General features: G+C 71.1%; 56 protein-coding genes (2 of these 56 cut by a window edge). 31 read left to right on the forward strand and 25 right to left on the reverse strand.

Annotation, left to right across the window (positions count from 1 at the left end):
• Positions 1-271 carry the 3' portion of a glutamine--fructose-6-phosphate transaminase (isomerizing) gene (gene glmS, locus ACIBJB_RS34830; protein ID WP_398936622.1) on the forward strand. The gene continues 1577 nt to the left of window position 1, outside the view, so only the last 271 of its 1848 coding nucleotides appear in the window; its start codon lies beyond the left edge, outside the window; the stop codon is at positions 269-271.
• Here glmS and ACIBJB_RS34835 read toward each other — a convergent pair whose 3' ends face one another.
• The 4 genes from ACIBJB_RS34835 to ACIBJB_RS34850 all read right to left on the reverse strand — a co-directional run bounded on the left by ACIBJB_RS34835 (position 272) and on the right by ACIBJB_RS34850 (position 4132).
• Positions 272-2068 carry a M16 family metallopeptidase gene (locus tag ACIBJB_RS34835; RefSeq protein WP_398936625.1) on the reverse strand — a complete coding sequence of 599 codons (1797 nt, stop codon included), beginning with the start codon at positions 2066-2068 and terminating at the stop codon, positions 272-274.
• 14 nt (positions 2069-2082) lie between these two features.
• Positions 2083-3036, reverse strand: a complete 954-nt coding sequence (locus tag ACIBJB_RS34840) for a hypothetical protein (RefSeq protein ID WP_398936627.1) — start codon at positions 3034-3036, stop codon at positions 2083-2085.
• A gap of 66 nt (positions 3037-3102) precedes the next feature.
• Positions 3103-3291 carry a DUF397 domain-containing protein gene (locus ACIBJB_RS34845; RefSeq protein WP_398936629.1) on the reverse strand — a complete coding sequence of 63 codons (189 nt, stop codon included), beginning with the start codon at positions 3289-3291 and terminating at the stop codon, positions 3103-3105.
• Positions 3292-3298: 7 nt separating this feature from the next.
• Positions 3299-4132, reverse strand: a complete 834-nt coding sequence (locus ACIBJB_RS34850) for a helix-turn-helix domain-containing protein (RefSeq protein WP_398936631.1) — start codon at positions 4130-4132, stop codon at positions 3299-3301.
• Between the two features lie 174 nt (positions 4133-4306).
• Here ACIBJB_RS34850 and ACIBJB_RS34855 point away from each other — a divergent pair, with 174 nt between their 5' ends.
• The gene (locus ACIBJB_RS34855) at positions 4307-4708 is read left to right on the forward strand and encodes an ATP-binding protein (RefSeq protein ID WP_398936633.1); all 402 of its coding nucleotides are present in this window, start codon (positions 4307-4309) and stop codon (positions 4706-4708) included.
• A gap of 9 nt (positions 4709-4717) precedes the next feature.
• Here the strand turns inward: ACIBJB_RS34855 and ACIBJB_RS34860 are convergent, their stop codons facing one another.
• Positions 4718-5341 carry a histidine phosphatase family protein gene (locus tag ACIBJB_RS34860; RefSeq protein ID WP_398936634.1) on the reverse strand — a complete coding sequence of 208 codons (624 nt, stop codon included), beginning with the start codon at positions 5339-5341 and terminating at the stop codon, positions 4718-4720.
• 31 nt (positions 5342-5372) lie between these two features.
• Between ACIBJB_RS34860 and ACIBJB_RS34865 the strand changes: the two genes are divergently transcribed.
• The 4 genes from ACIBJB_RS34865 to ACIBJB_RS34880 all read left to right on the forward strand — a co-directional run bounded on the left by ACIBJB_RS34865 (position 5373) and on the right by ACIBJB_RS34880 (position 9865).
• A complete protein-coding gene (locus tag ACIBJB_RS34865; protein ID WP_398936636.1) occupies positions 5373-5789 on the forward strand; it encodes a hypothetical protein in 417 nt (138 codons plus the stop codon).
• 112 nt (positions 5790-5901) lie between these two features.
• Positions 5902-6798 (forward strand): hypothetical protein, encoded by an 897-nt coding sequence (locus ACIBJB_RS34870; RefSeq protein ID WP_398936638.1) that lies wholly within the window; start codon positions 5902-5904, stop codon positions 6796-6798.
• Positions 6799-6828: 30 nt separating this feature from the next.
• Positions 6829-7200 (forward strand): holo-ACP synthase, encoded by a 372-nt coding sequence (locus ACIBJB_RS34875; protein ID WP_398936640.1) that lies wholly within the window; start codon positions 6829-6831, stop codon positions 7198-7200.
• Between the two features lie 157 nt (positions 7201-7357).
• Positions 7358-9865: a DUF4132 domain-containing protein gene (locus tag ACIBJB_RS34880; RefSeq protein WP_398936642.1), complete on the forward strand. Its 2508-nt coding sequence runs from the start codon at positions 7358-7360 to the stop codon at positions 9863-9865.
• 72 nt (positions 9866-9937) lie between these two features.
• On the opposite strand, the gene ACIBJB_RS34885 is transcribed toward ACIBJB_RS34880, so the two are convergent.
• The 13 genes from ACIBJB_RS34885 to ACIBJB_RS34945 all read right to left on the reverse strand — a co-directional run bounded on the left by ACIBJB_RS34885 (position 9938) and on the right by ACIBJB_RS34945 (position 23331).
• On the reverse strand, positions 9938-10738 hold the full coding sequence (locus ACIBJB_RS34885) for a hypothetical protein (protein ID WP_398936644.1): 801 nt from the start codon (positions 10736-10738) through the stop codon (positions 9938-9940).
• A 38-nt stretch (positions 10739-10776) separates the two neighbouring features.
• Positions 10777-11268: a hypothetical protein gene (locus ACIBJB_RS34890; RefSeq protein WP_398936646.1), complete on the reverse strand. Its 492-nt coding sequence runs from the start codon at positions 11266-11268 to the stop codon at positions 10777-10779.
• Positions 11265-12542: an MCE family protein gene (locus ACIBJB_RS34895; RefSeq protein WP_398936648.1), complete on the reverse strand. Its 1278-nt coding sequence runs from the start codon at positions 12540-12542 to the stop codon at positions 11265-11267. Before ACIBJB_RS34895 ends, ACIBJB_RS34890 begins: the two co-directional genes overlap by 4 nt.
• Complete coding sequence (locus ACIBJB_RS34900) at positions 12539-13816, reverse strand: MCE family protein (RefSeq protein WP_398936751.1); 1278 nt, start codon at positions 13814-13816, stop codon at positions 12539-12541. The genes ACIBJB_RS34895 and ACIBJB_RS34900 overlap by 4 nt, the downstream gene beginning before the upstream one ends.
• Positions 13817-13842: 26 nt before the next feature.
• Positions 13843-14967, reverse strand: coding sequence for an MCE family protein (locus ACIBJB_RS34905; RefSeq protein WP_398936650.1), 1125 nt, complete (start codon positions 14965-14967; stop codon positions 13843-13845).
• Complete coding sequence (locus tag ACIBJB_RS34910; RefSeq protein WP_398936753.1) at positions 14964-15944, reverse strand: MCE family protein; 981 nt, start codon at positions 15942-15944, stop codon at positions 14964-14966. The genes ACIBJB_RS34905 and ACIBJB_RS34910 overlap by 4 nt, the downstream gene beginning before the upstream one ends.
• A 179-nt stretch (positions 15945-16123) precedes the next feature.
• The gene (locus ACIBJB_RS34915) at positions 16124-17161 is read right to left on the reverse strand and encodes an MCE family protein (RefSeq protein ID WP_398936652.1); all 1038 of its coding nucleotides are present in this window, start codon (positions 17159-17161) and stop codon (positions 16124-16126) included.
• A complete protein-coding gene (locus ACIBJB_RS34920; protein WP_398936654.1) occupies positions 17158-18402 on the reverse strand; it encodes an MCE family protein in 1245 nt (414 codons plus the stop codon). Before ACIBJB_RS34920 ends, ACIBJB_RS34915 begins: the two co-directional genes overlap by 4 nt.
• A gap of 5 nt (positions 18403-18407) precedes the next feature.
• A complete protein-coding gene (locus tag ACIBJB_RS34925; protein WP_398936656.1) occupies positions 18408-19250 on the reverse strand; it encodes an MlaE family ABC transporter permease in 843 nt (280 codons plus the stop codon).
• Positions 19251-19253: 3 nt separating this feature from the next.
• Positions 19254-20024, reverse strand: a complete 771-nt coding sequence (locus ACIBJB_RS34930) for an ABC transporter permease (RefSeq protein WP_030679597.1) — start codon at positions 20022-20024, stop codon at positions 19254-19256.
• Positions 20021-20965 carry an ABC transporter ATP-binding protein gene (locus ACIBJB_RS34935; RefSeq protein ID WP_398936658.1) on the reverse strand — a complete coding sequence of 315 codons (945 nt, stop codon included), beginning with the start codon at positions 20963-20965 and terminating at the stop codon, positions 20021-20023. Before ACIBJB_RS34935 ends, ACIBJB_RS34930 begins: the two co-directional genes overlap by 4 nt.
• A 179-nt stretch (positions 20966-21144) precedes the next feature.
• A complete protein-coding gene (locus tag ACIBJB_RS34940; RefSeq protein ID WP_398936660.1) occupies positions 21145-22182 on the reverse strand; it encodes a sigma-70 family RNA polymerase sigma factor in 1038 nt (345 codons plus the stop codon).
• A gap of 75 nt (positions 22183-22257) precedes the next feature.
• A complete protein-coding gene (locus tag ACIBJB_RS34945) occupies positions 22258-23331 on the reverse strand; it encodes a lytic transglycosylase domain-containing protein (RefSeq protein WP_398936662.1) in 1074 nt (357 codons plus the stop codon).
• Between the two features lie 289 nt (positions 23332-23620).
• Between ACIBJB_RS34945 and ACIBJB_RS34950 the strand changes: the two genes are divergently transcribed.
• The 6 genes from ACIBJB_RS34950 to ACIBJB_RS34975 all read left to right on the forward strand — a co-directional run bounded on the left by ACIBJB_RS34950 (position 23621) and on the right by ACIBJB_RS34975 (position 29188).
• Positions 23621-25063: an NAD(P)H-hydrate dehydratase gene (locus tag ACIBJB_RS34950; protein ID WP_398936665.1), complete on the forward strand. Its 1443-nt coding sequence runs from the start codon at positions 23621-23623 to the stop codon at positions 25061-25063.
• 130 nt (positions 25064-25193) lie between these two features.
• A complete protein-coding gene (locus ACIBJB_RS34955) occupies positions 25194-25814 on the forward strand; it encodes a M23 family metallopeptidase (RefSeq protein WP_398936667.1) in 621 nt (206 codons plus the stop codon).
• A 76-nt stretch (positions 25815-25890) separates the two neighbouring features.
• Positions 25891-27060 carry an alanine racemase gene (alr, locus tag ACIBJB_RS34960; protein ID WP_398936669.1) on the forward strand — a complete coding sequence of 390 codons (1170 nt, stop codon included), beginning with the start codon at positions 25891-25893 and terminating at the stop codon, positions 27058-27060.
• A 72-nt stretch (positions 27061-27132) separates the two neighbouring features.
• Positions 27133-28383 (forward strand): alpha/beta fold hydrolase, encoded by a 1251-nt coding sequence (locus ACIBJB_RS34965; protein WP_398936671.1) that lies wholly within the window; start codon positions 27133-27135, stop codon positions 28381-28383.
• On the forward strand, positions 28358-28861 hold the full coding sequence (gene tsaE / locus ACIBJB_RS34970) for a tRNA (adenosine(37)-N6)-threonylcarbamoyltransferase complex ATPase subunit type 1 TsaE (protein ID WP_398936674.1): 504 nt from the start codon (positions 28358-28360) through the stop codon (positions 28859-28861). The genes ACIBJB_RS34965 and tsaE overlap by 26 nt, the downstream gene beginning before the upstream one ends.
• 156 nt (positions 28862-29017) lie before the next feature.
• Positions 29018-29188, forward strand: coding sequence for a hypothetical protein (locus ACIBJB_RS34975; RefSeq protein ID WP_398936676.1), 171 nt, complete (start codon positions 29018-29020; stop codon positions 29186-29188).
• A 25-nt stretch (positions 29189-29213) separates the two neighbouring features.
• Here ACIBJB_RS34975 and ACIBJB_RS34980 read toward each other — a convergent pair whose 3' ends face one another.
• Positions 29214-29777, reverse strand: coding sequence for a hypothetical protein (locus ACIBJB_RS34980; protein WP_398936678.1), 564 nt, complete (start codon positions 29775-29777; stop codon positions 29214-29216).
• A gap of 179 nt (positions 29778-29956) precedes the next feature.
• Here ACIBJB_RS34980 and tsaB point away from each other — a divergent pair, with 179 nt between their 5' ends.
• From tsaB to ACIBJB_RS35000, 4 genes are read left to right on the forward strand one after another with little or no spacing between them, the layout of a single operon-like run.
• Positions 29957-30613, forward strand: coding sequence for a tRNA (adenosine(37)-N6)-threonylcarbamoyltransferase complex dimerization subunit type 1 TsaB (gene tsaB / locus ACIBJB_RS34985; protein ID WP_398936680.1), 657 nt, complete (start codon positions 29957-29959; stop codon positions 30611-30613).
• Positions 30610-31164 (forward strand): ribosomal protein S18-alanine N-acetyltransferase, encoded by a 555-nt coding sequence (gene rimI, locus ACIBJB_RS34990; protein WP_398936682.1) that lies wholly within the window; start codon positions 30610-30612, stop codon positions 31162-31164. Before tsaB ends, rimI begins: the two co-directional genes overlap by 4 nt.
• Entirely contained in the window at positions 31157-32242 is a 1086-nt protein-coding gene (tsaD, locus tag ACIBJB_RS34995) for a tRNA (adenosine(37)-N6)-threonylcarbamoyltransferase complex transferase subunit TsaD (protein ID WP_398936684.1), read from the forward strand. The genes rimI and tsaD overlap by 8 nt, the downstream gene beginning before the upstream one ends.
• A complete protein-coding gene (locus ACIBJB_RS35000; protein ID WP_398936686.1) occupies positions 32239-32496 on the forward strand; it encodes a hypothetical protein in 258 nt (85 codons plus the stop codon). The genes tsaD and ACIBJB_RS35000 overlap by 4 nt, the downstream gene beginning before the upstream one ends.
• Positions 32497-32522: 26 nt before the next feature.
• On the opposite strand, the gene ACIBJB_RS35005 is transcribed toward ACIBJB_RS35000, so the two are convergent.
• The gene (locus ACIBJB_RS35005) at positions 32523-34826 is read right to left on the reverse strand and encodes a glycoside hydrolase family 3 N-terminal domain-containing protein (RefSeq protein WP_398936688.1); all 2304 of its coding nucleotides are present in this window, start codon (positions 34824-34826) and stop codon (positions 32523-32525) included.
• A gap of 142 nt (positions 34827-34968) precedes the next feature.
• Between ACIBJB_RS35005 and ACIBJB_RS35010 the strand changes: the two genes are divergently transcribed.
• The 6 genes from ACIBJB_RS35010 (at position 34969) to ACIBJB_RS35035 (ending at position 41867) form a co-directional block, all read left to right on the forward strand.
• On the forward strand, positions 34969-36039 hold the full coding sequence (locus ACIBJB_RS35010) for a LacI family DNA-binding transcriptional regulator (protein ID WP_398936690.1): 1071 nt from the start codon (positions 34969-34971) through the stop codon (positions 36037-36039).
• A gap of 82 nt (positions 36040-36121) precedes the next feature.
• Positions 36122-37465, forward strand: coding sequence for an endo-1,4-beta-xylanase (locus ACIBJB_RS35015; RefSeq protein ID WP_398936692.1), 1344 nt, complete (start codon positions 36122-36124; stop codon positions 37463-37465).
• Positions 37466-37538: 73 nt separating this feature from the next.
• Positions 37539-38573: an LCP family protein gene (locus ACIBJB_RS35020; RefSeq protein WP_398936694.1), complete on the forward strand. Its 1035-nt coding sequence runs from the start codon at positions 37539-37541 to the stop codon at positions 38571-38573.
• Between the two features lie 82 nt (positions 38574-38655).
• Entirely contained in the window at positions 38656-40047 is a 1392-nt protein-coding gene (locus ACIBJB_RS35025) for an FG-GAP-like repeat-containing protein (protein ID WP_398936696.1), read from the forward strand.
• A gap of 138 nt (positions 40048-40185) precedes the next feature.
• Positions 40186-40542 (forward strand): YciI family protein, encoded by a 357-nt coding sequence (locus tag ACIBJB_RS35030; RefSeq protein WP_398936698.1) that lies wholly within the window; start codon positions 40186-40188, stop codon positions 40540-40542.
• Between the two features lie 47 nt (positions 40543-40589).
• Positions 40590-41867 carry an RNA polymerase sigma factor gene (locus ACIBJB_RS35035; RefSeq protein WP_398936700.1) on the forward strand — a complete coding sequence of 426 codons (1278 nt, stop codon included), beginning with the start codon at positions 40590-40592 and terminating at the stop codon, positions 41865-41867.
• 215 nt (positions 41868-42082) lie between these two features.
• On the opposite strand, the gene ACIBJB_RS35040 is transcribed toward ACIBJB_RS35035, so the two are convergent.
• Entirely contained in the window at positions 42083-43258 is a 1176-nt protein-coding gene (locus ACIBJB_RS35040) for a methyltransferase domain-containing protein (protein WP_398936702.1), read from the reverse strand.
• Positions 43259-43396: 138 nt separating this feature from the next.
• Between ACIBJB_RS35040 and ACIBJB_RS35045 the strand changes: the two genes are divergently transcribed.
• The 4 genes from ACIBJB_RS35045 (at position 43397) to groL (ending at position 47426) form a co-directional block, all read left to right on the forward strand.
• Positions 43397-44290 (forward strand): polysaccharide deacetylase family protein, encoded by an 894-nt coding sequence (locus tag ACIBJB_RS35045; RefSeq protein ID WP_398936755.1) that lies wholly within the window; start codon positions 43397-43399, stop codon positions 44288-44290.
• Positions 44287-45081 carry a polysaccharide deacetylase family protein gene (locus ACIBJB_RS35050; protein ID WP_398936703.1) on the forward strand — a complete coding sequence of 265 codons (795 nt, stop codon included), beginning with the start codon at positions 44287-44289 and terminating at the stop codon, positions 45079-45081. Before ACIBJB_RS35045 ends, ACIBJB_RS35050 begins: the two co-directional genes overlap by 4 nt.
• A 298-nt stretch (positions 45082-45379) precedes the next feature.
• Positions 45380-45688: a co-chaperone GroES gene (gene groES, locus ACIBJB_RS35055; RefSeq protein ID WP_028807844.1), complete on the forward strand. Its 309-nt coding sequence runs from the start codon at positions 45380-45382 to the stop codon at positions 45686-45688.
• A gap of 112 nt (positions 45689-45800) precedes the next feature.
• The gene (gene groL / locus ACIBJB_RS35060) at positions 45801-47426 is read left to right on the forward strand and encodes a chaperonin GroEL (protein ID WP_398936705.1); all 1626 of its coding nucleotides are present in this window, start codon (positions 45801-45803) and stop codon (positions 47424-47426) included.
• A gap of 80 nt (positions 47427-47506) precedes the next feature.
• Here the strand turns inward: groL and ACIBJB_RS35065 are convergent, their stop codons facing one another.
• The 3 genes from ACIBJB_RS35065 to ACIBJB_RS35075 form a co-directional block, all read right to left on the reverse strand.
• The gene (locus ACIBJB_RS35065; protein ID WP_398936707.1) at positions 47507-48196 is read right to left on the reverse strand and encodes an ester cyclase; all 690 of its coding nucleotides are present in this window, start codon (positions 48194-48196) and stop codon (positions 47507-47509) included.
• A 63-nt stretch (positions 48197-48259) separates the two neighbouring features.
• Entirely contained in the window at positions 48260-49033 is a 774-nt protein-coding gene (locus ACIBJB_RS35070; protein WP_398936709.1) for an SDR family NAD(P)-dependent oxidoreductase, read from the reverse strand.
• A gap of 51 nt (positions 49034-49084) precedes the next feature.
• Positions 49085-49753, reverse strand: coding sequence for an MOSC domain-containing protein (locus ACIBJB_RS35075; protein ID WP_398936711.1), 669 nt, complete (start codon positions 49751-49753; stop codon positions 49085-49087).
• Between the two features lie 80 nt (positions 49754-49833).
• Here ACIBJB_RS35075 and ACIBJB_RS35080 point away from each other — a divergent pair, with 80 nt between their 5' ends.
• Positions 49834-50730 carry a LysR family transcriptional regulator gene (locus ACIBJB_RS35080; RefSeq protein ID WP_398936713.1) on the forward strand — a complete coding sequence of 299 codons (897 nt, stop codon included), beginning with the start codon at positions 49834-49836 and terminating at the stop codon, positions 50728-50730.
• A gap of 71 nt (positions 50731-50801) precedes the next feature.
• On the opposite strand, the gene ACIBJB_RS35085 is transcribed toward ACIBJB_RS35080, so the two are convergent.
• Positions 50802-51128 (reverse strand): WhiB family transcriptional regulator, encoded by a 327-nt coding sequence (locus tag ACIBJB_RS35085; protein ID WP_398936715.1) that lies wholly within the window; start codon positions 51126-51128, stop codon positions 50802-50804.
• A gap of 381 nt (positions 51129-51509) precedes the next feature.
• Between ACIBJB_RS35085 and ACIBJB_RS35090 the strand changes: the two genes are divergently transcribed.
• The 4 genes from ACIBJB_RS35090 to ACIBJB_RS35105 all read left to right on the forward strand — a co-directional run.
• The gene (locus ACIBJB_RS35090; protein WP_003948568.1) at positions 51510-52121 is read left to right on the forward strand and encodes a response regulator transcription factor; all 612 of its coding nucleotides are present in this window, start codon (positions 51510-51512) and stop codon (positions 52119-52121) included.
• Positions 52122-52431: 310 nt separating this feature from the next.
• On the forward strand, positions 52432-53019 hold the full coding sequence (locus ACIBJB_RS35095) for a sigma-70 family RNA polymerase sigma factor (protein ID WP_007384137.1): 588 nt from the start codon (positions 52432-52434) through the stop codon (positions 53017-53019).
• Positions 53020-53168: 149 nt separating this feature from the next.
• Complete coding sequence (guaB, locus tag ACIBJB_RS35100; RefSeq protein WP_398936717.1) at positions 53169-54671, forward strand: IMP dehydrogenase; 1503 nt, start codon at positions 53169-53171, stop codon at positions 54669-54671.
• A gap of 117 nt (positions 54672-54788) precedes the next feature.
• Positions 54789-55451: the 5' portion of a GuaB3 family IMP dehydrogenase-related protein gene (locus tag ACIBJB_RS35105; protein WP_391057093.1), read on the forward strand. Its footprint extends 462 nt past the window's final position; only the first 663 of its 1125 coding nucleotides appear in the window; its start codon is at positions 54789-54791; its stop codon lies off the right edge, out of view.

A 55451-nucleotide genomic window follows, 5' to 3' on the forward strand; every position in this document is an offset into this window, starting at 1 on the left:
CCGGGGGCGGTCGGTGATCCACGACAAGATCGTGTCCAACATCCAGGAGATCCGGGCCCGGGGTGCGCGGACGATCGTGATCGCGGAGGAGGGGGACGAGGCGGTGGTGCCGTACGCCGATCACCTGATCCGCATTCCGGCCACGCCGACCCTGCTGCAGCCGCTGGTGGCGACCGTGCCACTGCAGGTGTTCGCGTGCGAGCTGGCCACCGCCCGGGGCAACGAGGTGGACCAGCCGAGGAACCTGGCGAAGTCGGTCACTGTGGAGTAGTCACTGCGGAGTGGCCGGCTGCCCGGTCCGGTACAGGCTGCGGGCGGCGCGGAGCAGCCAGAACTCCAGCGCGCATCCGGGGAGCGCGGCGAATCCGATCCCGGGTTCATCGATTCCGTTGACGACGAGGGTGACGAGGAGCACGGGCCACAGTGTGGCCAGCGCGGTCACGAACACGAAGTGGCCCGACACCCGTCCGGCCGCCCTCGCCCTTTGGCCTTCGGTCCGCTGGGACTCGTCCGCCGGGGTCGGCGCGGCGGGGGCCGTCCGTTCGCGCGGCTGCGGGATCTCCTCGGCCGGGCGGGCCGGAAGGGGTACGACCGCGGCGGCGGGAACCGCCTTGTCCAGTACGGCGATCCGCTCGGCCGTGACATCCCCGTACAGGGTCGGCTCCACGTCCACGCCGAAGCCGTCGAGGCCGGTCAGGCACCGGGCCCCGTCGGGGCGGGTGGTCATCGCGGCACAGCCGTCGTACCGCACGGTGACCAGTCCGCCCGGCGTCGACAGCGTCACGCCCGCCTCCCCGATGATCAGCGTGACGTCGTCGTCCTCCAGGGACGGGTGCAGGGTGCCGGAGACCCCGGACGGCGAGAATCGGGGGGCCGGGGTGAGGCCCGCCCAGTCGGCGCCCCGGGCCGGCACCTGGAGCAGCCCGCCGTCCCACGCCTCATGGGCGACCTCGCGAAGGTCGGCGACGCCGACTGCCTGGAGTTCGGCCCTGTGCTGCTCAGGGGTCAGGATCGGGTGGCCGATCAGCAGGCTGAGCGCGTACGACGGCAGCAGGGCCGCGCCGAGGTCGGGGGCGTCGTAGCGCTTGAGCAACTTCCCGCGCGCGGAGTCCAGTTCGGCCTGATCGATGCGGCCCGCGCGCAGTCGGGCGAAGACGTCGACGAAGCCGCCGACCGCGGCGTCCTGCTTCTGCGGCAGCGCGTCGGCGTACGCGGTCAGGGTGGCGAAGTCGGTGTCGCGCGGGGAGTAGTCGGCCTCCGCCGAGTACGAGTAGCCGCCCTTCTGGCGCAGGTCCTGGAAGAGGGCGCGGCCCAGCACCTCGGCGAACACGGCGGCCGCGGTGGAGCGGCGCAGCACGGAGGTGAAGACGAGGTGGCCGTCCTCGCCGCGGAGGTAGGCGGGCGTGACGGGGAGCGCGCTGGACGGGGCCGGGGTGGGGAAACGGCCGCCGGCGGGCAGGGTGAGGTCCAGGCCGTCGGGTACGCGGTCCGCGGTGAGGAACAGCACGGCGTTGTCCCGGGTGAAGCGGGTCTCGGCCCAGTGCCGCACCTGGTCGGCCGTCAGGGTCCGGGTGCCGAGCTCGTCGTAACTGGACAGGCCGTAGCCCTGGGCGCCGTACCGCCACAGCGGCATCTGGGACAGAGCGCCCTTCCCGCGGCTGCCCGCCTCCGTGCGCAGGATCTCCTTCTCCGTCTCCAGACGGTCCATCGGCAGGTCGCGCAGCGCCGCGCAGACGCTGTTGAGGTACGTGACGACCTCGGCCTCGTCGCCGGTGACGTGGAAGAGGGTGTACGTGCTCGCCGTCGCGCCGTTGTAGTGCAGGTCGGACAGGCCCAGGCGGTACAGGGCGAGATGCTCCACGAGATGCGTGATGCCGGAGGTCGGCAGGGTCTCGTCGGCGTGGCCCACCCGGAAGACGAGACCGGCGGTGATCTCGCCGGGGCGCGGGGCGAAGAGGGTGGGGATGCCGTGGACGGTGGTGTGGCGGACGGTGCCGTCGAGGGCGCCGAGTGCGTCGAGGGCGGTCGCGGTCGGGGCGTACGTGGACGTGTCGTCGTGTGTGGTCATGGGCGTCTCCTCCCTCAGAGCGTCGCCGGCGCGGCGGTGCGGTACTCCGTGAACCGGGTCTTCCAGTCGGGCAGGTACCGCCAGAAGGACTCGGAGGCGGTGTCGCCCAAGGCGGTGAAGTGCCGGGCGGCGTCCTCGAGATGGCCGCCGAGGGAGAAGGCCAGGGCGAAGGTGCTGTGGCCTTCGATCCGGTGCCAGCCGGGGCGGTGGTGGGGGTGCAGTACGGAGCGCTGGGCGGCGTGGCGCAGGTCGTTGCGGACGGCCACGTCCCGGAGGTACTCCGTCACCTTGGCGCCGGTGAGATCCACGCAGTGCTCGATGTGGGCCTGGGCGACCAGGACTCCGGCGAGCGAGCCGTCCGGTGCGGCGTTCGTGCACTCCTGGGCGAAGCCGTGCGCGGCCTCCCACGAACCGCCCCACTTGGGGCACAGCTGCTGCAGCAACTGCGACTGCGCGCGGAAGTGGTGCGGGTGGTGCTCCGCGAGCCGGTCGTAGCGCCGCCGGGCCTCGGACTGCCCGAGCACCAGCCCGCGGGCGGTCGGCAGCCGGGCCGTCCACGCCGGGACGTACGCCGGATGCTCCGCACACACCTCGATCAGCAGCAGTTCCGCCTTGCGCAGCCAGTCGTGGAACTGCTCGGCCCGGTCCCACGGGACGTCGTCGCCGGAGGCGTGACCGCGGGCGCGCCAGCCGAGGTGGATGTACCGCTCGGCGAGGAGGGTGCGGGGGAGCGGGTCGGTGGGCTGAGCCTTCGCGGCCTTCTCCAGGAACCACTCGGTCCGCTCGACACCGGCGAGGAGCGCTGCCGCGAAGGAGACGTCGTCGGCGGAGGGGATCTTCTGGAAGAAGGCCTGCGTGGCTTCCCAGTCGCCGTCCCAGGCGGCGGTGCGCAGCGGGGCGAGTTCGGGCACGGCGTCGAACGGGTCGGTCACCGGTGGTCTGGCCCCGCCGACAGTACTTTCGCCCATACGACGGTCCCCCTGGCCTGGTCGATACGCGGTGCTGCGCAGGCTAGCAGGAGGGGTTACGCGGGGTTACTGGGTTTTGGGGGCGCTCTTGAGGGCGTTGAGGAAGGCGGCGAAGGTGGGGGTGGTGAGGGTGAGGGTGGCTCGGGTGGGGGACTTGGAGTCGCGGATGGATACGTGGGTCGGGGAGTTGGCTATCTCGACGCATTCGTTGCCGTCGCCCTCGCCCGAGTAGGAAGACTTCTGCCAGTGGTCCATGGAGGGCTCACAGCTCCTTTGCCAGTCTGTGGATGAAGTCGCGGGACTCGTTCGGTTCGAGTGATACGGCCTCCACCATATGGAAGCGAGTTCGGTAAATGTTGAGTTGCGCCTCGGAGTCGATGAGGACCGAGCCATGAGGCGCGTCTCGTACCACGGTGTCCAGCTTGGGCAGAGGGCCACCTGCGTACGTCATCGTGCTGGAAGCGGCAAAGTCGTCCAGGTCGAACGGAATGGCTCGCAAGGTGACGTGCTCTGCTTCGGAGAGCTCAAGGAGCCGTGCGAGCTGGGCCCTTGAGGTGGCACGATCTTTGACCCTGATACGAAGCGCTGCCTCATGGACCAGTGCCTGGTATGGGATGGCGATCTTCTGGCGCGCCTTGCGGTGCTGGATGCGCAGCTCAAGCTCTTCATGAGGGAGTTCGGGCAGCCTGGACGAGAAGACGGCACGGGCGTAGCCCTCCGTCTGCAACAGGCCCGGCACATACAGGACGGCTACGTGGTGCAGGAACCGGGCATGGTGCTCCAGCTCCGACAAGTCGAGGAAGGGCGTGGGCAGCAGGCCCCGGTACTCCTCCCACCAGCCGCGTGTCCGGTCGGTGGCAATGGAGACCAGAGCTTCGATGAACTCCTGGTCGGTGCAGGCGTAGTGGGAGGCGAGGCGGCGCACCCGCTGCTCGCTCACGCCGGTGATGCCGGATTCGATGTGGGTGATCTGAACCCGGTTCACCCCTAGCAGTGCCGCGGCCTCGATGGTGGTCAGCCCCGCAGCTTCACGGAGCCTTCGGAGTTCGACTCCCAGGCGCATCTGACGTGCGGTTGGTTCGCGCCTCTGGACCATCTACGGCTCCTCGTTCGGGGTCGGATTACGCGATCGCCTTGCTCCGACACACATGTTACCCCTACTGTCTGTGACGCAACGAACACGCTACGGAAGCGCACCGCTCCGCCCTGCCATGGCGATCGCGGCACTGCCACCGCAGCCAATCCCCCTCCAAGTGAACGGAGTTGACGTATGCCCGAAAACGACCCCTGGGAGTACACCCTGTACATCCCGAACGACGTCCGAGCCGTCACCGTCGCCCGCCGCACCCTCCGCCTGATCCTCACGCTGCACGGCCTGATCCGCCTGACCGACACCGCGGAGCTACTCGCGGCGGAGTTGGTCTCCAATGCCGTACGCCATACGAAAGGACCGGCCGCCCTGCGGGTGCGCTGGACGGCGGGGGTGCTGCGGATCGGGGCGTGGGACGCGGACCCCGAACCTCCTGAGCCGCCGGGTGAGTTGGGGGTGCTGGGGGAGGAGGGGAGGGGGCTGGCGTTGGTGCGGGCCTGCGCGGATCTGTGGGGGTGGCAGCCGTTGGCCAGGCACGGCAACCGGGGGAAGTACGTGTGGTGCGAGCTGGCCGCGGCCTGACCGGCGAGGTCAGATGTGCGCCTCGGGAGGGAAGCCTGTCCAGCGCAGCTCGGCGGGCAGGTGCCGCATGTCGTTGGAGATGAGGACGGAGGCCGCTCGGCCGGGCGCGTAACGGATGACCGTGAGCGCCGCGTTGGCGTGGTTGAGGCCGAGCCAGCGCCACTTCGGGGCATGCAGGGCGTCCCGGACGAGCCAGGCGACGAGGAAGTTGTGGGTGACGACCAGTTCGTGGCGGTCGTCCCCGCCGTCCACCGGTCCGGTGAACAGGTCGAGTGCCTGGCCGGCCAGTGCGGCACCCTGCTCGCGCTCGTCGTCGGTGGTGTCGGCGAGGAAGCGGAGGTAGAAGTCCGCTGATTCCGGCGGAAGTTCATCCCTCGGGGGCACGTAGGGCACGTAATCGTCCGCGACTTCCGAGGCGAGTAGGGGGACGTTCTTCAGCTGGTCGTGGATCAGGCGGGCCGTCTGTGCCGCCCGCGGCAGCGGACCGTGGTGAACGGCCGTGAAGGGAATGTCCTGGAGCCGTCGCCCGAGCAGTGTGGCCTGCTGCCGGCCGGCCTGCGTCAGCCCGCTCTCGTCCGGCAACGCCTCGCCGTGCCGGGCGAGGTAGAGGTAACGGGTGGCTGTGCCGGTCATCGCAGGCTCCTCTGTGAGCGATCTCCTCGGCATGTATATCTGGCGTGACCGTCCTGTGCGTGGGTGGATGCTCGGCGGTGGACCGTTCGCCGACGAGCTCGGAGTCCCCGACGGCGGACGCCCTCAAGGCCAAGCCCTCGGCGTCGCCTTCCCTGAGCGAGTCCCCCTCGGCATCTGCCACGCCTTCGCCGTCCCCCACGTCCACCCCGACGCGGCGGGCCCGGACTTCCTCGTCCCAGGTGGGTGGGTCCGGCGGATCTACCGGTTCCAGTGGTTCCGATACGACGGGCGGCGGGTCCGGCACCGTCCGCCAGAACCCGAACAGCGGCCCCACCCCTCCGCCCGCACCACCCCGACCGTCCCCACGCCGGAGTGGAGTTCAGGTGCCTGGCAGCCCGGCGATCCGGTGGAGACGACCGCTCCCGTGATGACGCCCGGACAGGGCTGACCTGCGAGGGGAACGTTTCGACGCTGCTCGAAAGGGTGAACGTACTCCGGGTTTTCGGATGGGCCGGTCGGTGATCGATCCACCTTGCGCACATGGTCACATCAGCGAGGGCATGCACCGGATCTTCCAGGAGCGGCCCGAGATTCTGGGGTCCGTGTTCGAGGTGCTGGGTGTCCCGTTGTCCGCGAAGGCGACCGTGGACGCCGTCACCACCGACGTGACGGAGACCCGGCCGCTGGAGCGGCGTGTGGACACCGTGTTGCGCATCGGCCCGTCCGACGGTGAGGACTTTCTGCTCGCCATCGAGTCGCAGTCGGGCAGGGTCGCGGGCAAGGAGGCGAGTTGGGCGTACTACGTGGCCTACCTCCAGGCGAAGTTCCGTTTGCCCGTGTTGCTGCTCGTGGTCTGTCAGGACGCGCCGACGGCCAAGTGGGCAGCCGGTCCCTTCGACTGCGGCACGCGCGGCTGGACGGCGCTGCGGGTGTATCCGCTGGTGGCAGGGCCTGACAACCTGCCGGTGATCACGGATGCCAGAACCGCGGCGAAGAACCTCGCTCTGGCCGTGCTCTCCGCCCTGGCACACGCCCGCAACCCCGACTGCGACGCCATACTGGAGGCGATCAGCAGCGCCCTTCAGGAACTCCGGGAGACCGATCCCGACACCGCCGAGTACTTCTTCGACTTCCTGGAAGTCACCCTGGGCAAGACCCCAGCCGGAGAGAAATGGAATCGGATCATGTCGTTCGTCAGCTACTTCCCCGGCCGGGGAACGGTTCGTGAGACGGCCTATCTGGAAGGCAAGACGGAGGGAAGGGCGGAAGGCGAGGCCAAGGGGATCCTCTCCGTGCTGGAGGTGCGCGGCATCCCCGTGACCGACACTGTGCGCGAGCGCATCACCAGCTGTACCGATCTCGACCGCATGGACACCTGGCTGGAGCGTTCCCGCACTGTCGAGCGGGCCGAGGACCTGTTCGACGAACAGGGAAATGCCGACCCGCCGGTTTCGTGACCGGCGCCGGGCGGATCGTAAAGTGCCCGGATGAGCATCATCGGTGTAGGTATCGACGTGGCGGAGATCGACCGGTTCGCGGCGTCGCTGGAGCGTACGCCGGGGATGGCCCGGCGGCTGTTCCTGGAGAGTGAGTTGATGCTGCCCAGCGGGGAGCGGCGGGGGGTCGCCTCGCTCGCCGCCCGGTTCGCCGCGAAGGAGGCCCTGGCCAAGGCGCTCGGGGCTCCGGCCGGGTTGTACTGGACCGATGCCGAGGTGTACGTCGAGGACAGCGGGCAGCCCAGGCTGCGGGTCACCGGGACCGTCGCCGCGCGGGCCGCCGCGCTCGGGGTGCGCTCGTGGCATGTGTCCCTCAGCCATGACGCCGGGATCGCGTCGGCCGTGGTGATCGCGGAGGGCTGACCACCGACGCCGGCGGCCCGGCTTTCGGGCGGCATGGACCTGGGAGCCGTACTGCTGAGGCCAACTGCCGCCGCAGCCGGAGGCGGCTTGTGCAGACCCAGTCGCTCTGCTCCTTGGAGGAGATCGTGTTGTCAGTCCCCTCTGTCATCATCCCGCCATGTTGTACGACGCCTTGGTGGCCGAATCCCGTAGGAACGACTCGCTCGACGACGTAAGGTCCGCCGCGCTCGACCGCGTCCGCTGGCTGGTCGACCTCCTGGAACGTCAGCGGTCCGAGTTCCGTCGGTTCATGGGGCACGCGTTCCGGCGATCCCGGGCGGCGGGCGCGGCGACCCAGGCCGAGATCGACGGGCGGCTCGCGGGCTGCGCGGACGAGGAGGGCAGGGCCGCGGTCCTGTGCCTCATGCTGGCCGCCCGCGTCGACGACAGGAACTCGTGGCAGTACGACGCCGAGATCGAGCCCCTGATCTCGCGCGTGCGCGGCTGGACGCCCGACGAGGTCGCGGTGATGTTGCTCCGCGCCACCGAGTACGCCGAGGGCTACCGGTTCGCCCATGCGCTGGGGCTGGTGCTGAACGCCGTCGACCAGCTCGACGCCGACGGCCGCCGTGCGGTCATGCCCTGGCTGCGGCACGCACACACGCAGCTCATGGACATCACCGTCGAGGCGCGCCTGCGCACGTCGCTCGTCCAGCGCCTCCGCGCGCTGCTCGCGAGCGTGGACGAGGCGCACATCCCCGAGGGACTCATCCCCGCCGACGCTCCCTGGGCCGCCCCGCTGAGGGACCGCGCGAAGACTTCGCCGACGCCGGAACTGGCTGGCTTCGTACGGCACTTGGTGAGCCTGTCGGGGCCGCGTCCCCCGCAGAGGTGGCGGGGGACGTGCCTCGAACTCGCGGACGCGGCGTCGGCCCGGGACCTCGTGGCCGATGTCCTGCGATCGCTGGCCGGGGACGAGGTGCTGTGCAGCACAGGAAGCGGTGCGCACACCGGCTGGATCCACGGCGATCACCACTACCACTACGTCGTCCACCAGAAGGACGGCGATCTGGCGCGCGGCGTCGTCTGGGCGGCCGCGCTGACCGGCGGCCCGGCCGCGGTGCGACACCTCGGCGCGCTCGCTCTGCGGACCGGTGGCCACGGAAACGGCGTGATCGAGGACCTCAAACTCGCGGGCGCGGCGGTCAACGCGCTGGCCGAGACCGGCGATCCGGCCTCTCTGGAGACCCTGTGGCGGTTGCGGTCCCGGATCAAGCACCGCGCTTTGCGCAAGCAGCTCGACACCGCGCTGGTGACGGCAGCCGGGAAGCAGGGCATCACGGCCGGGCAGCTCATCGAGCGCAGTGTGCCGGACCACGGCCTGGCGCCGGACGGTTCACTGGAACGCGAGTTGAGCGGATACCGGGTACGGGTGGCGATCGAGGACGCGGCGACCGTACGGCTCACCTTCACACGCCCCGACGGGGGAACCACCCGCACCGCTCCGGCGGCAGTGAAGGACGGCTTTCCGGAGGAGTTCCAGGAGTTGAAGGCCCTGGCCAAGGAGGTGCGGGGGACACTGTCGGCCGAGCGGGCCCGCGTCGAGGCGCTGATGTCGGCCGGGCGTGAGTGGCCGTACGACGAGTGGTGCCGCTACTACCGCGACCATCCGGTCACCGGAGTTCTCGTCCGCGGCCTGATCTGGGAGTTCCGCGATGTCGGGGATGCCGACGGCGAGTGGCGTGCGGTGGCGCCCATGGTCGAGCCGCCCGGCGAGCTCGAGCGCGTCCGGCTGTGGCATCCCATCCGGGCGTCGACGGACGAGGTCAGGGCCTGGCGGGAGCGGCTCGTCGCCGAGCGGCTGCGCCAGCCGTTCAAGCAGGCCTTCCGGGAGATCTACCTGCTCACCCCGGCGGAGGAGGAGACCGGCGTCTACTCCAACCGGTTCGCCGCCCACATCGTCCACTATCCGCAGCTGTACGCGCTGTTCAAGGAACGCGGCTGGCAGGCCAACTTCCTCGGTCGGCACGAGGGCGGCTACGACGGGACGGCGCGGGCCGAGTTCGGCGACGGCGAGTGGAGGGCCTGCTTCCACCACGAGCCCGCCGCGGACGACGACGGCGGCTACGCGCCCGAGCACGCCGCGACGGACCAGGTCCGCTTCGAGCGACGGGACGGCAGACGCCGGCGGGAGGTGCCGCTGGCGGAGGTGCCCCCGCTGGTGTTCAGCGAGGCGATGCGGGACGTCGATCTGTTCGTGGGCGTGACCTCGATCGCCGCCGATCCCGACTGGACCGACCGGGGCGAGGACCGCCACGCCGCGTACTGGCGCACGACCACGTTCGGTGCGCTCACGGCGAGCGCCGAGGTCCGCCGCGAGGCTCTGGAACGGATCCTGCCGCGCCTGAGGATCGCCGGCCGGTGCTCACTCGACGGCCGCTTCCTGGTGGTCCGCGGGGACCTGACGACGTACAGGATCCATCTGGGCTCGGCCAACATCCTGATGGAGCCCGACGACGCCTACCTGTGCATCGTCCCGTCACGCGGTAAGGGCACCGGCAAGGTGTTCCTGCCGTTCGAGGACGACCGGCTTTCCCTGATCCTCAGCAAGGCGTTCCTGCTCGCCGCCGACACCAAGATCACCGACGAGACCATCCTCCACCAGATCAAGAGGGGTGCCCGATGAGCCTCGCCGCCCGGCTGACGCGCGTACTGACCGACCCGGACACCGCACCCGAGGACCTTGTGTCCGCGCGGGTCAGAGCGCGTCGACGGCGCTCACCTTCCAGCCGTCGGACGTACGGGTCAGCGTCATCCGCACCCGGTTCAGGTCCACCCGGGAGCCTGAGACCTGGGTGCTCGTGGTCACCTGGTTGACGAAGAGGAGGATCACGGCCCGGTCCGCCGAGCACGAGACCACGGAGGCTGCCGGGGAGCCGCCGGTGGGCTGCGCCACCGTCGCTTTCACCACCCCGTGGTACTTCCTGGCTGTCGGCCCGACCACCGTCGTGGTGGTCTTCCGGTATGTGTCGCGGAAGTGCCCGGTGAGCCGGGCGCGGGCCGCGGCGAAGTCGCGGTCCAGATGCCGGTAGTCGTACGACAGCACGACGGGCGCCGCCTGCCGCGCGGCCGTGACTGCCTGGACCCGGGCCTGTTCGGCCCGCACGTCCTCCCGGTAGCGCCACCCGAGCACGCCGACCACGGCCAGGCCCGCCGCGAGCAGGACGCACAGGACCGCGTTGAGTCGCCGCCGCCACGGACCGCGCCGCGTCGCCGTACCAGGGCCGGACTCGTCCTCCGCCTGCGGCGGGTCTTCCCCGAAGGATTCCGGCGAGGGCTCAGGCGGGTCGTCCCAGCCGTCCTCCTCCGCGGCCTCGACGATTACGGTGCGTCCGGCGGCCGGTGCCTTGGGCCGCCCCGGCGCCTCCTCGTCGGCGGCCGCCGGGCCCGGCTCGCGGCGGCCGCGCTCCGCGCGCTTGGCCGCCGCGCGGGCAGCCGCGGTCATGGTGCGCCGGGTGCCGGCACCGGAGCCGCTGCCTCGGGTGGTCGTCTTCGCCACGGTCTTACTCCTCATGGTGGTACGGCGGGAGGGTGCGGTCAGCCGACGAACTCGACGTCGGAGGTCAGCCAGCGGCCACCCCGGTGCACCAGGTCGAGCTGCAGCCGATAGGTGCGGGCCTCGCCCTCGGGCGCGGCGGTGTTGGTCACCTTGCTGTCGGCGACCACCAGGACGCGGGCCGAGTGCTCGTCGGACCGGACGATGCCCGCTTCGAGGACCTGGCCCTCGGACACGGACTTGTTCTCGGCGACAAGCCTGGTCAACTGCCCGGTCTGCGCGGCGAACTGCTTCTTGAAGTCCCCGGTGGCGCCCTCGAGGACGTTCGCGCTGTCCCGGTCGTAGTGCCGGTAGTCGAGCGAGGTGAAGTTCAGCGCCGACTGGCGGCTCGCGGCCAGGATGTCCTGGCGCCGCTGATCCGCCTCGCGTTGGTCGTAGCGCTCAACGCTCAGCCAGATCGTCAGGGCGATGGTGAGGACGGTCGCCACGACGAGCCCCACCGACCACGCCTTGCCCGTCAGGGCCCTGCTCATGCCATCGGTCCAACGAGCAGCCATTGCCACGACTCCTTTCCGAACACGGCCTGTTGGCCGCCCGTCGAGCCGATCTCGACGGGCCTTCCGTCCGGGCCGGTGGCAGTGCCGGTCTCCGGGTCGTACGGCGTGACGTACGCCGTCTGGTTCGTACCGCCGGACGCGGCGGACGCGCCGGGGGCGTTCTGCGCGCCCCGCACCGACGTCTTGCTTCCGCGCGGGGCCGTGCAGCGCGCATCGGTGTTCGCCCCGCGCGTGCTGGTGTCCGCGGGGTCGCGCCGGGTCGTCCCGTATCCCTGGGTGCACGGCGGCGGGTCGTCGGCGTTCACCACCAGGCCGAAGTGGGTGGTGCCGTCGCCCGGAACGACCGTGTAGCTGCCCGCGACCACTGCCGGGAAGGTGACCAGGGCCTGCTCCACGCCGGGCAGCTGCGCCTGTGTGACCTGGCCGCCGCTGATCAGGTTGGCCAGCAGGACCGACAGCCGTGGTCCGGTGGACTTCAGCAGCGAGTTCACCTGTTGCGCGGCCGGCGTCGCGTTGCCGATCAGCTTGCGCAGGTCCCCGTCGCTCGACTTCAGCTGCGCGGAGAGCGCCGCCAGATCATGCGCGAACGACTTGATGGACGAGCCCTGGTCGGCCTGCGTCTTGAGGACCTTCCGCGAGTCCTCGATGAGTGAGATCGTCTGGGGCAGTGAGTCGGACGCGGACTCGACGAGCGCGTTGCCCGAGTCCACCAGCCGGCTCAGGTTCGGTCCGGTGCCCGAGAACGCCTTGCCCAACTCGTCGACGGTGACCCGCAGATCGTCCTTGCCGACCGAGTTCACCAGCCGGTCCAGGCTGAGGACCAGGTCCGTCGTGGGCAGCGGCACGCGGGTGCTGCCGCGTGGGATGGAGCTGCCGTCGAGCAGATACGGGCCGTGGGACGTACGCGGCTGCAGATCGACGTACTGCTCGCCCACCGCCGAACGGTTCGCCACCACGGCGAGCGTGTCCGCCGGGATGTGCGGTGCGCCGTCCTTGATGTCGAGGGCGACCGAGACCCCGTCGGAACCGGTCAGCCGCAGCGCGCCGACGCGGCCCACCGGCACCCCGCGGTAGGTGACCTCGGCGCCGGAATAGATGCCCCCGGAGTCGGCGAAGTCCGCCCGCACGGTGTAACCGTGGCCCAGGACGTCGTCCACCAGTCCGGTGTACTCGGCGCCGACGTACGACACCCCGACGGCGGTGACGACGGCGAAGGCGAGCAACTGGACTTTGACCGTACGTGTGATCACGGCTGAACCCCCTTCAGCATCAGCTCCGCGAGCGCGAGGTCGATCCCCTCGGGAAGCTCTCCTCGGGTGGTGTAGCTGCTGGTGCACACCGGCGGGCACAGCGGACCGCCGCCGCCCGACGGGGCCGACGGGACCGACGGGACCGAGGGGGGCGGCAAACTCGGGGTGCTGGGCAGCGCGGTGGGTGTCGGGACGGCCGGCAGGTCCGGAAGACCGGGTACGTCGGGGGCGCCGGGTTCCCCGGAGTTGCCGTTGCCGGACGTGCCGGACCCGCCCGCCAGGTTCCCGTAGAGGTCCGACAGATCGAGGTCGGCAGTGATGTGGAGGTTGACGTAGTCGCCCTTGACGGCGTCCACCGCGTTGCGCGGGAACGGGTAGGTGGTCAGCAGTTCGAGAGAGTTGGGCAGATCGTCGCCCGCCTTGTTCAACTGCCGCAGGATCGGCCGCAGTCGCCTGAGGTTCGCGACCGTGTCGTCGTGCGAGGCCGTGACCACCCTGGTGCCCGTCCTGCCCAGCTTCGCCAGGGCGGTGAGCATCTTCGTCAGATCGCGCCGCTGGTCGGCGAGGACCTTCAGGGCGGGCGGCATCGTGTCGACGGCCTCGGCGATCGTCTTCTTCTCCTTCCCGAGCCGCTCGGCGAGCGCGTCGACGGCCTTGAGGGCACGGACGATGTCCGCGCGTTGGTCGTCCAGGCCGCCGACGAACGTGTTCAGCTCCTCGAGCAGCGACCTGACCCGGTTCTCCCGGCCGTTCAGGGCCTTGTTCAGCTCCACGGTGATCGTCTTGAGCTGGGCCACTCCGCCGCCGTTGAGCAGTGCGGACAGCGCGGACAGCACCTCCTCGATCTCCGGGTTGCGGCCGCTGCGGGACAGCGGGATGCGGTCGCCGTCGCCGAGCCGGCCCACGGGAGCGGTGCCGGGCGGGGCGGAGAGCGCCACGTACTTCTCGCCGAGCACGCTGGTCTGGCGCAGCTCGGCGACCGCGTTGGCGGGCAGCTTCACCGAGTCGGCGACCCGCAGCCGTACGCGCGCGTGCCAGCCGTTCAGCCGCACCTTCTCGACCGCGCCCACGGTGACGTTGTTCACCTTCACCGCCGACTGCGGCACCAGGTCGAGTACGTCGCGGAACTCGACGGTGACGTGGTAGGCGTGGCCGTCCGCGGCGGCACCGCCGGGCAGCGGGACGTCGTACCAGCCGTTGAACTCGCAGCCGGTCAGCAGCAGCGAGCCGACGGCCGCCCAGGCGACCGCCCCGCCCTTGCGCAGTGCGCTCACGCGTGGTGCGCTCATGCGTCGTGCGCTCATGCGTCGGCCCCCAGAATTCCGCCGAGGGTGCGGTCGACCGTCCCGGTCACCGCGGACCCCTGAGGCACCTTCGGCAGGGAGTCGAAGAGCTCCTTGAGCTCCTCGCAGTCGGGGTTCTTGCCGCCTTCGTCGCCGGTCGTTCTCAGTACGGAGCACAGCAGCGAGGCCGGATCCTGCGCCTGCTGGGCGTTGTTGCGGGTGTCGAGGGTGCCCGCGGACGGGTTGTAGGCGTTGTTCAGGTTCGACAGACCCGTGGGCGCGACTCTCAACAGCTCCTCCAGCGCGGCCCGTTGGGTGACGAGCACCTTGGTCACCTTGCTGAGGCCCTTCACGTCCGAGGTCAGCGACTTCTTGTTCTCCTTCACGAAGTGGGACACGTCGCCGAGCGCCGCCGCCAGGTTCCGCAGCGCCGCCGCGAGGTCCTCGCGCTCACCCGCGAGCTGCCCGGCGATGTCGGCGAGGCTGGTGTTGAACGACCGCACGCTCGTGTCGTCGGCGGCCAGCGCGGCAGTGAACACCTGCAGGTTCCGGACCGTCCCGAAGAGGTCCGTGCGGCCGTCGGACAGCGTGGTGACCGCCTGCGAGAGGTCCTCGACCGTCTGGTTGAGGTTCTTGCCCTGGCCGTGGAGGTTGTCCGCGCTCACCCCGAGCAGCCGCGACAGCGAGCCGTTCTTGTTGGCGCCCTGGGGGCCGAGCGCCTCGGCCGTCGTGTGGAGACTGTCGAAGACGCGGTCCAGTTCGACCGGTACGGCCGTGCGCTGCTCGGGGATGACGGCGCCGTCGCGCATCGCCGGACCACCGCGGTAGACCGGCAGCAGCTGTACGTAACGGTCGCTGACCACCGAGGAGTTGATGATCGCGGCCTTGGCGTCGGCCGGGACCTTGCGGCCCGCGTCGTACTCCAGTTCCACGCGCACCCGGTCGCCCTGCGGCGTGATCCCCTTGACCTCGCCGATCCGGACGCCGAGGACGCGGACGTCCGAGCCCGGGTAGATGCCGACGGTGCGGGGGAAGTACGCGGTGACGCGCACGGACTCGGAGCGCGGCCACAGCACGTAGGTGAGCGCGGCGACCAGGGCGAGTGCGGTGAGCAGGGCCAGGCTCCTCTTCGGGTTCCTCACTGTGAGCCTCCTGTCCGCGGTTCCACCGGAGCGGCGACCAGGTTCTGGACATAGCTGTCGAACCAGCGGCCGTTGCCGAGGGCGTTGGTGAAGACCCGTACGTAGGGCGCGAGCAGCTCGACGCTCCGGTCCAGGCTGGACTCATTGCGTTCGAGCATCCGCACCACGCGGTCCAGGCCCTTGAGTGCGGGTCCGATCTCCTTGTCGTTGTCGTCGACGAGGCCGGAGAGCTCGATGCCGAGCGTTGCGGAGCTCTTCAGCAGCTTGTGGATCGCCTCGCGCCGCCTGCTGATCTCCTTGAACAGCTTGTCGCCGTCCTTGACCAGCGCGGAGAAGTCCTTGGAGTGGTCGGCCAGTACGCCCGTGACACCGTTCGCGTGGTCCAGGAGTTCGCCCAGCGCCTTGTCGCGCGAGGCCACGGTCCGGGAGATCTTCGACAGGCCCTCGATGGACGCCCTCACCTCGGCGGGCGAGTCCTGGAAGGTGGTGGAGATGGTGTCCAGGGCCTTCGCGAGCCGGTCGGTGTCGACGTCCTCCGTCGTCGTGGTGAGATCGCTGAACGCCTGTACGACGTCGTACGCCGGAACCGTCCGCTTCAGCGGTATCTCGCTGCCGGCCGTCAGCTGCCCCGGTCCCTTGGGGTGCAGCGCGAGGTACTTCGCGCCGAGGATGGTCTTGATCCGGATCGACGCGCCGGTCTCGGTGCCGAACTCCGGGTCGCCCTTGACCTTGAAGGTGATCTTGACGTGGTCACCGTCCAGATCGACGTCCTCGACCTTGCCCACCTTGACCCCGGCGATCCGCACCTCGTCGCCGGGCTTGAGGCCGCCCGCCTCCGAGAAGGCCGCGCTGTACGTCTCGCCGTCGCCGATCAGCGGCAGGCTGTCGGCGTTGAACGCGGCCACGGCCAGCAGGCCGAGGACCGTGAGGCCGACCGCTCCGATCACCACCGGGTTGTGCTCGCGGAACGGGGTCAGGCGCGGGCGGCGTATCCGTATGCGGGGCAGCCTGGGTGGGTCGATGCGGACTTTCACCAGGGGTTCCGGGCGGCGGGGGCGGGGTGCCCGGCGCGGCAGCAGCCGTATGTTCGGGAGCTTGGGCGGGTCGACGCGGACCTTGACCAACGGCTCCGGGCGGCGCTTGCGGGAGCGCTTCATCATGCGCCGCACCTCGCCCTCGCCACATGCAGGTCTGGAGTGAGCGTCTGCTTCGTCTTCGGCAGCACGATCCGGCCGTCGAAGTCGCAGAGGTAGAAGTTGAACCACGAGCCGTAGGACGCCGTCCCCGTCAGCGCGTTGAGCTTGTTCGGCAGCCGCTTCAGGACGCCCTCCACAGTCTTCTCGTTCTTGTTCAGCGTTCCGGTGAGATCGGTCAGCTCGGCGATGTCGTCCTTCAACGGTGGACGCGCGTCCGTGAGCAGCCCCGAGGTGGCGTCCGTCAGGTCGCCGATGCTCACCAGCGACTGCCCGATGGGCTTGCGGTCGGCGGACAGGCCCGAGATCAGCCGGCGCAACTGCTTGAGCAGCCCAGAGAAGCGGGAGCCGCGCTTGTCCAGCGTCCCCAGCACCGTGTTGAGGTTGTCGATGACGGAGCCGATGAGCTTGTCGCGGCCGGCCAGCGTCGTGGTGAGCGAGGCCGTGTGCGCGAGCAGGCTGTTGACGGTGCCTCCCTCGCCCTGCAATGTGCGGATGATCTCGGTGGCGAGCTGGTTGACGTCCTGCGGGCTGAGCGCGGCGAACAGCGGCTTGAAGCCGTTCAGCAGCGCGTTGAGGTCCAGTGCGGGCTGCGTGCGCGACAGCGGGATCGTGGCGCCGGGCTTCAGCCGGGTGCCGTCTCCCGCGCCCTCGGTCAGGGCGACATAGCGCTGTCCGACCAGGTTCCGGTAGCGGACGACCGCGCCGGTGCTGCTGAGCAGCGGACGGTCCGCGCTGACCGTGAAGGTGACCTGCGCCAGCGTCCGGTCCTTGATGCTGATGCCCTCGACCTCGCCGACGCGTACCCCGGCAACCCGGATGTCGTCGCCCTTCTCCAGGCCGGTGACATCGCTGAACACCGCACGGTACGTGTGCTCCGGGGTGAGGGAGATGTTGACGATGGTGGCGGCGAGCAGGGCCGTCGCCAGGATCGTCACCAGGGCGAAGAGGCTGAACTTGATCAGCGGTGCGGCGGCCTGTCGGGCTCCTGTGTTCCTCATGCGACGCTCACCGCCGTCCCGCGCGCCATCGGCCCGAACAGCAGGGTCGCCACCGGCGGCACCTGGTCGGCGGGCACGCCCATGACGGGTGCCACGAGTGAGCCGACGGCGCGTTGCTCGGCCCGGGTGGCGGACACCCCGGACGGGCCGGACGAACTCCCCTTCTTCGACCCGTCGTCGAGGTGGAACCCGGGTGCGGGCACCGGCGGACGGGGCAGGTCGCGGCAGTTGGGCCCGGACCGTTCGCCGTAGCGGGGATACTCACCGGGTTCGTACGCCCCCTGCTGGCGGACGACCTCGAGCGTGATGTGCATCTTGCCGCCGCGGAACGCCTGCTCGGAGGCCTGCTCCTCACGGACCAGGCCGGCGAGGAGACAGGGGTACTCGGGCGAGTAACGGGCGAAGAGGTCGAGCGTGGGGCGGGAGATCCGGCCCAGGGTGATCAGCCGGTCGCCGTTCGCGTCGAGGAAGTCGTCCGCGGTGCCCGCGGCGGTGGCCGTCGTGGTGAGCGCGGACGCGAGCCGGTCCCGCTGCTCGACGATGGTGCGGCTGGTGGTGACGGTGTTGCGCAGGATCTCCATCAGGTCGGGAGCCGCGTCGCCGTACACCTCGGCGACGTCGGCCAGGCGTGCGAAGTCCTCGGTGAGGGACGGCAGGTGGGGGTTGAGGCGGTGCAGGTAGTCCTCCACGCGCGTGAGGTTGTCGCCGATCCGGTCGCCGCGCCCTTCGAGGGCGGTGGCGAACGCGGAGAGCGTGGCGTCGAGCTTGCCGGGCTGCACGGTCCGCAGCAGCGGCAGCAGGTCGTTCATCAACTGCTGGAGCTCGATGCCGACACGGGTGCGGTCCTGGGTGATGACGTCCCCGGCACGGATGGGGCGAGCAGACGAGGGCGCGGAGTGCGCGGGCGCGACCAGATCGACGTACTTCTCGCCGAACAGCGTCTTGGGCAGCAGGCGTGCGTGCACGTCGGACGGGATGTGCGCGACGTACTCCGGCTTCAGCGCGATGTCGAGCGTCGCCTTCGTCCCGTCGGCGTGCACCGCGCGCACCTCGCCGACCAGCAGCCCGCGCAGCTTGACGTCGGCCCGCGGATCGAGCTGGTTGCCGAGGCTGTCGGCCTCCAGCTTGATCCGTACGGCCGAGGTGAACACCTGCTGGTACACGGCGACGGACAGGGACAGCAGCAGGCCGAGCACGGCGAGGAACACCAAGCCGTACAACCGCAGTCTCAGTACTCTCATACGGCTCACCCCGCAATCCGCACGGTCGTGTTGGCGCCCCAGATCGCGAGCGACAGGAAGAAGTCCAGGACGTTGATCGCGACGATCGAGGTGCGCACGGCGCGGCCCACGGCGACGCCGACGCCCGCCGGGCCGCCGCTCGCGTAGTAGCCGTAGAAGCAGTGCACCAGGATGATCAGGACGGCGAAGACGAGCACCTTGCCGAAGGACCACAGCACGTCGACCGGCGGCAGGTACTGCTGGAAGTAGTGGTCGTAGGTGCCCGCGGACTGCCCGTAGTAGCCGGTGGTGATGGTGCGGGCGGCGAAGTACGAGGACAGCAGCCCTACCACGTACAGCGGGATCACCGCGACGAAGCCGGCGATCATCCGGGTCGTCACCAGGAACGGCAGCGAGGGGACGCCCATGACTTCGAGCGCGTCGGTCTCCTCGCTGATCCGCATCGCACCGAGCTGCGCCGTGAACCCGGCGCCGACCGTGGCGGACAGCGCGAGCCCGGCCACCAGCGGGGCGATCTCCCGGGTGTTGAAGTACGCCGAGAGGAACGCCACGAAATTGGACGTGCCGAGCTGGTTGAGCGCGGCGTACCCCTGCAGTCCCACCTCCGTGCCGGTGAAGAACGAAAGGAAGGCGATGACGCCGACCGTGCCCCCCACGACGGCGAGCGCGCCACGGCCGAAGCTCACCTCGGCGAGCAGCCGCAGGATCTCCTTCTTGTAGCGGCGCACGGTGCGGCCCGTCCACGCCAACGAGCGTCCGTAGAAGGAGAGTTGGGTTCCCAGTTCTTCGAGTGAGCGCAGCGGGCGGGCGAGGAGTCCTTGAAGCCGCGTCAGTCGTGTCGGTCGCATCGGCTAACCCCTCTGCGGGGCGACTTGGAAGTACACCGCGGTCATCACGAAGTTCGTCACGAACAGCAACATGAAGGTGATCACCACCGACTGGTTCACGGCGTCGCCCACACCCTTCGGCCCGCCCTTCGCCGTAAGTCCCTTGTACGAGGCGACGATCGCCGCGATCGCACCGAACACCAGCGCCTTGATCTCGGCCGCCCACAGGTCGGACAGCTGGGCCAGCGTGGTGAAGGAGGCGAGATAGGCGCCCGGTGTGCCGTTCTGCAGCACGACGTTGAAGAAGTAGCCGCCGGCGACACCGACGACGGACACCAGCCCGTTGAGCAGCACCGCCACCACCATCGACGCCAGCACGCGCGGGACGACCAGCCGGTGAATGGGGTCGATGCCCAGCACCTGCATCGCGTCGATCTCCTCGCGGATCTTCCGCGCCCCGAGGTCCGCGCAGATGGCCGTGCCGCCGGCGCCCGCGATCAGCAGCGCGGTGACGATCGGCGATGCCTCCCGCAGCACCGCGAGGACCGAGGCGGCCCCGGAGAACGACTGGGCGCCGAGCTGCCGGGTCAGACTGCCGATCTGCAGCGCGATGACCGCGCCGAAGGGGATGGACACGAGGGCCGTCGGCAGGATGGTGACGCTCGCGACGAACCAGGCCTGCTGGATGAACTCCCTTGCCTGGAAGGGCCGTCGGGGCACGGTCCGGACGACGTCCAGGGCCATCGCGAAGAGGTTCCCCGACTGTCTGAGCGCCCCGGTCGGTGACAGGCTCATGCGTCCGCCACCTCTTTCCGGTGCAGCTCGGCCTCGCGTCTCGCGATCGCCTCCCATCGGGGCGGGCGGATGATGCCCGGCCCCGGCAACAGTCGGGGCGTCAGAGCCTGACTGCCGGGAGTCTTCGGGTGCGCTCCGTCGCCGAGCTGGGCCAGCTCCTGCTCGACCTGAGCGGCGTCCTTCTCCTCCGCCATGCCGATCGGGCCCTGCATCCGGCCGTTCAGAAACTGCCGTACGACCGGCTCGTCGCTGGTCAGCAGCTTCTCGCGGGGCCCGAACATGACCAGCTCGCGGCGGAACAACAGCCCGATGTTGTCCGGCACCTGCCGGGCCGAGGCGATGTCGTGCGTGACGATCAGGAACGTCGCGTTGATCTGCGCGTTGAGGTCGACGATGAGCTGGTTGAGGTACGCGACGCGCACCGGGTCGAGGCCCGAGTCCGGCTCGTCGAACAGAATGATCTCCGGGTCGAGCACCAGCGCCCGCGCCAGCCCGGCCCGCTTGCGCATTCCGCCGGAGATCTCACCGGGCAGCTTCTCTTCGGACCCGATCAGCCCGACCATGTCCATCTTCTCGAGCACGATGCGCCGGATCTGGCTCTCGGACTTGCGGGTGTGCTCGCGCAGCGGGAAGGCGATGTTGTCGTACAGGTTCATCGAGCCGAACAGCGCGCCGTCCTGGAACAGCACGCCGAAGAGCTTCCGCACTTCGTAGAGCTCGTGCTCGCGCAGCCTGGTCACGTCCCGGCCCGCGACTTTCACCGAACCGCGCTCCGGCTTCAGCAGTCCGACGAGCGTCTTGAGGAACACCGACTTGCCCGTACCCGAGGGGCCGAGCATGACCGAGACCTCCCCGGCGGGCAGCGTCAGTGAGACGTCCTGCCAGATGACCTGGTGACCGAAGGACTTCGTCAGCCCTTCCACACAGATCTCGACACCCATCCGGTCCACCCTTCAGCCATGGAGCAGCTCTGACATCTGCTCTACGGGGAGGGGCGGGGTGTCCGTCGCGACGGACGCGGATTTTTTTCCGGGGTCTTGCGGCGGGGTTTCCGTCAGGTCGACAGCGGCGTCTTTCCCGGCGGTACCACTGGTTCTGCGGCGGCGCTCTTGGCGCGGTTCTACGGCAGCGGGGTCGGCGTCGGTACGTCGGCCGGGGCGGAGGACGTGGCGGGAGCCTCGGGGAGGGCCGGTAGTGTCGTCGGGATCGCGGACGCGTCCGGCAGATCGGGGATGTCGGACGTGTTCGGCAGGTCGGACACGCCGGGAACATTGGGAACGTCGGGGACGGACGGCACCGCTGTCAGTGAGGCGTCCGGCAGTGGCGGCACCGACAGTGGCAGCAGCGGCCGGTCGTCATCGCCGGGTGGCACGGTCGGCGTCGCTTCGTGAGACGTCGAGGCGGTCGACAGATCACGGGCGTTCGGGGCGGCTGCCCGGCCGATGTCGTCGGGCCGGACGGTCCGCGTGGTCGCCTGGGACATACGGGACACCGAGGGACGGGGAGTGCCCTGCCCGTTCCCGTCGTGGACGTACGGCAACACGAACCCCGCCACCACCAGGGTCGCGGCCGTCGAGGTCACCACCACCGCCTGCGCGTGTCCGCCCGCGCGCAGCTTCCCGCGCCCCCACAGGAACAGGGCGAGGCCCAGCGTTCCGGCCAGCGAGGTACGCAACGTGCGCCGGGCCCGGGCGAGCAGCGACTCGACGGTCCGATAGCTGAGCCCCATGCGCACGGCGACCTGGCCGACGTCGAGGTCCTCGGACTTCAGCCGGAGCGCTTCCGCCTGGCGCGCGGGCAGTTCCCCGCTGCGCACGGCCAGCCACTTGGCCTCGGCCCGGTCGCACACCGCCTCCTCGACGGGCACCGGGCCCGGCGCGACGAGCGTGGGGCTGCTGCGTACCTCGGCCTCACGGTTGACCTGGCGGTACCGGTCGACGCACAGCCGCATGGTCACGGTCGTCAGCCAGGCGCCGAGGCGTTCGTCGTCCAGGTCGGGGCGCTCCGCGGCGCGCAGCATGGCCTCGTGCACCGCGTCCTCGGCATCCTCAGGGCTCATCGACCTGCGCCGGGCCACCTTGAGCAGGTGCTCGCGGTGGCTCCACATGCGTTGCCAACGGTCGTGGGCCGCCTGTATCTCCGCAGGGATGTCAGGCATGTCAGGCATGTCCATCGCCATGAGGGCCCCTTCGCGCTCATCCGCCGGTCTCGTGCTGTCCGGCGGATGGCGACATTACCGCCCAGTATCCGCAGTTGTGGAGGGGGTGGAGGCCATCGAGTCCGCACTGTTGCTGCCCAGCGGAGCGCCGCTGGGCAGCAGGTCGTCGCCGGGCAGTTCGATGTCCGTGCCGGGCGCGGGGAGTTGGGGTTCCTGCGTCTCCGTGCCCCCGGCTGATGGACGGGACGTGCCGGGCGTCGGCGAGCCAGGTGCCGACGGAGTCCGGGAGGCGCTGGGACGGGGGGACGGGGTCGGCTTCGGAGTGGGTTTCGGCACAGGTTCCGGCCGCGACGGCTCGGAACGACTCGACCCCTTCGCGGAGCTGTCCGGCACCACCCGGTGCCCTTCCAGGAAGTAGGTGTACCAGGCTCTGACCGTGCGGAGATACGCCTCCGAGTGGTTGTAGCCGAGGACCGCCCGGTCCAACCCGGCCGGGTCGGAGAGGTCCCGCCCACCCGCGCACAGATAGCGCCCGGCGGCGAGTGCCGCGTCGAAGACGTTGCCCGGGTCGGCCCGCCCGTCGCCGTTGCCGTCCACGCCCCAGCGGGCCCAGGTCGACGGGATGAACTGCATCGGTCCGACCGCCCGGTCGTAGGCCGGGTCCCCGTCGTACGCGCCGCCGTCGGTGTCCCGTACGACGGCGAAGGCGCCGCCGTCCAGTCGCGGCCCGAGGATCGGCGCCACGGTCGTACCGTCCGCCGTCACCCGGCCGCCCCGCGCCTGCCCGGACTCCACCTGGCCGATCGCGGCCAGCAACTGCCAGCGCAGCCGGCAGCCGGGAGCGGTCCGCGCGAGCTCCGCCTCGGCGCGCCGGTAGGCGGCGAACACACTCGCCGGGAGCGCGGCGCCCGCCCCCGCCGCCCCAGGCACAGATGCCCCACGCTTGCGGTCCCGCGTCCGCAGCGGCGGGAGTGCGGTGCGGTACGGGGTGTCGCCCGATACGCTCGGCCCGTGCTCGACGGGTGCCTCCCGCTGGGGTACGGAGGCCCGTGCCGGGACCGCCCCCGGCGCCTGTGACGCGGTCAGCGCCGCCATGGCCGCCACCGTGATCGCCGCCCCCCTGGCAGCTCTGGCTCTGTGCCCTGCCACGTCGCGCTCCCTCCCTGTGGGTTGATGTCGTCTGCTTCTGCTCTACGGGGCAGGGCGGCGCGTCCGTCGCACGGAACGGGGAGAATTTCGGGAGGCGGGGTCGGCACGCGCGTCCACGGAGAGGGTGAGCGGCTCGTCGGCGCTGCGCAGGCGCACTCCTCGAACCGCGCGCACGTACAAGATCCACTTTCGTGACACGATGAGCGGTGGCCGAGGGCCCCTTACGGCCCCGTCGGCGCACCGGGCCCGTCCTGTTCATCTCCGCCCGTGACGGGGGAGACTCGGACCCATGCGTACTGCGTACAACGTGGAGACGGTCAGGGCCGCCGAGCGGGAGCTGATGGCACGGCTTCCGGAGGGGGCGCTGATGCAGCGGGCGGCTGCCGGACTCGCCGCCGCCTGCGCGGACCTGCTGGGGCGGGTGTACGGCCGTCGGGTCGTGCTGCTCGTCGGGAGCGGGGACAACGGCGGTGACGCCCTCTACGCGGGCGCGCGGCTCGCGAGGCGCGGGGCCGGTGTCACCGCTGTGCTGCTCGCACCCGAACGGGCCCATGGCGGGGGCCTCGCGGCGCTGCGGCGCGCGGGAGGCCGGACGGTGGCTCCGGATGGCGCCGAGGGGCTCATCGAACGGGCCGACCTCCTCCTCGACGGCATCGTCGGGATCGGCGGCAAGGGCGGGCTCCGCCCCGACGCGGCCCGGCTGGCCGAGGTCGCCGAGCGGTCCCGCGCGGCCGTCGTCGCCGTCGACCTGCCGAGCGGGGTGGACGCGGACACGGGCCAGGTGAACGGGGCGGCCGTACGGGCCGACCTGACCGTCACGTTCGGGACGCACAAGCCGGGTCTGCTGATCGATCCCGCGCGGGAGTACGCCGGGTCGGTGCGGCTCGTCGACATCGGGCTCGCCCTACCAGAGAAGGCCGAACTGGAAGCCCTCCAGCACGCCGATGTACGGCGGCTCCTGCCCGTGCCGACCGGAGAGAGCGACAAGTACCGGCGAGGTGTCGTCGGGATCGCCGCCGGGTCCGCGCGGTACCCGGGGGCCGCCGTGCTCGCCGTGTACGGGGCGCTGCGGGGCGGCGCCGGGGCCGTGCGGTACGTCGGGCCCGCCGGGGACGCCGTGATCGCCCGCTTCCCCGAGACGCTCGTCTCCGACCGGGGGCCGAGGCACGCCGGACGCGTGCAGGCGTGGGTCGTCGGGCCGGGGGCCGGGGACGACGCCTCGGCCGTCGCGGAGGTGCTGGCGTCGGACGTGCCGGTCCTCATCGACGCGGACGGACTGCGGCTCGCCGACCGGGACGCCGTACGCGCGCGTACCGCGCCGACCCTCATGACCCCGCACGCCGGAGAGGCCGCCGCGCTCCTCGGGGTGCCGCGCGAGGAGGTCGAGGGGGCCCGGCTGGCCTCGGCGCGGGAACTCGCCGGGCGCTACGACGCGACCGTGCTGCTCAAGGGCTCGACCACGCTCGTCGCCGACGCCGGCGGCGGGGCCGTACGCGTCAACCCGACCGGGACGGCATGGCTGGCCACCGCCGGCAGCGGTGACGTCCTGTCCGGTCTCGCCGGGTCCCTGCTCGCGTCCGGGCTGAGCGCTCTGGACGCCGGCAGCGTGGGCGCGTATCTGCACGGGCTGGCCGGGCGGTTCGCGGCGGACGGGGCGCCGGTGGGGGCGCACGACGTGGCCGAGGCCGTACCGGCGGCCTGGCGAGACGTAAGGGACGTGACGGAGGCGTGACGGCGGATCAGCAGCCGTACGGGTGACGGCGAGCCGGTATACCGACGCGTAACCGCGAACTACTACCTGATGGGACCAATACCGGTCGGCCGAATATGCGGAGCTGAAAGGGCGATGTTTCGCTGGCCGCATGGATGAGCCAAATATACGAGGCACCACCCGGCGCGAGTTGCTGGGAGGCGCGGCAGTCGTTCTGGGGAGTCCCGTTCTCGGTTTCCGCGAGGACACCCAGGAACCGTTACAGGAAGAGCCCGGCGGGAACTGCGGCAGCGACTACGACGCGGAATACGAGGAGCAGTTCGAGGCCGCCGAGGACGTCGAGATCGACGACCGCTCCCTCGCCGCCAAGTGGTGCCGACCCATTCGAAAACGGGCCAGGGTGACGATGCGTTACCGGGTGCGGGGAAACTGGCAGGTCGGCTACCACACCGGAGTGGATCTTGCCGTGCCGAAGGGAACCCCGGTTTACGCGGTCGGCACCGGCGTCGTCGTCCTGGCCAGCTGGTCGGGGTCGTACGGAAAGGCCGTGACGATCAAGATGAGCGATTCCCGATATGTGCTCTACGCACATCTCTCGCGCATCTCGGTCGCGCGCGGCGCCAAGGTCAGGGCCGGCACCCGGATCGGCAGCAGCGGCGCCACCGGGCGCGCCACCGGCCCGCATCTGCACTTCGAGGTCCGGTCCCGCCGCCCGTACGGCTCGGACATCGACCCGGTGAAATACCTGGCCCGGCACGGTCTGAGACTCTGACACGCGTGCGCGTGCGTGTCCCGAGGGGGACGCGCTCATCGGCGGTGTCAGTCGTCTCTGAGACACTGGGGGCGCCATGAACGAGACAGCAACTGCCCCGACCGCCCCACTGCGCGCCCGTGCCGAGATCGACCTGGCCGCACTGCGGGCCAACGTGCGGGCCCTGCGCGCCCGCGCGTCGGGAGCCGCCGTCATGGCCGTGGTCAAGTCCGACGCGTACGGCCATGGCGCGGTGCCCTGCGCCCGCGCCGCGGTCGAGGCGGGCGCGCGCTGGCTCGGGACCGCCACGCCGGAGGAGGCTCTCGCACTGCGGAAGGCGGGGCTGCCGGGGCGGATCATGTGCTGGCTGTGGACGCCCGGCGGCCCCTGGCGGGAGGCGATCGAGGCCGACCTCGACGTGTCCGTCAGCGGGCTGTGGGCGCTCCGGGAGCTCGTCGCCGCGGCCCGCGAGGCCGGCCTTCCCGCGCGCGTGCAGCTCAAGGCCGACACCGGACTGGGGCGGGGCGGCTGCCAGCCGGGTGAGGACTGGGCCGAGCTGGTCGCCGAGGCCCTGAGCGCCCAGTCCGAAGGCCTCCTGCGCGTCACCGGCCTCTGGTCGCATTTCGCCTGCGCCGACGAGCCGGGGCATCCCTCCATCGCCGCCCAGCTCACCCGCTTCCGGGAGATGCTGGCGTACGCCGAAGGGCAGGGCGTGCGCCCCGAGGTGCGCCACATCGCCAACTCGCCCGCGACGCTCACGCTTCCGGAGAGCCACTTCGACCTCGTCCGGGCGGGCATCGCGGTCTACGGCATCTCGCCCAGCCCCGAAGTCGGCGCCCCCGCCGACTTCGGGCTGCGTCCGGTGATGACGCTGTCGGCGTCGATGGCGCTGGTCAAGCATGTTCCGGGCGGCCATGGCGTCAGTTACGGCCATCGTTACGTCACCCCGGGCGCCACGACCCTCGGCCTGGTGCCCGTCGGATACGCGGACGGCATCCCGCGGCACGCCTCCGGCGCCGGACCGGTGCTGGTCGACGGCAAGTGGCGGACGGTCGCCGGGCGGATCGCCATGGACCAGTTCGTCGTGGACCTCGGCGGCGACGAGCCCGCCACCGGCACCCGGGCCGTGCTCTTCGGCCCCGGTGACCGGGGCGAGCCCACCGCCGAGGACTGGGCGCAGGCCGCGGGCACCATCGCCTACGAAATCGTGACCCGCATCGGAACGCGCGTTCCTCGCGTCTATGTGAATGAGGAACAAGCGGGGTAACCGCATAGTGCGCGCAAGAACAGCGAGTCCCGACACACCGGTAGCACCCGACCCAGCGAACAGGAGCGGTACGTGAGCGAGAGCAGTGCGGAGGCCGTCGTCGACGCCGCCGCTTCGGTGGCCCTCGCCTCCGCGACGGGGGCGGGCGCCGGCTGGCGCCGGGCGACCGGGATCGCCGGCGCCGCGATAGGCGTGATCGCCGCGGGCGCCGCGGCCGGTGTGGCCGTCGAGCGGCTCACCGTCGGGCGCGGGATGCGGCAGAAGGCGCGGCTCGCCCTCGACTCGACCGGGCCGTACGGCGCGCTGCGCGGCACCCCCGGCAAGGCGCTCGCCGACGACGGCACCGAGCTGTACTACGAGGTCGACGACGTCGATCCGGAAGCCGTGCCCGCGCTGTCGCCGCGCCGGCGCCGGCTGTTCGGGCGCAAGGCCCCCGCCCCCGTCACCGTCGTCTTCAGCCACGGCTACTGCCTCAGCCAGGACTCCTGGCACTTCCAGCGCGCGGCGCTCAGGGGCGTCGTACGGACCGTGCACTGGGACCAGCGCAGCCACGGGCGGTCCGCACGCGGGGTGCGGCAGGTGCAGGACGGGGTGCCGGTCGACATCGAGCAGCTCGGGCGCGACCTGAAAGCGGTCATCGACGCGACCGTCCCCGAGGGGCCGATCGTGCTCGTCGGACACTCCATGGGCGGGATGACCGTCATGGCGCTGGCCGACCAGTACCCCGAGCTGATCCGAGACCGGGTGGTGGCGGTGGCCCTGGTCGGGACGTCGTCCGGACGGCTCGGGGAGGTCAACTTCGGGCTGCCCGTCGCCGGCGTCAACGTCGTACGACGAGTGCTGCCGGGCGTCCTCAAGGCGCTGGGGCAGCGGGCCGACCTGGTGGAGAAGGGGCGGCGGGCCACCGCCGACCTGTTCGCCGGGATCATCAAGCGCTACTCCTTCGCGTCCCGGGACGTCGACCCTGCCGTCGTCCGGTTCGCCGAGCGGATGATCGAGGGCACCCCGATCGACGTGGTCGCCGAGTACTACCCGGCGTTCGACAACCACGACAAGACCGCCGCCCTCGCCCACTTCGCGGACAAGCCGGTGCTCGTCCTGGCCGGAGTGGGGGACATGGTCACGCCCAGCGAGCACAGCGAGGCGATCGCCTCCCTGCTGCCGGAGGCGGAGCTGGTGCTGGTTCCCGACGCCGGGCACCTGGTCATGCTGGAGCACCCGGAAGTGGTCACCGACCGCCTCGCCGACCTGCTCACCCGAGCCGGGGCGGTGCCCTCAGGGGCTACCGTTGGCGGTTATGGAAGCACCGCGCAACCCGGCTGAGACCGAGCTGACCGTCACCTCCCCCGAGCAGATGCGCGAGCTGGGTCTGAAGCTCGCCAAGCTGCTGCGCGCCGGGGACCTGGTGATGCTCAGCGGAGAGCTCGGCGCGGGCAAGACGACGCTGACCCGGGGCCTCGGCGAGGGGCTCGGGGTGCGGGGGGCCGTGACCTCGCCGACCTTCGTGATCGCCCGGGTGCATCCGTCCCTGGGGGACGGGCCGCCGCTGGTCCACGTCGACGCCTACCGCCTGGGCGGCGGGCTCGACGAAATGGAGGACCTCGATCTCGACGTGTCGCTGCCGGAGTCGGTGGTCGTCGTCGAGTGGGGCGAGGGCAAGGTCGAGGAACTGACCGACGACCGGCTCCAGGTGTGGATCCACCGCGCGGTCGGTGACACGACCGACGAGGTGCGGCACGTGACGCTGACGCCGGTCGGGGAGCGGTGGACCGCCGCCGACCTCAGCGTGCTCACGGCCTGAGACCACGCCCGCACCCTCCCGCGGACGTTTTCGGTGAACGTTCCGACAAACGGTCGGCAAGATATTGCGTTTGCCGTCACGTGCGTGGTCACATGGTACCCAGCCCGTAGTTAGGTCTACCTAACTACACCCGCCCCCGAACTTCAGGAGGCGTCCATGTCGGCCACCGAGAACCGGCCCCGCCCGCAGCCGTACGCGCTCGCCGGCGGCGTGTCCATGCGTGATCTACTGGCGTCCTGTGCGGCGGCGGAGGCCGTCTCGACACCACCGCGGATGCCCGACCCGGAGACCGTGCGGGCGGGCGCGGAGCGTCCCGAAGCGGCCTGAGCGTCCCGAAGCGGCCTGAGCGGGCTCAGGGGATCACCGCGACCGTCGCGCCGATCGTCGCGAAGGTCCACATCACGTCGCCGTCCGCGCGGGACTCCCGGATGCCGCCCGTCCGCACGGTGGTCATGGCGGGGTCGGCGGGCGGCGCCGCGTCCCGCACGGCCGCGCTGAAGCCGATCGCCACGCCGTCGACGCTGGTGAAGCGGACCACGTGTTCGATGGGAGTGCCGTCGGTGCCGGTCACGGCGTTGGAGCGGGAGGTGACCGCGTAGACGCCGGGGGCGGGGGCGATGTTTCCGGGTGTGACCTCGAAGGTGCGGATCACCTTGTCGCCGAGGCCGACCAGCCAGACGCGGTGGCCCCTCAGGGAGTACACGACGCGGGTGCCCGTGCCGGAGCCCGGCGGCAGGAGGGCGGCGTTCTTCTTTCCCCCCGGGGCCTTCGATGTGGTGATCGCCGGGGTGCCGTTCGTGCGGGCCTTGGTGAGGTGGGCGGGGGACGTCGCGTAGGCCTGGTAGCCGAGGAAGCCGACCGTTGCGAGGGCCGCTGCGGTGAGGGCGGTTACGAAGCCTGCGCTGCTGGGTGCCACCGGTTACCTCTTGAGTATTTAGTCCTCATTTGTGGTGACGGTAGCAGGTCGCCGGGCCGGTGCGGCGCCGCTGCGGCCGGTCGCGCCCGCGCGCCAGAGCGGCGCATCGAGACCGCCCCGCGCCCGTCCCTGTGCGGGCTGCGGCAGCCTCGGGCTCCCCGGAGCCGTAGGCTGTTTGCGTGCTCTTGCTCGCTCTGGATACCGCCACCCCTGCCGTGACCGTCGCCCTGCATGACGGGCGTGACGTCGTCGCCTCGTTCAGCCAGGTGGACGCGCGTCGGCACGGGGAGCTGTTGTTGCCGGCCGTCGACCGGGTGCTCGCGGACGCGGGGGTGAAGCTGGACGCGGTCACCGGGATCGTCGTGGGGACCGGACCCGGGCCCTACACCGGGCTGCGTGTCGGGCTCATGACCGCCGACACCTTCGGGCTCGCCCTCGGGATCCCCGTACACGGGATGTGCACCCTGGACGGACTCGCGTACGCGGCCGACCCCGGCGAGGGGCCCTTCGTCGTGGCGACCGACGCACGGCGCAAGGAGGTCTACTGGGCGCGGTACGAGAACCGCCGTACCCGGACCGGTGAACCCGCCGTCGACCGGCCCGCCGACATCGCCGAGCAGGTCAAGGGGCTGCCCGCGGTCGGCGCCGGGGCGCTGCTCTACCCCGGCACCTTCCCCGACGCCCGCGAGCCCGAGTACGTCTCCGCCGCCGCCCTCGCCTCCCTGGCCGCCGAGCGGATCGGGGCCGGGGAGGAACTGCCCGCGCCGCGGCCGCTGTATCTGCGCCGGCCCGACGCGCAGGTTCCCAAGAACTACAAGGTGGTCACCCCCAAGTGACCGCACCTGTGACTCCTGTGCTGCGCGAGATGCGGTGGTGGGACATCGACCCCGTCCTGGAGCTGGAGCGGGACCTCTTCCCGGAGGACGCCTGGTCCCGGGGCATGTTCTGGTCCGAGCTCGCGCACTCGCGGGGGCCCGACGCCACCCGGCGGTACGTGGTGGCCGAGGAGGGCGGGCGGATCGTGGGTTACGGCGGGCTCGCCATCGCCGGCACCGAATCCGACAGCGGCTCCGCCGCGGGGGCCGACGTCCAGACGATCGCCGTCGCCCGCGACCACTGGGGCACCGGACTCGGCTCGGTGCTGCTGACCGAGCTGCTGCGGGCCGCGACCGCCTTCGAGTGCGCCGAAGTGATGCTGGAGTGCCGGATCGACAACATCCGCGCCCAGAAGCTCTACGAGCGCTTCGGCTTCGAGGCGATCGGGTTCCGCCGCGGCTACTACCAGCCGGGCAACGTGGACGCCCTGGTCATGCGACTGACCACAGCATCCGACAGCGGCTCCGCCGCGGTATCGACATCCGAACGAGGAACCGAGATCAATGGCTGACGAACCGCTTGTCCTGGGCATCGAGACCTCCTGTGACGAGACCGGCGTCGGCATCGTCCGGGGCACCACCCTGCTGGCCGACGCCATCGCGTCCAGCGTCGACGAGCACGCCCGGTTCGGTGGCGTGGTGCCGGAGGTGGCCAGCAGGGCGCACCTCGAAGCGATGGTGCCGACCATCGAGCGCGCCCTGAAGGACGCCGGGGTGAGCGCGCGTGACCTCGACGGGATCGCCGTCACCGCCGGTCCCGGACTCGCCGGCGCGCTGCTCGTCGGGGTCTCCGCGGCGAAGGCGTACGCCTACGCCCTCGGCAAGCCGCTCTACGGTGTGAACCACCTCGCCTCCCACATCTGCGTGGACCAGCTGGAGCACGGCGCGCTGCCGGAGCCGACGATGGCGCTGCTGGTGAGCGGCGGTCACTCGTCGTTGCTGCTGTCCTCCGACATCACCTCCGACGTACGGCCGATGGGCGCGACCATCGACGACGCGGCCGGCGAGGCCTTCGACAAGATCGCCCGGGTGCTGAACCTCGGCTTCCCCGGCGGTCCGGTCATCGACCGGTACGCGCGCGAGGGCGACCCCTCGGCGATCGCGTTCCCGCGCGGTCTGACCGGGCCGCGCGACCCGGCGTACGACTTCTCCTTCTCCGGCCTCAAGACGGCGGTCGCCCGCTGGATCGAGGCGAAACGGGCCGCGGGGGAGGAGGTGCCGGTGCGTGACGTGGCCGCCTCCTTCCAGGAGGCGGTCGTGGACGTGCTCACCCGCAAGGCCGTGCGGGCCTGCAAGGACGAGGGCGTCGACCACCTGATGATCGGCGGCGGTGTGGCCGCCAACTCGCGGCTGCGGGTCCTCGCCCAGGAGCGCTGCGAGGCCGCCGGGATCCGGCTGCGGGTACCGCGGCCCAAGCTGTGCACGGACAACGGCGCGATGGTCGCCGCGCTCGGCGCCGAGATGGTCGCCCGGGGGCGGGCCGCGTCCAGCTGGGACCTCTCCGCCGACTCCTCCCTCCCGGTGACCGACCCGCACGTGCCGGGCCACGACCATGTGCACGAGGTCAGCAAGGAGAACCTCTACTCGTGACGGTCACGCTGATGTGGGAGGCCCGGGCGGCCGAAGGGCGGGGCGAGGAACTGCTCGCCTGGGCCCGCCGACAGGAGCTTCCCCTACGGCCGTTGCGGCGCGAGACCTTCCGGGCGCCGCAGGACCGCGTCCTGGTCGTCACGTGGTGGGACGCGGCCCACGACGCCCAGCTCCCCGAACTCCCCGAGCCCGACGACGGGTTGGTCGCCCGGCCGGTGCACCGGTGGCGGTTCGAGTCGCTGGGCGTGGACTGAGCTCACTGCGTCTGCGACACCTCCGTCTATGACACCTCCGTCTCGCAGCGCAGTCGGCGGTCCGGGCCCAACTCCCGCACGGGGCCCGTGAGATGAAGCAGTGCCGTGTGCCGGACCTCCGCGCTCGATGCCGCCAGCCGCAGCTCCAGGTCGCCCGGTTCGACGACGCGGCGGCCCTTGCGGTCGGTGAACGCCGACAGCTCCGCGTGGAAGCGGAACGTCACGCGGCGGGACTCGCCCGGCTCCAGCTCCAGCCGCCGGTAGCCGATCAGGCGGACGTCCGGGCGGGTCACCGAGGCGACCGGGTCGTGCAGATAGAGCTGGACGATCTCGGCGCCCGCCCGGTCCCCCGCGTTGCGCACGGTCAGCGACACGTCGTGGGTGCCGTCCGTGCCGATCTCCTCCCGTGCCCCGCCGCCCGTGAAGTCCTCCCACACGAACTCCGTGTAGGAGCGACCGTGTCCGAAGGCGTACAGCGGGGTCGGGTCCAGGTTGCTGACCTCGCCCGCGAGGCCGAGCGGCGGCTGGAGGTAGGTCCACGGCTGGCCGCCGGGCACCTGCGGGACGCTCACCGGGAGGCGGCCCGACGGGTTGACCCGGCCCGACAGCACGCCGGCGACGGCCGGGCCGCCCTCCTCGCCGGGGAAGAACGCCTGGACGACCGCGCCGAGCCGGCCCTGCCAGCGGCCGAGCGCGTAGGGGCGGCCGGTCAGCAGGACCAGCACCACCGGGACACCGGTCGCGACCAGGGAGTCCAGCAACTCGCCCTGGACACCGGGCAGGCGCAGGTCCGTCACATCGCAGCCCTCGCCCGAGGTGCCCCGGCCGAAGAGGCCTGCCCGGTCGCCGAGCACCGCCACGCAGACGTCCGCCTCCGCCGTCCGGGCCACCGCCTCCTCGAAGCCCCCGGTGTCCGGGTCGTCGACCCCGCAGCCCTCGGTGAACGTCACCTTGGCGTCGGGGAGTTCGGTGCGCAGGGCCTCCAGGACCGTGGGGATCTCGATGCCCATCGGGACGTCGGGGTGGTGGGTGAGGACGTGGGAGGGGAAGGAGTAGCAGCCCAGCATGGCCAGGGCGTCGGCGGCGCGGGGGCCGACGACCGCGACCCTGGTGTCGGGGGCCAGCGGGAGGACGCCGTCCGGGTTGTCCAGGAGCACCACCGACTCCTCGGCGAGGCGGCGGGCCAGGGCGCGGTTCGCCCTCGAGTCCAGGTCGATCCGCTCGGTGGGTTCCGGGTTCCAGTCCTCGTCCAGGAGGCCCAGCTCGCATTTCTGGAGCAGGACCCGGCGGGCCGCCCGGTCGATCAGCGACTCGGGGACCTCGCCCGCGCGGACGGCCTCGATCAGGGGGGTGCCGTAGCACTTGAGGGTGGGCAGTTCGACGTCGAGGCCCGCCGCGAGGGACGCGTGGGCCGCGCCCGCCTCGGTGCCGGCGATCCGGTGCTGGGTCTGGAGGAAGCCGACGCCGAAGTAGTCGGAGACCACCGTGCCGGTGAACCCCCACTCCTCGCGCAGGAGTTCGGTCAGCAGTCCGGGGTCGGCGGAGGCCGGGACGCCGTCCGTGTCGGTGTACGCGGCCATCACCGAGCGGGCCCCGCCCTCGCGCAGGGCGAACTCGAAGGGCGGCAGGGTGATGTCGGCGAACTCCCGCACGCCCGCGCGCACGGGCGCGAGGTTGCGGGCGCCGGCCGAGGAGGCGTACCCGGCGAAGTGCTTGAGCGTGGCGACGATCCCCGCCGACTCCAGACCCCGGACGTACGCGGCGCCGATCGTGCCCACCAGATACGGGTCCTCGCCGATCGTCTCCTCGACCCGTCCCCAGCGCGGGTCGCGGACGACGTCCAGAACGGGGGCCAGACCCTGGTGGACACCGACCGCGCGCAGGTCGCGGCCGATGGCGCCGGCCATCTCCTCGACCAGGTCGGCGTCCCAGCTCGCGCCCCAGGCGAGCGGGACCGGATAGGCGGTGGCCCGCCAGGTGGTGAAGCCGGCCAGGCACTCCTCGTGGGCCAGCGCAGGGATGCCGAAACGGCCCGCTTCGGTGATACGGCGCTGGGCGCGGGCCAGTGCCTGCGCGCCCAGCGCCGGGTCCACCGGGGCGGTGCCGAAGGGGCGGGTGAGCTGGCCCAGGCCCCGGGTGATCAGCTCGTCCCAGTCGTAGTCGGCGGTCATCTCGCGCTGCAGGGGGGCGACTCCGTCCCCGTCCGTGCTGGCGCCCACCCACACGCCGTAGAGCTGGGCGGTCTTCTCCTGAAGGGTCATCCGGGAGAGGAGGTCGTCGACGCGGGCGGAGGCGGTCAGGGCGGGGTCACGCCAGGGCGCGGTGGTCATGTAACTCCTGTCGGGCTCGACTGTGGTCGACGACCTCAGGGCCTGGTCTGACGAATGTTTCGATAGATAATCCGAATGTTTTGGGAACCTAGGGCCGCCGGGAGGGTTCGTCAAGAGGGCGCGCAGGGATACGATCGCCGCCATGACACCCCCGGAGCCCGCTGAAACCCGGACGACTTCCCCGACATCCTCGACGGCCGGCCGGTCGCCACAGACCGCCACGCTCGCCGAGATCGCCCGGGAGGCCGGCGTTTCGGCGCCGACAGTTTCGAAGGTCCTCAATGGCAGGGCCGACGTCGCTCCCGCGACCCGCGCCCGCGTCGAAGGCCTGCTGCGCGCGCACGGCTACCGGCGCCGGCGCGCCGAGGCGAGCCGTTCGCCCCTGATCGACCTGGTCTTCCACGAGCTGGAGAGCGCGTGGGCGATGGAGGTCATCCGGGGCGTGGAGAACGTGGCCCGTGACGCCGGGCTCAGCGTCGTGCTGAGCGAGAGCGCGGGGCGGCTCACCCCCGGCCGCACCTGGGCCGACCAGGTCGCCGCCCGCCGCCCCTACGGCGTGGTCCTCGTGCTGTCCGGGCTGGACGAGTCCCAGCGCGCGCTGCTGAGCAGCAGATCGATCCCGTTCGTGGTGATGGACCCGGCGGGCGATCCGGGCGCCGACGTGCCCTCCATCGGCGCGACCAACTGGCAGGGCGGGCTCGCCGCGACCCGCCACCTCGTCGAGCTCGGGCACCGCAGGATCGGCGCGATCACCGGCCCCTCCCGCATGATGTGCAGCCGCGCCCGGATCGACGGTTACCGGGCCGCCCTGGAGACCGCGGGGCTGCCCGTCGACCCCGGGCTGATCATGGCCGGCGACTTCCACCACGAGACCGGCTACCGCCAGGGCCTGGCCCTCCTGCGCCGCCCCGACCGGCCCACCGCGGTCTTCGCCGGCAACGACCTCCAGGCGCTCGGTCTGTACGAGGCGGCCCGCGAGCTGGGCCTGCGCATCCCGGAGGACCTCAGCGTGGTCGGGTTCGACGACCTTCCGGTGGCGCCCTGGGTGGGGCCGCCGCTGACGACCGTACGGCAGCCGCTGACCGAGATGGCCGAGGCCGCGGCGAAGCTGGTGCTGGATCTGGGGCGGGACGGCGGGAGCCCGGCGGCGACCCGGGTGGAGCTGGCGACGAGCCTGGTGGTGCGCAGCAGTACCGCTGAGGCCGAGGGGTGAGCTATTGACGGGTGGGGTGCCTGCGCCCACACTCCTCCGAAGCCAATCGGTTGCACGACCGAAACTTTCGGAGGCACCCGCAATGAGATCTCTGAGAACCGGCTTATCCCTTGTGTCCCTTCTGGGTGGCCTCGCGCTGCTCTTCCCGGCCCCCACGGCGAGCGCCGCCGACGTCCCCCTGCGCGACCTCGCCGCCGCCAAGGGCAAGGTCATGGGCACGGCCGTCACCGGGTCCAAGCTCACCGGCACCTACGGCGACCTCGCCGGGGCGCAGTTCAACTCGCTGACCCCCGGCAACGCCATGAAGTGGGGCTCGGTCGAGCCGACCCGGGGCAGTTACAACTGGGCCGAGGCGGACCAGATCGTGGACTTCGCCGAGGCCCACGGCCAGCAGGTACGCGGCCACACCCTGGTCTGGCACAGCCAGAACCCGAGCTGGCTGACGAACGGCACCTGGACCTCCGCCGAGCTCGGGCAACTGATGAACGACCACATAGCCCTGGAAGTCGGCCGCTACAAGGGCCGCCTCAAGGCCTGGGACGTCGTCAACGAGCCCTTCAACGAGGACGGCACCTACCGCCAGACCCTCTGGTACAACGGCCTCGGCACCGGCTACATCGCCCAGGCCCTCACCGCCGCCCGCGCCGCCGACCCGGCCGCCAGGCTGTACATCAACGACTACAACGTCGAGGGTGTCAACGCGAAGTCCACCGCCCTGTACAACCTGGTCAGGTCGCTGAAGGAGCAGGGCGTCCCGATCGACGGGGTCGGGCTCCAGGCCCATCTGATCGTCGGCCAGGTCCCCGCCACCCTCCAGCAGAACATCCAGCGCTTCGCCGACCTCGGAGTCGACGTGGCGATCACCGAGCTGGACATCCGGATGACGCTGCCCTCCGACAGCGCGAAGCTCGCTCAGCAGGCCGCCGACTACAAGGCCGTCATGAACGCGTGCGTGGCGGTCGCGCGCTGCGCCGGCGTCACCGTCTGGGGCTTCACCGACTCCGACTCCTGGATCCCGAGCACCTTCCCGGGCCAGGGCGCGGCGACGCCGTACGACGAGAACTACGCGCCGAAACCGGCGTACCACGCGATAGCGGAGGCGCTCGGCGGCACGACCACGCCGCCACCGACCGGCGCGTGCACCGCCGCCTACAGCGTGAGCAGTCAGTGGGACACCGGCTTCACGGGGCAGGTGAAGATCTCCTGCTCGGGTGCCGCACTGTCGTCGTGGAAGGCCGGCTGGACGTACGGCGCCGGGCAGCGGATCACCCAGGCCTGGAACGCGACCTGCACCCAGTCGGGGACCGCGGTCAGTTGCTCCAACGCGGCCTATAACGGGACCGTGCCGGACGGTGGTTCGGTGACCTTCGGGTTCAACGCCTCGTGGAGCGGGAGCAATCCGGTACCGGCCGTGACGCTCGAATGAGAAGTCTGAGATTTTCCGAAGAAAGCCGCCCAGGAGGCCTTCCTCGTAATAATTCGGACGTACGTTCCTCCCTGTGACGGGAGACGGCGAGGACAGACGAGCGGGCCGGCGGCCGAGAGTACTGAAGGCCGTCGGCCTCACGCTCGCGGGCACGCTGGTTCTGGGATGCGCAGCGGCGGGCTGGGCGTACTGGCACCTCAACAGCAACATCAAGAGCGTCGACATCAACACCGCGCTCGGCGACGACCGCCCCGCGAAGCCGACGCCGACCCCTTCGGCCTCGCAGGAGGCACCGCTGCCCACGGAGGCGGTGAACATCCTGGTCCTGGGCTCCGACTCGCGCAGCGGCAAGGAGAACCAGGCGCTCGGGGGCGGCAGCAGCACCGGCGCCCGGTCCGACACCGCGATGGTCGTGCACATCGACGCGGGCCGCACCGCGGCGACGGTCGTCAGCATCCCGCGCGACACCCTCGTCACCCGCCCGTCGTGCCCCCTGGAGAGCGGCGGCTCCACGTCGGCGGCGTACGGCGCGATGTTCAACAGCGCCTACTCGGTGGGCGGTCCGGTGTGCGCGGTCAAGACGGTCGAGTCGATCACGAACGTCCGCATGGACCACTACGTCGAGATCGACTTCTCCGGCTTCGCGAAGCTGGTCGACGCGCTCGGCGGGGTCACGGTGACCACGGACGAGGACATCGACGACGACGACAGCCACCTCACCCTGAAGGCGGGCACCCACCACCTGAACGGCAAGCGGGCCCTCGCGTTCGCCCGCACCCGGCACGGCATCGGCGACGGCAGCGACCTGGGCCGCATAGGCCTCCAGCAGAAGCTGGTGAAGGCCCTGCTGGAGCAGATCTCCTCGACGAACCTGCTGACCAGCCCCACCAAGCTGTACTCCGTCGCCGACGCGATCACCGGCAGTCTCACCACCGACACCGGCCTCGACTCCCTGACCGAGCTGATGAGTCTCGGCGAGAGCCTGAAGGGCCTGTCGAGCGACGAGGTGAAGACGGTGACCATGCCGGTCGTGACCGCGCCCTCGAACCCCAACCGGGTGGTGGCGAAGGAACCGGCGGCGAGTGACCTGTGGGAATCCCTGCGCTGAAGGTGAACCGGCGGGTGCAACCATCGGGCACCCCGGAAGGTCTCTTGCGGTGACTGCACTGCCGTAACCAGGGGGATTTCCGATGGCCATCTCGCGTTCGTACAAAGCCTTGTCCGTACCGCTCGTCGCCGGTGCGCTGGCGCTCGGCGGTATCCCCGCCCTGACGGCCAGTGCCGCGGCGGCCGCCCCGACGTCCGTCCAGGACGACTTCAACGGCGACGGCTACAAGGACCTCGCCGTCGGCGCCCCGACCGCCACGGTCGGCGGCCAGAAGAGGGCGGGCTACGTCGCCGTCATGTACGGCGGCCCGCACGGCCTGACCAAGGACCACCGGACGATCGTCAGCCGCGCCACCAGCGGCATACCGGGCAGCCCCGCAGCGGGCGAGAACTTCGGGATCCAGTTGTCCAAGGGCGACCTGGACGGCGACGGGCGCACCGACCTGGTCATCGGGCAGAGTTCCACCGTCCGGGACGCGGTCGTCGTCTGGGGCGGCAAGAGCGGCCTGTCCGGCGGGGTGTCCGTGCCCGCCGCGGTCACCCAGGCCGGCGACTTCGACGGCGACGGCAAGCAGGACCTCGTCCTGTTCCGCGGGGGCCGCTCCCAGGTCGACGACCCGTTCGGCACCACGGCCACCGTGTGGACGGGCCCGCTCTCCCGGACCGGCAAGCCGGCCGCGACGAAGGCCTTCGGCCCGAAGGACTTCGAGTTCGCCGACGTGCTGGACACCGCGGCCGGGGACGTCAACGCCGACGGCCGCGACGACCTCGCGCTGAACCTCTACACCGGCGACGGCGGCTTCGGCTCGAAGTTCTACCTGGCCTCCGCCTCCGGAGACACCTTCACGTCCGCCGACGCTCCCCGGGGATTCGGCGGGGTGGCCTTCGGCGACGTCAACGGCGACGGCTACGACGACCTCGTCCGGGGCGACGAGGACCGGTCGACCATCACCGTGGCCCCGGGCTCGGCCGCCGGCCTCTCGGCCGCGTCCGCCTGGAAGACGTACAGCCAGAACACGGACGGCGTCCCCGGCGGCAAGGAGAGCGAGGACTACTTCGGCGCCGCGGTGGCGGCCGGTGACGTCAACGGCGACGGCTACGCCGACGTGGCGGTCGGCGCGCCCGGTGAGGAGCTCGGCTACGACGACGGGGCGGGCATGGTCAACGTCCTGTACGGCAGCCGCGGCGGGCTGACCGGCAAGGGCGCGCAGGGCTTCACCCAGGACACCAAGGGCGTCCCCGGCGCCGTGGAGACGAGCGACGGCTTCGGCGGCGCGGTCAGCCTCCTCGACATCAACCGCAACGGCTACGCGGACCTCGCGGCGGCGGCGCCCCACGAGAACTCCGGCGACGGCGCGGTCTGGTCGCTGCGGGGGCGTCCGACGGGCATCGTGACGGACGCGGCGTTCACCTTCGGCGGGCGGACGGTCGGGGCGCCGTACGCGAAGGCGTGGTTCGGCGGGTCGCTGTCGTAGCAGGTCAGGGCCCGGGTCAGGGCCCGGGAAAAAAATCTCCGAAGAAATCCGCGAGGGCTGTCGATCCCGGCTTCTCCCGATCGACGCACTGGTGAGAGGCCGGGAAGGACCGGCCCCGTAGCGAACCGAGGAGTCACCATGCCGCGTTACCTGTCGATGGTCCAGATCGACGAGAAGACCGCCCCCGCCGAGGGCCCCAGCGACGCGCTGATGCAGCGGATGGGCGAGCTGATCGAGGAGATGACGAAGGCCGGGGTGCTGCTGGACACCGCCGGGCTGACGCCGACCGCGCAGGGGGCCCGGGTGCGCTGGGAGAACGGGCAGCTGTCGGTGACCGACGGGCCCTTCACCGAGGCGAAGGAGGTCGTCGGGGGGTACGCCATCGTCCAGGCCAAGGACATGGCCGAGGCGATCGAGTGGACCAAGCGCTTCCTGAAGGTGCACGAGGAGCACTGGACGGTCACCTGCGAGGTGCGGGAGATCGCGGAGGGCTGAGCCCGCTTCCTTGGCTGCGGGGCCGTACGGGTGTCGAATGGGGGGTTGTGACCTCACAGCCCCCCACCACCGACGCCCGCTCCTCGGTGCAGACCGTCGTGGAGACCGTCTTCCGCATGGAGTCGCCGCGCATCATCGCCGGTGTCACCCGTGTCGTCCGGGACGTCGGCATCGCCGAGGAACTCGCCCAGGATGCCCTGGTCGCGGCGCTGGAGCAGTGGCCGCGCGACGGCGTCCCCGACAACCCGGGCGCCTGGCTCACGGCCGTCGCGCGCAGACGGGCCGTGGACCTGGTCCGCCGCCGGGAGAACTACGCCCGCAAGCTGGCCGAGATCGGCCGGGACCTGTCGGAGACCGCCCCGCCCGAGGAGCCGTCCGACCCCGAGGACATCGACGACGACCTGCTCAGGCTCGTCTTCACCACCTGCCACCCGGTGCTGTCCGCCGAGGCCCGCACCGCCCTCACCCTGCGGCTGCTCGGCGGCCTGACCACCCCCGAGATCGCCCGCGCCTTCCTCGTCCCGGAGGCCACGGTCGCCCAGCGCATCGTGCGCGCCAAGCGGACCCTCGCCACGAAGAACATCGCCTTCGAGGTGCCCTACGGCCCCGACCGCGAGGCCCGCCTCGGGTCCGTCCTGGACGTCATCTACCTGATCTTCAACGAGGGATACGCGGCCACGGCAGGCGACGACTGGCTGCGCCCCTCCCTGTGCGAGGACGCCCTGCGGCTGGCCCGCCTGCTGTCCGCCCTCATGCCCAAGGAACCCGAAGTGCACGGCCTCGCGGCCCTGCTGGAGTTCCAGGCCTCGCGCACGGCCGCCCGCACCGGACCGCGGGGCGAGCCGGTCCTGCTCAAGGACCAGAACCGCAGCCGCTGGAACCGCATGCTCATCGCCCGCGGCATCAAGGCCCTGGGCCGCGCGGACGCCACGGCCGCCGGCGCCCCCGGCCCCTACGTCCTCCAGGCCGCCATCGCCGCCTGCCACGCGCACGCGTACTCCTACGACGAGACCGACTGGCAGGCCATCGCCACCCTCTACGCCCTGCTCGCCGCCCGCGCCCCCTCCCCGGTCGTCGAACTCAACCGCGCGGTCGCCGTCTCGATGGCCGAGGGCCCGGGCCCCGCCCTGGAGATCGTCGACGCGCTCACCGACGAACCCGCCCTGGCCGACTACCACCTGCTGCCGAGCGTGCGCGGCGATCTCCTGGCCCGCCTCGGACGCACGACGCAGGCCCGCGCCGAGTTCGAACGAGCGGCGGCGCTGACCCGCAACGAACGCGAGCGGGAACTGCTGCTGGACCGGGCGCGGGAGTGCGGTCGGTGATCCGTCGCCGAACGCGACGGGCGCCGCGGCACGGCGGCACTGTGCGGGCGCCTCGATCGCCGCGAACGGCGGACAGGTTCTCTCCACGGCGTACTACAGCGGCGACGGGCCCGCGAGGACCTGGATGAGCAGCCGGGCCCTGCGCGCCGACGACGGCCGGTCCGCCGCCGTGGCACGGCCGGGCCCGGTCGGTGCCGACCCGCCCCTGGAGCCGCTCACGTAAGCCCCGCCGGCCGTCCCAGCAGCATGGTCGGAGCCCCCGCGACCCGGGTCAGGAACACGGTCACGGAGTGCGGCCCCTGCGGTTTGGGAAGCGCCTTGCGGCGCAGTTCCTCCGGCTCGACGGCCGACCCGCGCTTCTTCACGGTCAGGATCCCGACCTCCCGCTCCCGCAGCAGCGCCTTCAACTTCTTCACGTTGAAGGGGAGTCGGTCGGTGATCTCGTACGCCGTGGCATACGGGGTCTCGCGCAGCGCGTCCGCGGTGACGTAGGCGATGGTGGGGTCGATCAGCCCGCCGTCGAGCTCCTCGGCCGCCTCGGCCACCAGATGGGCCCGGATGACGGCGCCGTCGGGCTCGTACAAGTACCGCCCCACGGACCGGACTCCGGGGTCGGGGAGCCCCCGGCCGAGCAGAGTCCGCGGTCCCGGCAGCAGCGTGGCCCGGACGGCCCCCGGCGCGGTGCCGAACCACAGCACCGCCTCCTTCACGTCCCCGCCGTCGGAGATCCACTCCGCCTCGGCCTGAGCCGGAACCGCCTCGTGCGGGATGCCGGGCGCGACCTTCAGCGCGGCGTGCGGGGCCCCCAGAGCCGCCCGGACCGCCCACGACAGGGGCGGCGAATAGGCCTCCGGATCGAAGATGCGGCCACGCCCGCCCCGCCTCGCCGGATCCACGAACACGGCGTCGTACGAGGCCGTGTCGACCCCCGTGACGTCCGCCTCCCGTACGTCGATCAGGCCGGCGAGTCCCAGCGCGTCCGCGTTCGCCCGCGCGGCTGCCGCCGTCAGCGGATCCCGGTCCACCGCGAGGACCCGGATGCCGGCCCGGGCCAGCGCGATCGCGTCCCCGCCGATCCCGCAGCACAGGTCGGCGACGGAGGTGACGCCCAGGGCCCGCAGGCGCTCCGCGCGGTAGGCCGCCACGCTCGCCCGGGTCGACTGCTCGACCCCGTTCGGCGTGAAGAACATCCGCTCCGCGTCCTCGGCCCCGAACTTGGCCGCCGCCCGCTGCCGCAACCGGGCCTGGCCGAGCGCCGCGGAGACGAGTGCGGCGGGATGCCCGCGGCGCAGCCGGGTGGCGACGGCGAGTTCGTCGGCGGGGGCGGTGCCGCGCACTTCGTCGAGGAGGGCACGGCCCTCGGGGGTGAGGAGGGGGGCGAGGTCGTTCACCGGGTCATTGTGGGCCAGTCGGTGGACGGTCCGCTTCCGGCGGCGGTGTCGGCCCGGGCGCACTCCCGTGACCTGCGAGGATCCGGCCTCATGGGAACAGTAGGACAAAAGTATAAAAATGGTGCGTGGGTGGTGTCGGTGTCGATCCGTGGCGGCCTCGTCCTCCTGGCAGTGGCCGCCCTGGTCTCCGGCTGCGCCGACCCGGCCGGGACCGGCGTACGGCCGCGGCAGCCCCTCAAGGCGCCCCCGGCCCCCGCCGACGACCTCCAGGCCGACAAGACCCGTATCCGGACCGCCCGGCTCCGCGCCGAGCAGGCCCGGATCGCCGCGGCCAGGCGCTGGGGCCTGAAGAAGATCCCGCTGACGGCCCCGCCGGCGCCCGCGACCAAGCCCCGCCTCACCACCCGCCACGGCTTCGAGGTCGACGGCCACGAGGAGAAAAGGCTGCCACCGGTCTTCACCACGGTCCCCACCGAGCAGAAGATCGTCTTCCTCACCATCGACGACGGCGCCGAGAAGGACCCCGCGTTCCTGCGGATGACGAGCGAGCTGAAGATCCCGTACACCGCCTTCCTCAGCGACTACCTGGTCAAGGACGACTACGGCTACTTCGCGAGGATGCGGGACACCGGGGTCGTACTGAACAACCACACGCTCCACCACCCCTACCTGCCCGCGCTGTCGTACGCCCGCCAGCAGCGCGAGATCTGCGGGATGCAGGACGTCATGGAGAAGCGGTTCGGCAAGCGGCCCACGCTCTTCCGCCCGCCCTACGGCAACTACAACGAGGACACCCTGCGCGCGGCCAGGTCCTGTGGCATCAGGTACGCGCCCCTCTGGAACGAAGAGGTCTTCGCCGACCACTGGGAGTACCGCGAGGAGGACCAGAGGATCCACCCCGGTGACATCGTGCTCAGCCACTTCCGGGGCCGGAAGGACGGGAAGGGCACGATGCCCGACATGCTCCGCCGCTTCCTGAACAGGATCACGGCCGAGGGGTACGCGGTCGCCCGCCTCGAGGACTACCTGTGAGAGCGCGGGCACTGGTCGCCGGGGGGCTGGCGGCCGTCCTGCTCACCGGCTGTGCGCAGTCCGTCGATCCCATCGAACGGCTGGGCAGGAAGGCGGCGCAGCGGGTGGGGTCGTACGGTCCGGACGGGCCGAGCGGTCCGGAGGGGGCGGACGGACGGCCGTACCACCACTGGGGCCTCCTGGCCCCGCTGCAGGCACCCCCGCGGGTGCCGGCGCGCGCGGCGGTGCGCCGGAGCGGCCTGCCGCCGGTCGTGAGACGTGTCGGGACGTCCGACAAGGTCGTCTTCCTCACCTACGACGACGGTGCAGAGAGGGATCCGCGGTTCGTCGACATGGTCCGTGAACTGCGGCTGCCCGTCAGCATGTTCCTCACGGACAGTGTCGTCGGCCCCGGGTACGGCCACTTCGCGCGCCTCCAGTCGGTCGGCGCGAGCATCCAGAACCACACCCTCGACCACCCCGCCCTGCGCGGTCTGCCGTACCCCGGCCAGCGCGCCGAGATCTGCGGCCAGCAGGAGAAGGTGCGGTCCCGCTTCGGCATCCGGCCGCGGCTGTTCCGGCCGCCCTACGGCACGTACGACCGCACGACCCTGCGCGCGGCGGCCGACTGCGGACTCTCGGCGGTGGTGCTGTGGAGCGTGTCGGCGGAGGGTGGCGCGCCGGAGCGGCCGCTGCGGGCGGGGGACATCGTCTCGGTGGCATCGGGAGAGGCGACGGGCCCGACCCTGAGATTGCTGCGGGAGATCCAGCGCCGAGGGCTGACAGTGGGTCGCTTGGAGGACTACCTGTAGCAATTCAGCCCGTCCGGCGCTTGAGGACGAGGCCCTCCGGGCCGAAGCGGGGGTCTGGGGGCGGCAGCCCCCGGAACGGCCACCCCCACTCACGCGCACCCGAATGACGCTCAGCCAGCGCAGCGAATTGGCACTCCGCTTGACCGAGTGCTAATCACGGTCATAGTCTCGGGTCTGGCACTCCCCCCTGGAGAGTGCCAACACAGCGACGGGCAGGTCCGGCACCCGCGACGACGGATCCACCTGGTCGCCACCTCAGACAGTCAACCCCGTGATCTCCGAAGGGGGAGGTCGGATCGTGACGACCACCAGCTCCAAGGTTGCCATCAAGCCGCTCGAGGACCGCATTGTGGTCCAGCCGCTCGACGCCGAGCAGACCACCGCCTCTGGCCTGGTCATCCCGGACACCGCCAAGGAGAAGCCCCAGGAGGGCGTCGTCCTGGCCGTGGGCCCGGGCCGCTTCGAGAACGGCGAGCGCCTGCCGCTCGACGTCCAGACCGGCGACATCGTGCTGTACAGCAAGTACGGCGGCACCGAGGTGAAGTACAACGGCGAGGAGTACCTCGTCCTCTCGGCTCGCGACGTGCTCGCGATCATCGAGAAGTAATTCACCAAAGCATTTCTTTGAGCTGCGCCCCTGGCCCCCGCGACCACTAACAAGCCGGGCGCCCGGGGCGCAGTCTCTTTTCCCCTAGATTTCCGAGAGGGCTCACGCTCCCATGGCGAAGATCCTGAAGTTCGACGAGGACGCCCGTCGCGCCCTCGAGCGCGGCGTCAACAAGCTTGCCGACACGGTCAAGGTGACGATCGGCCCCAAGGGCCGCAACGTCGTCATCGACAAGAAGTTCGGCGCTCCCACCATCACCAACGACGGTGTCACGATCGCCCGTGAGGTCGAGATCGACGACCCGTACGAGAACCTCGGCGCCCAGCTGGTGAAGGAGGTGGCGACCAAGACCAACGACATCGCGGGTGACGGCACCACCACCGCCACCGTGCTGGCCCAGGCGCTGGTCCGCGAGGGCCTGAAGAACGTCGCCGCGGGTGCCTCCCCGGCCGCCCTGAAGAAGGGCATCGACGCCGCGGTCAAGGCCGTGTCCGAGGAGCTCCTCGCGACCGCCCGCCCGATCGACGAGAAGTCCGACATCGCCGCCGTCGCCGGTCTGTCCGCCCAGGACAGCCAGGTCGGCGAGCTCATCGCCGAGGCGATGGACAAGGTCGGCAAGGACGGTGTCATCACCGTCGAGGAGTCCAACACCTTCGGTCTGGAGCTGGACTTCACCGAGGGCATGGCCTTCGACAAGGGCTACCTGTCGCCCTACATGGTCTCCGACCAGGAGCGTATGGAGGCCGTCCTCGACGACCCGTACATCCTGATCAACCAGGGCAAGATCTCCTCGATCCAGGACCTGCTGCCGCTCCTCGAGAAGGTCATCCAGGCGGGTGCCTCCAAGCCGCTGCTGATCATCGCCGAGGACGTCGAGGGCGAGGCCCTGTCGACCCTGGTCGTCAACAAGATCCGCGGCACGTTCAACGCGGTCGCCGTCAAGGCCCCCGGCTTCGGCGACCGTCGCAAGGCGATGCTGCAGGACATGGCGACGCTGACCGGCGCCGAGGTCATCTCCGAGGAGGTCGGCCTCAAGCTCGACCAGGTCGGCCTGGACGTGCTGGGCTCCGCCCGCCGTGTCACGGTCACCAAGGACGACACCACGATCGTCGACGGCGCCGGTGACTCCGCCGCCGTCCAGGGCCGCATCGCCCAGATCAAGGCCGAGATCGAGAACACCGACTCCGACTGGGACCGCGAGAAGCTCCAGGAGCGCCTCGCGAAGCTGGCCGGCGGCGTGTGCGTGATCAAGGTCGGCGCCGCCACCGAGGTGGAGCTGAAGGAGAAGAAGCACCGTCTGGAGGACGCCATCTCCGCGACCCGCGCCGCGGTCGAGGAGGGCATCGTCTCCGGTGGTGGCTCCGCTCTGGTCCACGCCGCCAAGGTGCTCGAGGGCGGCCTCGGCAAGACCGGCGACGAGGCCACCGGTGTCGCCGTCGTCCGCAAGGCCGTCGTCGAGCCGCTGCGCTGGATCGCCGAGAACGCCGGCCTCGAGGGCTACGTCATCACCGCCAAGGTCGCCGAGCTCGACAAGGGCCAGGGCTTCAACGCCGCGACCGGCGAGTACGGCGACCTGGTCAAGGCCGGCGTCATCGACCCGGTCAAGGTCACCCGCTCCGCCCTGGAGAACGCCGCCTCCATCGCCTCCCTCCTCCTGACGACCGAGACCCTGGTCGTCGAGAAGAAGGAAGAGGAGGAGCCGGCCGCCGGTGGTCACAGCCACGGCCACTCCCACTGAGCCCAGCGCTCGCAAGGAGGCCCCCGTTCCCTCAGAGGGAACGGGGGCTTTCCCCTTCGCGGGTCACAGGGACCGGGCCGTCATTCTCCGAGCACCCCCAGCTGTTCCATCAGCCCCGCACGGTCGTACTGCCACCAGCCCTCGCAGATCCGCCCGTCCCGGAACCGGTGCCAGGTGGTCCCCGTCATGGTCACGTTCTGCCCGCTCGCCGGGATCCCCACGAACTCGCCGGTATGCTTGCCGGCCCAGGTCCAGCGGGTGCACACCCGGTCGTCCTGGGCGATCTGGTCGTCGACCCGGAAGGTGAAAGCGAAGGCCCGCCGCCACCCTTCGTACTCCTCGCGCGCGGCCGCGAGACCCAGAGCGTCCGGGTTGGCCGGATCGTGGTCCAGGTAGTCGTCGGTGAACCGCTCGAACAGCTCCGCCGTCCCGGCCCGCCCGGCCTGCTCGAAGAACTCCCGCGCGACGGCCGGGTTGAGCTGCTCGTCCCGCACCACGTCCAGATCGGTGAAGGTCGGCGCCTCGTCACACAGCGCGAGCATTCCCTGGAAGATCCGCTCCGTCTCCGGCAGCCCCGAATTCCGCATCGCCTCCTCGTACGACGGAAACTCCACGATCTCGACGAAGTGCGACGCGTCGGACCGGTCCTTGCCGACCACCGCATGCGTCGCGGTGCGCTTTCCCCTGGTCTGCTCGACCCATGTGTCCATCAGCCGATCCATCTCGTCGAAACGGCTGGTCCTGCAGTCGATGAGCTGTACGAACGTCATACGCGATCACCTCCGGCCCCCCTGGGTCCGGCATTACGGCACCATTGTCCGCCTTTTCGGGCCCTACTGCGGCCCGTACTTCCGCCCCGTCCTCGACGTGATCCCGCCCAGCAGCCCCCGCGGCGCCACCTTCACCAACCCCATGAGCGCCTTGTACCGCGGGTCCGGGATCGACAGGGTCTTGCCGCGGGACAGGTCGGTGAGGGCCGCGGCGACCAGTTTGTCCGCGTCGAGCCACATCCAGCCGGGGATGTTGTCCGTGCCCATCCCGGCCCGCTGGTGGAACTCGGTCCGCACGAAGCCCGGGCACAGGGCCATCAGACGAACCCCGCTCCCCGCCAGATCCCGCGCCGCGCCCTGCGTGAACTGCACGACCCACGCCTTCGAGGCGCCGTACGTCCCACGCGGCACGAACGCGGCCACCGACGCGACGTTCACGACTCCCCCGCGTCCCCGCTCCCGCATCGCCTCCGTCGCCGCCGACGTCAGTCGCAGCACCGCCTCGCAGTGCACCTTGAGCATCGTCAGCTCGTCGGCCATGGAGACATCGAGATAGCGGCCCTTGTTGCCGAAGCCGGCGTTGTTGACGAGGAGGTCGACGGGGGATTTGCGGTCGGAGAGGCGGGCGGCGACCGCCTCGATGCCGGGGTCGGTGGCGAGGTCGGCGGTGAGGACCTCGGCCTCGATGCCGTGCCGGTCGTGGAGTTCGGTCGCCTGTTCCCGGAGCCGCTTGGTGTCGCGGGCCACCAGCACCAGGTTGTGCCCGTCAGCCGCCAGCCGTCGTGCGAACGCGGCACCGATGCCCGCGGTCGATCCCGTAATCAATGCCGTTGTCATGGCGCAAGGTTAATGACCGGGACCGACAGCGTCCGCTTGCGGAGGACGCCGTCAGGCGCCGTACTTCTCCACGTACTCGAGCGCCGACTTCCGCAGCTCCGGATGGAGTGCCTCGCCCGCCGCCAGCAGCCGTGGCTGGAGCGGCCGTTCGGTGGTCATCGCCCGGAACGCCAGGGCGACCGTCACCTCGTGGTCCGGCCGGTGCACGATCTCGACCATGTCCCCGGTCCGGATCTCACCCGGCTGGATCACCCGCAGATACGCCCCGGGCGCGCCCCTCTGCGTGAACCGCTTCACCCACCGCCTCTCGTCCATGTGGCCCTGGAAGGTGCCGCACGGGATGCGCGCGCTCGTGACCTCGAGCACCACCTCGGGCCCGAGACGCCAGCGCTCGCCGATCAGCGCTCCGGAGACGTCGATGCCCCGCGTCGTGAGGTTCTCGCCGAAGGCGCCGTTGGCCAACGCGCGGCCCAGCTCGCCCTCCCACGCGTCCAGGTCCTCGCGCGCCATCGCGTACACGGCCTGGTCGTCGCCGCCGTGGTGCTGCTTCTTGCACACCGCGTCCCCGGCGAGCGCGCTCCCGCCGATGCCCTTGGGGCCGGGCGCGGCCACCCGCACCGGTCCGTCGACCGGCCGCTTGTCGATACCGGTGACGCCCTCCGGGTTGTCCGTGTACGGAACGGCCTTCGCGCGGCCCAGATTCACCGACAGAAGCTCCATGGCGGCACGGTAAAGGACGGAAACCCAAAGTTGCCATGCATTATTCGCCGATGTATCAAAGCAGGGCTTATCCTCGAAAGGTGATCGAGGCCCGACATCTCCGTGTTCTGCGTGCCGTCGCCGCGACCGGTTCCTTCTCCGCCGCGGGGCGTGAACTGGGCTGCACCCAGCCCGCCGTCAGCCAGCAGATGAAGGCCCTGGAGACGTCCGTGGGCACGCCGTTGCTCGTCCGCAGCGGACGCGAGATGCGGCTGACGCAGGCGGGTGAGGCGCTGGTGCGGCACGCCGCCGGGATCCTGGCGGGGCTGACGGCGGCGGAGGAGGAGGTCGCCGCCATCGCCGGCCTGCGGGCCGGGCGCGTACGGCTCGTCTCCTTCCCCAGCGGCAGTTCCACCCTCGTCCCCACCGCCCTCGCCGCCCTGCGCGCCGCCCACCCCGGCACCCGCGTCTTTCTGGAGGAGGCCGAACCCCCGCAGTCCGTCGGCCTGTTGCGGGAGGGCGACTGCGACCTCGCGCTCGCCTTCCGGTACGAGGGGGCCGGGGGCGGCGACGAGTGGGACGACCTCGTCGTACGGCCCCTGCTGACCGACCGGCTCGTCGCCCTCGTACCGGACCGGCACCGGCTCGCGCGCGCGGGGTCCGTGTCCATCGGGGAGCTCGCCGGGGAGTCGTGGATCGCCGGATGCCCGCGCTGCCGCGGCCAGTTGGTCGAGGTGTGCGAGGGCGCCGGCTTCACACCCCGCATCGACTTCGCGACCGACGACTACCCGGCCGTCGTCGGCCTGGTGGGCGCGGGTCTCGGCGTCGCCGTCCTGCCCCAGCTCGCGGTCGAGTCCGTACGGCCGCGAGGCGTGCGCACGGTGACGCTGGAACCGGCGGTCCGGCGGGAGATCGTCGCGCTCACGCTGCCCGATCTGGCCCAGGTGCCGGCGGTGGCGGCGACGCTGGAGCAACTGGCGCGCGCGGCCGACCGGTAGGCCGGTACGCCGGTACGCCGAAAAACAAGGAAGGGCACGTACGGGCGTGCCCTTCTAGGAGAAACGTTCCTTCAGTTGTTCGATACGCCGCTTCCCACGGACGACGCGGACACCAGCCGGTGCCGCGCCCGCCCCATGAGCTCCTCGCGCTCGTCCTCGGTCAGCCCGCCCCACACGCCGTACGGCTCTCTCACCGCGAGCGCGTGCGCCGCGCATTGCGCGCGCACCGGGCACCTCATGCAGACCTCCTTGGCCGAGTTCTCGCGAGCACTCCGGGCCGCACCGCGCTCACCCTCCGGATGGAAGAAGAGCGAGCTGTCCACCCCGCGACAGGCGGCCAGGAGCTGCCAGTCCCACAGGTCCGCGTTCGGTCCGGGAAGGCGGGAGAAATCTGCCATTGCGTGACCCCTTGTAGCCGTTCTGGGCGGATACGGTGTCCACGACCGTACATCTACGATCTAAGGAGATGAAAATATGACTCATTGCGAATCTAGCCTCAGACACCGGGAAATGGGAAGAAAAGGGTCTGAATGGGGCATGGGTTGTGATGAAACGTTGTGGGTCCGCCGCGCATGTCTGCACCGTGTCCGCGCCCTCACGTAGAGTGCCGAAGACAGTGCGCAGCCCCGTAACTCTTTCGGGTGACCGTCGTTGAGAGTGCGGAGGCGGTTGAAAACACAAGCGCTCGGACAGGCGTCCGAGTCGGTCGACCGCACAGGTGACGATTTCGTACCAGCCTGGAGGCTCAAGGTGACGTGCATCAGCTGCGGAGGACGGCCATGACATCCGTCCTCGTCTGCGACGACTCCCCGCTTGCCCGAGAGGCGCTCCGCCGCGCGGTCGCGACCGTGCCCGGCGTCGAGCGCGTGACGACCGCGGCCAACGGCGAGGAAGTCCTCCGCCGCTGGGGCGCGGACCGTTCGGACCTGATTCTGATGGACGTACGCATGCCCGGTCTGGGCGGCGTCGAGACCGTGCGGCGGCTGCTGTCCGCGGACCCCGGTGCGCGCATCATCATGCTCACGGTCGCGGAGGACCTCGACGGGGTCGCTCTCGCGGTGGCCGCGGGTGCCCGGGGCTACCTCCACAAGGACGCCTCACGCGCGGAGTTGCGTGCCACGGTGACGCAGGCGCTCGCCGACCCGACCTGGCGGCTCGCCCCGCGTCGGCTGCGGTCGGCGGAGATGGGCGCGGCGCCCACGCTCACCGCGCGTGAGATCCAGGTGCTCGAAGGGATGAGCCACGGGCGGTCCAACGCGGAGATCGGGCGCGAGCTGTTCCTGTCCGAGGACACCGTGAAGACGCATGCGCGGCGGCTGTTCAAGAAGCTCGGGGCTTCGGACCGGGCGCACGCCGTGGCGCTCGGATTCCGGTGGGGCCTGGTTCGCTAGCAACTCGGTCGGATCGGTCGTCGTACTGGTGCGGGCCCGTTCTGGCTGGTCGCGCCACGCGGCGGGAGCCGCAGATCGGTGCCGCCCCGCGCCCCTGACGGGGCGCGGTCGAGCGGCCCCTTCAACGCCCCGCTGCGTGTTTCGTGGCGGATGCCGCATCCTTGGAGATGTGGAGTCTCTCGGGGACGAGTCGGTCGAGCGGAAGGGGAGGGCGCAGGGTATGAGTTCCGGCGCACCTGCTCATAACGCTTCGGTGCACAACAACCAGCGCGATGCCACGGATCCAACGACGCCAGGGCACCATGGACCGATGCGCGACGACGAGGCGGCTCATCCCCATGGGGCGATCGGTGCGCTCGTCCACAGTGCCGTGGAGGGGGACGAGCAGGCCACGCACGACCTGCTCGCCCATGTCCACCCGCTGGCCCTGCGCTACTGCCGCACCCGGCTGTCCCGTCTCCCGGGTGACGCCCGGCACTTCGTGGAGGACCTCGCGCAGGAGGTCTGCGTAGCCGTCCTCCTCGCCCTGCCGCGCTATCGCGACACCGGGCGCCCGTTCGAGGCGTTCGTCTTCGCCATCGCTGCGCACAAGGTCGCCGACCTGCAGCGCGCGGCCATGCGCCACCCCGGTTCGACGGCGGTTCCCTCCGACGAGATGCCGGAGCGGCCCGACGACTCGCTCGGCCCCGAGGAGCGGGCGCTGCTCAGCAGCGACGCCGAATGGGCCAAGAAACTGCTGGCCAACCTCCCCGAGAACCAGCGCGAACTGCTGCTGCTGCGGATCGCGGTGGGGTTGACGGCGGAGGAGACGGGCCAGATGTTGGGAATGTCACCCGGTGCGGTCCGTGTGGCGCAGCACCGGGCGCTGAGCAGGTTGCGAGCGCTGGCCGAGCAGTAGGGCGCGCTCCTGAACGGGCGGCGCGCCGCTTCCGTACGAACATACGAAGCCCGGAGCGGGTCCGCACCGTGGAATCCGTGGAATGTGACGCCCCTGCTTCCCGTTAGCATGGACATCCGCACCGATCAAGGCCATTTGGGGAAGGTGTCATGACTGCAAACGTCGACGGAGTGCCCGACAAATTCGCGACGCTCGGGCTCACCTACGACGACGTGCTGCTGCTGCCGGGAGCGTCCGCGGTGCTCCCGAACGCGGTCGACACCTCGTCCCGCATCTCCCGCAACGTCCGGGTCAACATCCCGCTGCTCTCGGCGGCCATGGACAAGGTGACCGAGTCCCGCATGGCCATCGCGATGGCCCGCCTCGGTGGCGTCGGTGTGCTGCACCGCAACCTCTCCATCGAGGACCAGGTCAACCAGGTCGACCTGGTGAAGCGGTCCGAGTCCGGCATGGTCACCGACCCGATCACCGTGCACCCGGAGGCGACCCTCGCCGAGGCCGACGCCCTGTGCGCCAAGTTCCGCATCAGCGGTGTCCCGGTCACCGACCCGGCCGGCAAGCTCCTCGGCATCGTCACCAACCGTGACATGGCCTTCGAGTCGGACCGCAGCCGCCAGGTGCGCGAGGTCATGACACCGATGCCGCTGGTCACCGGCCAGGTCGGCATCTCCGGCACCGACGCCATGGACCTGCTGCGCAAGCACAAGATCGAGAAGCTGCCGCTCGTCGACGACTCCGGTGTCCTCAAGGGCCTGATCACCGTCAAGGACTTCGTCAAGGCGGAGAAGTACCCGAACGCCGCCAAGGACCCCGAAGGCCGCCTGCTCGTCGGTGCCGCCGTCGGCGCCAGCCCCGAGGCCCTGGAGCGCGCCCAGGCGCTCGCCGAGGCCGGTGTGGACTTCCTGGTCGTGGACACCTCGCACGGCCACAACAGCAACGCCCTCAGCTGGATGGCGAAGATCAAGTCGAGTGTCGGCGTCGACGTGATCGGCGGCAACGTCGCCACGCGTGACGGCGCCCAGGCGCTGATCGACGCCGGTGTCGACGGCATCAAGGTCGGTGTCGGACCGGGCTCCATCTGCACCACGCGCGTGGTCGCCGGCATCGGCGTCCCGCAGGTCACCGCCATCTACGAGGCCTCTCTCGCCGCCCGCCCCGCGGGCATCCCGCTCATCGGCGACGGTGGCCTGCAGTACTCCGGCGACATCGGCAAGGCGCTCGCCGCCGGCGCCGACACCGTGATGCTGGGCTCGCTGCTCGCGGGCTGCGAGGAGTCGCCCGGCGAACTGCAGTTCATCAACGGCAAGCAGTTCAAGTCGTACCGCGGCATGGGCTCGCTCGGTGCCATGCAGTCCCGGGGCCAGGGCAAGTCGTACTCGAAGGACCGCTACTTCCAGGCCGAGGTCGCCGCCGACGACAAGCTCGTGCCCGAGGGCATCGAGGGCCAGGTGCCCTACCGCGGCCCGCTGTCCAGCGTCCTGCACCAGCTCGTCGGCGGGCTGCGTCAGACCATGGGCTACGTGGGCGCGGCCACCATCGACGAGATGGAGTCCAAGGGCCGCTTCGTGCGGATCACCTCCGCGGGCCTCAAGGAGAGCCACCCGCACGACATCCAGATGACGGTCGAGGCGCCGAACTACAGCCGTAAGTGAGCCATCGCTGAAGGCCACGCGCGCGTGAGGGCGGTCCCGGAGCATCCGGGGCCGCCCTTGTCGTACCCGTCGGCGATACTGGAAGACGCTGAACGCATCAGGGAAAGGCCACACATCGTGACTGAGATCGAGATCGGGCGCGGCAAGCGCGGCCGCCGGGCGTACGCCTTCGACGACATCGCCGTCGTCCCGAGCCGTCGTACGCGCGACCCGAAGGAGGTCTCGATCGCCTGGCAGATCGACGCCTACCGCTTCGAGCTGCCGTTCCTGGCCGCCCCCATGGACTCGGTCGTCTCCCCGGCCACCGCGATCCGCATCGGCGAGCTCGGCGGCCTCGGCGTGCTGAACCTCGAGGGCCTGTGGACGCGGCACGAGGACCCGCAGCCGCTGCTGGACGAGATCGTCGGGCTGGACGTGGACAACGCGACCCGTCGCCTCCAGGAGATCTACGCCGCTCCCATCAAGGAGGAGCTGATCGGGCAGCGCCTCAAGGAGGTGCGCGACTCGGGCGTGGTCACCGCCGCCGCGCTCTCCCCGCAGCGCACCGCCGAGTTCTCCAAGGTGGTCGTGGACGCGGGTGTGGACATCTTCGTCATCCGCGGTACGACGGTCTCCGCGGAGCACGTCTCCGGCTCGCACGAGCCGCTGAACCTGAAGCAGTTCATCTACGAGCTCGACGTCCCGGTGATCGTCGGCGGCTGCGCCACCTACACCGCGGCCCTGCACCTGATGCGCACCGGCGCGGCGGGCGTCCTGGTCGGTTTCGGCGGCGGCGCGGCG

It is taken from the genome of Streptomyces sp. NPDC050759 (assembly GCF_044456945.1).
In the GTDB taxonomy this organism is placed as follows: domain Bacteria; phylum Actinomycetota; class Actinomycetes; order Streptomycetales; family Streptomycetaceae; genus Streptomyces.

Excerpts from the sequence above, each read along its gene's own strand:
- ACIBJB_RS34835 (WP_398936625.1), bottom strand. The coding sequence starts at position 2,068 with ATGACCACACACGACGACACGTCCACGTACGCCCCGACCGCGACCGCC.
- ACIBJB_RS34840 (WP_398936627.1), bottom strand. The coding sequence starts at position 3,036 with ATGGGCGAAAGTACTGTCGGCGGGGCCAGACCACCGGTGACCGACCCG.
- ACIBJB_RS34845 (WP_398936629.1), bottom strand. The coding sequence starts at position 3,291 with ATGGACCACTGGCAGAAGTCTTCCTACTCGGGCGAGGGCGACGGCAAC.
- ACIBJB_RS34850 (WP_398936631.1), bottom strand. The coding sequence starts at position 4,132 with ATGGTCCAGAGGCGCGAACCAACCGCACGTCAGATGCGCCTGGGAGTC.
- ACIBJB_RS34855 (WP_398936633.1), top strand. The coding sequence starts at position 4,307 with ATGCCCGAAAACGACCCCTGGGAGTACACCCTGTACATCCCGAACGAC.
- ACIBJB_RS34860 (WP_398936634.1), bottom strand. The coding sequence starts at position 5,341 with ATGACCGGCACAGCCACCCGTTACCTCTACCTCGCCCGGCACGGCGAG.
- ACIBJB_RS34865 (WP_398936636.1), top strand. The coding sequence starts at position 5,373 with ATGTATATCTGGCGTGACCGTCCTGTGCGTGGGTGGATGCTCGGCGGT.
- ACIBJB_RS34870 (WP_398936638.1), top strand. The coding sequence starts at position 5,902 with ATGCACCGGATCTTCCAGGAGCGGCCCGAGATTCTGGGGTCCGTGTTC.
- ACIBJB_RS34875 (WP_398936640.1), top strand. The coding sequence starts at position 6,829 with ATGAGCATCATCGGTGTAGGTATCGACGTGGCGGAGATCGACCGGTTC.
- ACIBJB_RS34880 (WP_398936642.1), top strand. The coding sequence starts at position 7,358 with ATGTTGTACGACGCCTTGGTGGCCGAATCCCGTAGGAACGACTCGCTC.
- ACIBJB_RS34890 (WP_398936646.1), bottom strand. The coding sequence starts at position 11,268 with ATGAGCAGGGCCCTGACGGGCAAGGCGTGGTCGGTGGGGCTCGTCGTG.
- ACIBJB_RS34915 (WP_398936652.1), bottom strand. The coding sequence starts at position 17,161 with ATGAGGAACACAGGAGCCCGACAGGCCGCCGCACCGCTGATCAAGTTC.
- ACIBJB_RS34920 (WP_398936654.1), bottom strand. The coding sequence starts at position 18,402 with ATGAGAGTACTGAGACTGCGGTTGTACGGCTTGGTGTTCCTCGCCGTG.
- ACIBJB_RS34925 (WP_398936656.1), bottom strand. The coding sequence starts at position 19,250 with ATGCGACCGACACGACTGACGCGGCTTCAAGGACTCCTCGCCCGCCCG.
- ACIBJB_RS34930 (WP_030679597.1), bottom strand. The coding sequence starts at position 20,024 with ATGAGCCTGTCACCGACCGGGGCGCTCAGACAGTCGGGGAACCTCTTC.
- ACIBJB_RS34935 (WP_398936658.1), bottom strand. The coding sequence starts at position 20,965 with ATGGGTGTCGAGATCTGTGTGGAAGGGCTGACGAAGTCCTTCGGTCAC.
- ACIBJB_RS34940 (WP_398936660.1), bottom strand. The coding sequence starts at position 22,182 with ATGCCTGACATCCCTGCGGAGATACAGGCGGCCCACGACCGTTGGCAA.
- ACIBJB_RS34950 (WP_398936665.1), top strand. The coding sequence starts at position 23,621 with ATGCGTACTGCGTACAACGTGGAGACGGTCAGGGCCGCCGAGCGGGAG.
- ACIBJB_RS34955 (WP_398936667.1), top strand. The coding sequence starts at position 25,194 with ATGGATGAGCCAAATATACGAGGCACCACCCGGCGCGAGTTGCTGGGA.
- alr (WP_398936669.1), top strand. The coding sequence starts at position 25,891 with ATGAACGAGACAGCAACTGCCCCGACCGCCCCACTGCGCGCCCGTGCC.
- tsaE (WP_398936674.1), top strand. The coding sequence starts at position 28,358 with ATGGAAGCACCGCGCAACCCGGCTGAGACCGAGCTGACCGTCACCTCC.
- ACIBJB_RS34975 (WP_398936676.1), top strand. The coding sequence starts at position 29,018 with ATGTCGGCCACCGAGAACCGGCCCCGCCCGCAGCCGTACGCGCTCGCC.
- tsaD (WP_398936684.1), top strand. The coding sequence starts at position 31,157 with ATGGCTGACGAACCGCTTGTCCTGGGCATCGAGACCTCCTGTGACGAG.
- ACIBJB_RS35005 (WP_398936688.1), bottom strand. The coding sequence starts at position 34,826 with ATGACCACCGCGCCCTGGCGTGACCCCGCCCTGACCGCCTCCGCCCGC.
- ACIBJB_RS35010 (WP_398936690.1), top strand. The coding sequence starts at position 34,969 with ATGACACCCCCGGAGCCCGCTGAAACCCGGACGACTTCCCCGACATCC.
- ACIBJB_RS35015 (WP_398936692.1), top strand. The coding sequence starts at position 36,122 with ATGAGATCTCTGAGAACCGGCTTATCCCTTGTGTCCCTTCTGGGTGGC.
- ACIBJB_RS35025 (WP_398936696.1), top strand. The coding sequence starts at position 38,656 with ATGGCCATCTCGCGTTCGTACAAAGCCTTGTCCGTACCGCTCGTCGCC.
- ACIBJB_RS35030 (WP_398936698.1), top strand. The coding sequence starts at position 40,186 with ATGCCGCGTTACCTGTCGATGGTCCAGATCGACGAGAAGACCGCCCCC.
- groL (WP_398936705.1), top strand. The coding sequence starts at position 45,801 with ATGGCGAAGATCCTGAAGTTCGACGAGGACGCCCGTCGCGCCCTCGAG.
- ACIBJB_RS35065 (WP_398936707.1), bottom strand. The coding sequence starts at position 48,196 with ATGACGTTCGTACAGCTCATCGACTGCAGGACCAGCCGTTTCGACGAG.
- ACIBJB_RS35070 (WP_398936709.1), bottom strand. The coding sequence starts at position 49,033 with ATGACAACGGCATTGATTACGGGATCGACCGCGGGCATCGGTGCCGCG.
- ACIBJB_RS35075 (WP_398936711.1), bottom strand. The coding sequence starts at position 49,753 with ATGGAGCTTCTGTCGGTGAATCTGGGCCGCGCGAAGGCCGTTCCGTAC.
- ACIBJB_RS35085 (WP_398936715.1), bottom strand. The coding sequence starts at position 51,128 with ATGGCAGATTTCTCCCGCCTTCCCGGACCGAACGCGGACCTGTGGGAC.
- ACIBJB_RS35090 (WP_003948568.1), top strand. The coding sequence starts at position 51,510 with ATGACATCCGTCCTCGTCTGCGACGACTCCCCGCTTGCCCGAGAGGCG.
- ACIBJB_RS35095 (WP_007384137.1), top strand. The coding sequence starts at position 52,432 with ATGCGCGACGACGAGGCGGCTCATCCCCATGGGGCGATCGGTGCGCTC.
- guaB (WP_398936717.1), top strand. The coding sequence starts at position 53,169 with ATGACTGCAAACGTCGACGGAGTGCCCGACAAATTCGCGACGCTCGGG.